This is a genomic window from Bacteroides caecicola (assembly GCF_023337095.1).
Classification (GTDB): Bacteria; Bacteroidota; Bacteroidia; order Bacteroidales; family Bacteroidaceae; genus Phocaeicola; species Phocaeicola gallinarum.
Map to the genome: position 1 here is coordinate 1 of NZ_JAMBLM010000016.1, position 53,673 is coordinate 53,673.

General features: G+C 45.4%; 49 protein-coding genes. 30 read left to right on the plus strand and 19 right to left on the minus strand.

The genetic code is table 11. The features are described 5' to 3' along the window. The first annotated feature begins 88 nt into the window (after positions 1 to 88). From M3085_RS12505 to M3085_RS12525, 5 genes are all read left to right on the plus strand, one after another. Positions 89 to 1,894, plus strand: coding sequence for an AMP-dependent synthetase/ligase (locus M3085_RS12505; protein ID WP_249053162.1), 1,806 nt, complete (start codon positions 89 to 91; stop codon positions 1,892 to 1,894). A 313-nt stretch (positions 1,895 to 2,207) separates the two neighbouring features. After that, positions 2,208 to 3,323: a peptide chain release factor 2 gene (gene prfB / locus M3085_RS12510; RefSeq protein ID WP_178256623.1), complete on the plus strand. Its 1,116-nt coding sequence runs from the start codon at positions 2,208 to 2,210 to the stop codon at positions 3,321 to 3,323. Between the two features lie 72 nt (positions 3,324 to 3,395). Next, positions 3,396 to 3,539, plus strand: coding sequence for a hypothetical protein (locus tag M3085_RS12515; RefSeq protein WP_178256624.1), 144 nt, complete (start codon positions 3,396 to 3,398; stop codon positions 3,537 to 3,539). 142 nt (positions 3,540 to 3,681) lie between these two features. After that, positions 3,682 to 4,191 (plus strand): CYTH domain-containing protein, encoded by a 510-nt coding sequence (locus tag M3085_RS12520; RefSeq protein WP_178256625.1) that lies wholly within the window; start codon positions 3,682 to 3,684, stop codon positions 4,189 to 4,191. Between the two features lie 150 nt (positions 4,192 to 4,341). After that, positions 4,342 to 4,845, plus strand: a complete 504-nt coding sequence (locus tag M3085_RS12525; RefSeq protein ID WP_178256626.1) for an RNA polymerase sigma factor — start codon at positions 4,342 to 4,344, stop codon at positions 4,843 to 4,845. 183 nt (positions 4,846 to 5,028) lie between these two features. Here M3085_RS12525 and M3085_RS12530 read toward each other — a convergent pair whose 3' ends face one another. Continuing rightward, the gene (locus M3085_RS12530) at positions 5,029 to 5,418 is read right to left on the minus strand and encodes a VanZ family protein (protein WP_249053163.1); all 390 of its coding nucleotides are present in this window, start codon (positions 5,416 to 5,418) and stop codon (positions 5,029 to 5,031) included. Between the two features lie 96 nt (positions 5,419 to 5,514). On the opposite strand from M3085_RS12530, the gene M3085_RS12535 reads away from it, so the two are divergent. Beyond that, the gene (locus M3085_RS12535; protein WP_249053164.1) at positions 5,515 to 6,888 is read left to right on the plus strand and encodes a sodium-dependent transporter; all 1,374 of its coding nucleotides are present in this window, start codon (positions 5,515 to 5,517) and stop codon (positions 6,886 to 6,888) included. A gap of 7 nt (positions 6,889 to 6,895) precedes the next feature. Beyond that, positions 6,896 to 7,816: a helix-hairpin-helix domain-containing protein gene (locus M3085_RS12540; RefSeq protein ID WP_249053165.1), complete on the plus strand. Its 921-nt coding sequence runs from the start codon at positions 6,896 to 6,898 to the stop codon at positions 7,814 to 7,816. A gap of 375 nt (positions 7,817 to 8,191) precedes the next feature. Here M3085_RS12540 and M3085_RS12545 read toward each other — a convergent pair whose 3' ends face one another. Beyond that, positions 8,192 to 9,601: a TlpA disulfide reductase family protein gene (locus tag M3085_RS12545; protein WP_249053166.1), complete on the minus strand. Its 1,410-nt coding sequence runs from the start codon at positions 9,599 to 9,601 to the stop codon at positions 8,192 to 8,194. Between the two features lie 195 nt (positions 9,602 to 9,796). Further along, on the minus strand, positions 9,797 to 11,218 hold the full coding sequence (locus tag M3085_RS12550; RefSeq protein ID WP_178256631.1) for an alkaline phosphatase: 1,422 nt from the start codon (positions 11,216 to 11,218) through the stop codon (positions 9,797 to 9,799). Between the two features lie 163 nt (positions 11,219 to 11,381). Between M3085_RS12550 and M3085_RS12555 the strand changes: the two genes are divergently transcribed. The 3 genes from M3085_RS12555 to M3085_RS12565 all read left to right on the plus strand — a co-directional run bounded on the left by M3085_RS12555 (position 11,382) and on the right by M3085_RS12565 (position 14,427). Then, positions 11,382 to 12,350 (plus strand): fimbrillin family protein, encoded by a 969-nt coding sequence (locus M3085_RS12555; protein WP_249053167.1) that lies wholly within the window; start codon positions 11,382 to 11,384, stop codon positions 12,348 to 12,350. A 158-nt stretch (positions 12,351 to 12,508) separates the two neighbouring features. Continuing rightward, on the plus strand, positions 12,509 to 13,078 hold the full coding sequence (gene xpt, locus M3085_RS12560) for a xanthine phosphoribosyltransferase (protein WP_178256633.1): 570 nt from the start codon (positions 12,509 to 12,511) through the stop codon (positions 13,076 to 13,078). Between the two features lie 11 nt (positions 13,079 to 13,089). Beyond that, a complete protein-coding gene (locus tag M3085_RS12565; RefSeq protein WP_249053168.1) occupies positions 13,090 to 14,427 on the plus strand; it encodes a nucleobase:cation symporter-2 family protein in 1,338 nt (445 codons plus the stop codon). 22 nt (positions 14,428 to 14,449) lie between these two features. On the opposite strand, the gene dusB is transcribed toward M3085_RS12565, so the two are convergent. Continuing rightward, complete coding sequence (gene dusB / locus M3085_RS12570) at positions 14,450 to 15,436, minus strand: tRNA dihydrouridine synthase DusB (RefSeq protein ID WP_249053169.1); 987 nt, start codon at positions 15,434 to 15,436, stop codon at positions 14,450 to 14,452. 24 nt (positions 15,437 to 15,460) lie between these two features. Beyond that, the gene (locus M3085_RS12575; RefSeq protein ID WP_178256636.1) at positions 15,461 to 16,474 is read right to left on the minus strand and encodes an ATP-dependent 6-phosphofructokinase; all 1,014 of its coding nucleotides are present in this window, start codon (positions 16,472 to 16,474) and stop codon (positions 15,461 to 15,463) included. A gap of 143 nt (positions 16,475 to 16,617) precedes the next feature. Between M3085_RS12575 and M3085_RS12580 the strand changes: the two genes are divergently transcribed. From M3085_RS12580 to M3085_RS12590, 3 genes are read left to right on the plus strand one after another with little or no spacing between them, the layout of a single operon-like run. After that, positions 16,618 to 18,132: a GH3 auxin-responsive promoter family protein gene (locus tag M3085_RS12580; protein ID WP_178256637.1), complete on the plus strand. Its 1,515-nt coding sequence runs from the start codon at positions 16,618 to 16,620 to the stop codon at positions 18,130 to 18,132. Between the two features lie 35 nt (positions 18,133 to 18,167). After that, entirely contained in the window at positions 18,168 to 20,096 is a 1,929-nt protein-coding gene (locus tag M3085_RS12585) for an Ig-like domain-containing protein (RefSeq protein ID WP_249053170.1), read from the plus strand. Further along, positions 20,096 to 20,905, plus strand: coding sequence for a DUF3108 domain-containing protein (locus tag M3085_RS12590; RefSeq protein ID WP_178256641.1), 810 nt, complete (start codon positions 20,096 to 20,098; stop codon positions 20,903 to 20,905). The genes M3085_RS12585 and M3085_RS12590 overlap by 1 nt, the downstream gene beginning before the upstream one ends. Positions 20,906 to 21,054: 149 nt before the next feature. On the opposite strand, the gene M3085_RS12595 is transcribed toward M3085_RS12590, so the two are convergent. The 6 genes from M3085_RS12595 to nadB all read right to left on the minus strand — a co-directional run bounded on the left by M3085_RS12595 (position 21,055) and on the right by nadB (position 28,744). Further along, positions 21,055 to 22,185, minus strand: a complete 1,131-nt coding sequence (locus M3085_RS12595) for a tetratricopeptide repeat protein (RefSeq protein ID WP_249053171.1) — start codon at positions 22,183 to 22,185, stop codon at positions 21,055 to 21,057. 117 nt (positions 22,186 to 22,302) lie between these two features. Continuing rightward, positions 22,303 to 22,665, minus strand: a complete 363-nt coding sequence (locus M3085_RS12600; RefSeq protein WP_249053172.1) for a hypothetical protein — start codon at positions 22,663 to 22,665, stop codon at positions 22,303 to 22,305. Positions 22,666 to 22,670: 5 nt separating this feature from the next. Beyond that, positions 22,671 to 22,967, minus strand: coding sequence for a hypothetical protein (locus M3085_RS12605; RefSeq protein WP_249053173.1), 297 nt, complete (start codon positions 22,965 to 22,967; stop codon positions 22,671 to 22,673). Between the two features lie 170 nt (positions 22,968 to 23,137). Next, positions 23,138 to 24,967 (minus strand): TonB-dependent receptor, encoded by a 1,830-nt coding sequence (locus M3085_RS12610; protein ID WP_249053174.1) that lies wholly within the window; start codon positions 24,965 to 24,967, stop codon positions 23,138 to 23,140. A 101-nt stretch (positions 24,968 to 25,068) separates the two neighbouring features. After that, complete coding sequence (locus M3085_RS12615; RefSeq protein WP_249053175.1) at positions 25,069 to 26,805, minus strand: tetratricopeptide repeat protein; 1,737 nt, start codon at positions 26,803 to 26,805, stop codon at positions 25,069 to 25,071. A 352-nt stretch (positions 26,806 to 27,157) separates the two neighbouring features. Next, positions 27,158 to 28,744 (minus strand): L-aspartate oxidase, encoded by a 1,587-nt coding sequence (gene nadB, locus M3085_RS12620; RefSeq protein WP_178256055.1) that lies wholly within the window; start codon positions 28,742 to 28,744, stop codon positions 27,158 to 27,160. Positions 28,745 to 28,891: 147 nt separating this feature from the next. Here nadB and M3085_RS12625 point away from each other — a divergent pair, with 147 nt between their 5' ends. The 5 genes from M3085_RS12625 to M3085_RS12645 are packed head-to-tail and all read left to right on the plus strand — an operon-like array spanning position 28,892 to position 33,782. Next, complete coding sequence (locus tag M3085_RS12625) at positions 28,892 to 29,308, plus strand: PH domain-containing protein (RefSeq protein ID WP_178256054.1); 417 nt, start codon at positions 28,892 to 28,894, stop codon at positions 29,306 to 29,308. Positions 29,309 to 29,323: 15 nt separating this feature from the next. Next, the gene (locus M3085_RS12630; RefSeq protein WP_178256053.1) at positions 29,324 to 29,716 is read left to right on the plus strand and encodes a hypothetical protein; all 393 of its coding nucleotides are present in this window, start codon (positions 29,324 to 29,326) and stop codon (positions 29,714 to 29,716) included. Between the two features lie 33 nt (positions 29,717 to 29,749). Beyond that, complete coding sequence (gene lpdA, locus M3085_RS12635; protein ID WP_249053176.1) at positions 29,750 to 31,090, plus strand: dihydrolipoyl dehydrogenase; 1,341 nt, start codon at positions 29,750 to 29,752, stop codon at positions 31,088 to 31,090. After that, on the plus strand, positions 31,091 to 32,503 hold the full coding sequence (gene dacB, locus M3085_RS12640) for a D-alanyl-D-alanine carboxypeptidase/D-alanyl-D-alanine-endopeptidase (protein ID WP_249053177.1): 1,413 nt from the start codon (positions 31,091 to 31,093) through the stop codon (positions 32,501 to 32,503). It abuts the gene before it with no gap. A 46-nt stretch (positions 32,504 to 32,549) separates the two neighbouring features. Further along, positions 32,550 to 33,782 (plus strand): DUF4861 domain-containing protein, encoded by a 1,233-nt coding sequence (locus M3085_RS12645; RefSeq protein WP_249053178.1) that lies wholly within the window; start codon positions 32,550 to 32,552, stop codon positions 33,780 to 33,782. A 369-nt stretch (positions 33,783 to 34,151) separates the two neighbouring features. Here the strand turns inward: M3085_RS12645 and M3085_RS12650 are convergent, their stop codons facing one another. The 4 genes from M3085_RS12650 to M3085_RS12665 form a co-directional block, all read right to left on the minus strand. After that, positions 34,152 to 34,439, minus strand: a complete 288-nt coding sequence (locus M3085_RS12650) for a winged helix-turn-helix domain-containing protein (RefSeq protein WP_178256049.1) — start codon at positions 34,437 to 34,439, stop codon at positions 34,152 to 34,154. Between the two features lie 4 nt (positions 34,440 to 34,443). Beyond that, positions 34,444 to 35,043, minus strand: coding sequence for a hypothetical protein (locus tag M3085_RS12655; RefSeq protein ID WP_249053179.1), 600 nt, complete (start codon positions 35,041 to 35,043; stop codon positions 34,444 to 34,446). A gap of 428 nt (positions 35,044 to 35,471) precedes the next feature. Continuing rightward, positions 35,472 to 36,674: an MFS transporter gene (locus M3085_RS12660; RefSeq protein WP_249053193.1), complete on the minus strand. Its 1,203-nt coding sequence runs from the start codon at positions 36,672 to 36,674 to the stop codon at positions 35,472 to 35,474. 15 nt (positions 36,675 to 36,689) lie between these two features. Next, positions 36,690 to 37,016 carry a DMT family transporter gene (locus M3085_RS12665; protein WP_021928755.1) on the minus strand — a complete coding sequence of 109 codons (327 nt, stop codon included), beginning with the start codon at positions 37,014 to 37,016 and terminating at the stop codon, positions 36,690 to 36,692. 157 nt (positions 37,017 to 37,173) lie between these two features. Here M3085_RS12665 and M3085_RS12670 point away from each other — a divergent pair, with 157 nt between their 5' ends. Then, positions 37,174 to 37,737 (plus strand): Crp/Fnr family transcriptional regulator, encoded by a 564-nt coding sequence (locus tag M3085_RS12670; protein ID WP_021928157.1) that lies wholly within the window; start codon positions 37,174 to 37,176, stop codon positions 37,735 to 37,737. 77 nt (positions 37,738 to 37,814) lie between these two features. Here M3085_RS12670 and mobV read toward each other — a convergent pair whose 3' ends face one another. Then, the gene (gene mobV, locus M3085_RS12675; RefSeq protein ID WP_249053180.1) at positions 37,815 to 39,185 is read right to left on the minus strand and encodes a MobV family relaxase; all 1,371 of its coding nucleotides are present in this window, start codon (positions 39,183 to 39,185) and stop codon (positions 37,815 to 37,817) included. 570 nt (positions 39,186 to 39,755) lie between these two features. Next, a complete protein-coding gene (locus M3085_RS12680; RefSeq protein ID WP_249053181.1) occupies positions 39,756 to 40,949 on the minus strand; it encodes a primase-helicase family protein in 1,194 nt (397 codons plus the stop codon). An 88-nt stretch (positions 40,950 to 41,037) separates the two neighbouring features. Between M3085_RS12680 and M3085_RS12685 the strand changes: the two genes are divergently transcribed. Further along, positions 41,038 to 41,187 (plus strand): hypothetical protein, encoded by a 150-nt coding sequence (locus M3085_RS12685; RefSeq protein ID WP_249053182.1) that lies wholly within the window; start codon positions 41,038 to 41,040, stop codon positions 41,185 to 41,187. Positions 41,188 to 41,220: 33 nt separating this feature from the next. Here the strand turns inward: M3085_RS12685 and M3085_RS12690 are convergent, their stop codons facing one another. Together M3085_RS12690 and M3085_RS12695 are read right to left on the minus strand one after the other, a co-directional pair. Next, a complete protein-coding gene (locus M3085_RS12690; RefSeq protein WP_249053183.1) occupies positions 41,221 to 41,592 on the minus strand; it encodes a hypothetical protein in 372 nt (123 codons plus the stop codon). Continuing rightward, positions 41,589 to 42,818, minus strand: coding sequence for a site-specific integrase (locus tag M3085_RS12695; RefSeq protein ID WP_249053184.1), 1,230 nt, complete (start codon positions 42,816 to 42,818; stop codon positions 41,589 to 41,591). The genes M3085_RS12690 and M3085_RS12695 overlap by 4 nt, the downstream gene beginning before the upstream one ends. A 300-nt stretch (positions 42,819 to 43,118) precedes the next feature. Between M3085_RS12695 and M3085_RS12700 the strand changes: the two genes are divergently transcribed. The 10 genes from M3085_RS12700 to M3085_RS12745 all read left to right on the plus strand — a co-directional run. Further along, on the plus strand, positions 43,119 to 44,486 hold the full coding sequence (locus tag M3085_RS12700) for a bifunctional cytidylyltransferase/SDR family oxidoreductase (protein WP_204501126.1): 1,368 nt from the start codon (positions 43,119 to 43,121) through the stop codon (positions 44,484 to 44,486). Continuing rightward, a complete protein-coding gene (locus M3085_RS12705) occupies positions 44,483 to 45,298 on the plus strand; it encodes a phosphorylcholine transferase LicD (RefSeq protein ID WP_178256047.1) in 816 nt (271 codons plus the stop codon). Before M3085_RS12700 ends, M3085_RS12705 begins: the two co-directional genes overlap by 4 nt. A gap of 5 nt (positions 45,299 to 45,303) precedes the next feature. Further along, positions 45,304 to 46,320: a hemolysin activation protein gene (locus M3085_RS12710; RefSeq protein ID WP_249053185.1), complete on the plus strand. Its 1,017-nt coding sequence runs from the start codon at positions 45,304 to 45,306 to the stop codon at positions 46,318 to 46,320. Continuing rightward, on the plus strand, positions 46,293 to 47,378 hold the full coding sequence (locus M3085_RS12715) for a glycosyltransferase family 4 protein (protein WP_249053186.1): 1,086 nt from the start codon (positions 46,293 to 46,295) through the stop codon (positions 47,376 to 47,378). Before M3085_RS12710 ends, M3085_RS12715 begins: the two co-directional genes overlap by 28 nt. A 484-nt stretch (positions 47,379 to 47,862) precedes the next feature. Next, positions 47,863 to 48,627, plus strand: a complete 765-nt coding sequence (locus M3085_RS12720; protein ID WP_249053187.1) for a helix-turn-helix domain-containing protein — start codon at positions 47,863 to 47,865, stop codon at positions 48,625 to 48,627. Positions 48,628 to 48,695: 68 nt separating this feature from the next. Continuing rightward, complete coding sequence (locus tag M3085_RS12725; RefSeq protein ID WP_249053188.1) at positions 48,696 to 49,145, plus strand: GNAT family N-acetyltransferase; 450 nt, start codon at positions 48,696 to 48,698, stop codon at positions 49,143 to 49,145. Positions 49,146 to 49,515: 370 nt separating this feature from the next. After that, complete coding sequence (locus M3085_RS12730) at positions 49,516 to 50,802, plus strand: site-specific integrase (RefSeq protein ID WP_249053189.1); 1,287 nt, start codon at positions 49,516 to 49,518, stop codon at positions 50,800 to 50,802. Positions 50,803 to 50,872: 70 nt separating this feature from the next. After that, entirely contained in the window at positions 50,873 to 52,168 is a 1,296-nt protein-coding gene (locus M3085_RS12735; RefSeq protein WP_249053190.1) for a YhcG family protein, read from the plus strand. Positions 52,169 to 52,175: 7 nt separating this feature from the next. Then, on the plus strand, positions 52,176 to 53,195 hold the full coding sequence (locus M3085_RS12740; protein WP_249053191.1) for a hypothetical protein: 1,020 nt from the start codon (positions 52,176 to 52,178) through the stop codon (positions 53,193 to 53,195). Positions 53,196 to 53,415: 220 nt separating this feature from the next. Further along, a partial coding sequence (locus M3085_RS12745; protein ID WP_249053192.1) for a DUF3853 family protein occupies positions 53,416 to 53,673 on the plus strand: 258 nt, incomplete at its 3' end.

A 53,673-nucleotide genomic window follows, 5' to 3' on the forward strand; every position in this document is an offset into this window, starting at 1 on the left:
GTCCGAATAAACTCCTTTTTGTTTACTTTTTTTATGGCTGTCACAAATAAAATCATATATTTGCATGAGTTATTAAATATACCGACTCATGATGAATTCTTATTTGTCTCAAATGGTTCCGCAACAAGCGGAAAAGTATGGGAATAAAATAGCCTTAAAATACCGTGATTACGATACGGATTCTTGGATTTCCGTTACATGGAATCAATTTGCAAATAAAGTACGACAGGTTTCAAATGCCCTCATTGCCTTGGGGATAAAAGAACAAGAAAATATTGGAATTTTTTCACAGAACAAGCCGGAATCTCTTTATTTGGATTTTGGAGCTTTTGCCGACCGTGTTGTGACGGTTCCTTTATACGCTACCAGTTCGGAGACTCAAGTGCATTATATTTTAGAGGACGCTGAGATTCGTTTCCTTTTTGTTGGTGAGCAATATCAATATGATACAGCTTATCATGTATGCAGTCAGTGTAAAGGGCTCAGGCAAATTATTATTTTTGATCCATCTGTAACGCTTGCTCCAGAAGACAATACATCTATTTATTTTGATGCTTTCTTGGAGAAAGGAGGAAGCGGTGCTTTTCAGGAGGAAGTAAACAGACGCACTGCGGCATCTTCGTCGGATGATTTGGCAAATATCTTGTATACATCAGGAACCACAGGAGACTCGAAGGGTGTCATGCTTTGCCACTCTAATTATGAGACAGCTTTTAAGATAAACAAAATTCGGTTGGTGGACTTGAGCGATAAAGATGTTGTCATGAGTTTCTTGCCGTTTACTCATATCTTTGAGCGTGCATGGTCTTATTTCTGTTTAGGTCAGGGATGCGTGCTTTGCATCAATTTGCGTCCGCATGATATACAGAAAACGATAAAGGAGATTCGGCCTACAGCAATGTGTAGCGTTCCGCGCTTTTGGGAAAAAGTTTATGCAGGAGCACAAGAAAAAATTAACGAGACAAAAGGTTTGGCTAAAGCCATGATGTTGGATGCCTTGCGTACCGGTAAGAAGTATAATATTGATTACCGGATGAACGGCAAAAAGCCGCCTTTGTTTCTTGCCATGAAATATAAGTTTTATGATAGAACTATTTTTAATCTGTTGAAGAAGACCATAGGGATAGAAAACGGAAACTTTTTCCCCACTGCCGGTGCTGCTATACCTGAGAAAGTGGAAGAATTTGTCCATTCGGTAGGTATCAATATGGTTGCCGGATACGGATTGACGGAAAGTACAGCTACGGTGTCTTGTGATTGGAAGAACGACTTTCGTATTGGAGGGGTAGGTCGGGTTCTCTCAGGAGTAGAACTGAAGATAGGAGATAATAATGAAATCCTGCTGCGTGGGGGGACTATAACAAAAGGATATTATAAGAAAGAGGCCATTACGAAAACTGTGTTTACAGACGACGGCTGGTTCCGTACGGGAGATGCCGGTTACATGAAAGATGGATTTTTATATCTCACCGATAGAATCAAAGATTTGTTTAAAACGTCGAACGGAAAGTATATCGCTCCGCAAGCCATCGAAACCAAGTTGGTGGTAGACCGGTATATCGACCAGATTTCGGTGATTGCCGACCAGCGGAAATATGTTTCGGCATTGATTGTTCCTGATTATCCATTGGTAGAAAAGTATGCACGCGAGCATCACATTGCTTATACCGATTTGAAAGACTTGTTAGAGAAGCCGGAGATACAAGAACTGTTCCGAATGCGTATTGATGTATTGCAGCAGCAGTTTGCCCATTACGAACAGATAAAGCGGTTTACGCTGCTTCCCCAGCCTTTTAGCATGGAGCGGGGAGAACTGACCAATACACTGAAAATAAAACGTGCGGTTTTGTTGAAGAATTATGCGAAAGAAATAGAGAAGATGTACGAAGATTAAGAGCGTTTAAATTTTGCTCTGCCTCAGTTTGATATTTGTTTCCGAGGAGGATAGCAGGCTATCTGACGAGTGAAAACGGAAAAACAGACCGGAAACAAACTCAAAAGGGGCGGATAAAAAGACTTAATCGGAAAATTTAAACGAAGGCTCTAAATAAGAAAGCGGAAAATGTTTCGATAAAGATTGAAGCATTTTCCGCTTTTTTTCTGTTTGACGCGGGCCGCCCCAAAGGAAATCCCTGCTGTGTGATAGGCTGTAAACTAAAATAATCGTATCTTTGTACCCTCAAAATCAATGAAAATAATTTCCCGATATGATAACAATTGACCAATTAAAAGATGTAAAAGAACGTACAGCTGCACTTTATCGTTATTTGGATATTGAGAATAAAAAAGTCCAAGTAGAGGAAGAACAGCTCCGTACACAAGCTCCCGGATTTTGGGATGATGCGAAGAAAGCAGAGGCACAAATGAAGAAAGTGAAGGGCTTGCAGGGATGGATTGAAGGATACAATGAAGTAAAGACGCTATCAGACGAACTGGAATTGGCTTTCGATTTTTACAAAGACGAACTGGTGACAGAAGCTGAGGTTGACGATGCATACGCTAAAGCACTTACAGCGGTAGAAGAACTTGAATTGAAGAACATGCTGCGTTCGGAAGCCGACCAAATGGATTGCGTATTGAAAATAAATTCCGGAGCCGGAGGTACTGAAAGCCAAGACTGGTCTTCGATGTTGATGCGTATGTACATGCGCTGGGCGGAGAGCCACGGTTATAAGTTGTCGGTAGCCAACCTTCAGGAAGGCGACGAGGCGGGCATCAAAACCGTTACGATGAATATCGAAGGTGCCTATGCTTACGGTTATTTGAAAGGCGAGAACGGAGTACATCGTTTGGTACGTGTCTCTCCTTATAATGCACAGGGCAAGCGTATGACTTCGTTTGCTTCGGTCTTTGTTACGCCGCTTGTCGATGATTCGATCGAAGTAACGGTAGAGCCGGCGCGCCTGTCATGGGATACGTTCCGAAGCGGCGGTGCGGGAGGACAGAATGTCAACAAGGTAGAATCGGGCGTGCGCTTGCGTTATCAGTACAAAGACCCTTATACAGGCGAGGAAGAAGAAATCTTGATTGAAAATACCGAAACGCGCGACCAGCCGAAGAATAAAGAAAACGCCATGCGTCAGTTGCGCTCTATCCTTTACGACAAAGAGTTGCAACACCGCATGGAAGAGCAGGCAAAGGTAGAAGCCGGAAAGAAAAAGATTGAATGGGGCTCGCAGATTCGCAGCTACGTGTTCGACGACCGCCGCGTGAAAGACCACCGTACCAACTTCCAGACTTCGGACGTCAACGGTGTTATGGACGGAAAAATAGATGGTTTCATCAAGGCTTATTTGATGGAATTTTCCGACAGCGAATCGTAAAAGTAAAGATTTCGTTTGTATTTTCCTGAATTAGTTGTATTTTTGGTAAGTTGAATTTTAAAAAATAGAACTATGGGAAACTATAACAGACAAGTACGACGACAAAATCACGAAAAACGCGAAGAAGAAAAAGCGAACCGCCTGTTTAAATCAATATGTATTGCGCTGCTGCTATTGGCTGTACTGATGATTGTGGGATATGTATTGGCTTCGTGATAAATTTATTTTATAACACGTATATAATTAATGAAAATACAGTGTTGAGGAACGGATTCTGCGTTTCAGGATGGCAAACTGACTATCCGGTGCGCGGAATCCGCTTTTTTATGATAAAGACAAGTAAGAAACAATAACGATTATGGCGCAAGCAATAGAAATCGAACGCAAGTTCTTGGTGCTTGACTCGTCTTACCGCGAGCAGGCTTTTTCCAGTAGTAGGATTTGTCAGGGATATATTTGCAGTATGCGGGGGCGTACGGTGCGGGTGCGCATTCGCGACGGGAAAGGGTATCTTACCATCAAAGGTGCTTCGAACGAATCGGGCACAAGCCGTTATGAATGGGAACATGAACTTCCGCTCTCGGAAGCGGAAGAGCTGATGAAACTTTGCGAACCGGGGATGATAGATAAAACACGCTATCTGGTAAAATGCGGAACGCACACATTCGAAGTGGATGAGTTTTATGGAGCAAACGAAGGACTGGTTATAGCCGAAGTAGAACTGGCAGACGAAAACGAACCTTTTGAGCGCCCCGCTTTTTTAGGAGAAGAAGTGACGGGGCAGGTAAAATATTACAATTCATTTCTGATGAAAACGCCTTATAAAGACTGGGAAGAAAATAAAAAACAGTCAGAATACCCCCTGTAAACTATCCGAATAGGGGGTGAAAACTGTTATCTGATAGTTTGTACCCCATCAGATAACGGTTATTGGGAAGTGGTCTCTTCTTTTTTGGGTTAATATTGCGATATCGAAACGATAAAAATAAAACGAATATTAATCTCAAAAAACATACAGATGAGAACTGCATCATTTGCTCAGAATTTATTGAGCGTACAGACAGAACTACTTCACTTTGCGTATAAACTTACGTCAAACCAAGAGGATGCGAACGACCTTCTTCAAGAAACATCATTGAAGGCTTTAGATAACGAAGAAAAGTATACGGCAGAAACCAATTTCAAAGGGTGGATGTATACTATCATGAGGAATATATTTATCAACAATTACCGTAAGGTACTGCGTGACCAGACTTATGTAGACCATACCGAGAATCAGTATTATTTGAATCAAGGACTGGATATTGAAGGCGAGTCGACCGACAGCTCATACGATTTGAAAGAAATGCATCGCATCGTTAATGCTTTGCCTAAAGAGTATCGTCTTCCTTTCTCCATGTATGTATCGGGATTCAAATACCGTGAGATAGCCGACAAATTGGGGCTTCCTTTAGGTACGGTAAAGAGTCGCATTTACTTTACACGCCAAAAATTGCAGGAAGAATTGAAAGATTTCCGTTGAAAATCCTTCCAAAAACACAAGCGGATGCGTTGATAGATTCATGCGTTAGTGTTGGGTAAAACATCCGCATGTTTTGACTGACACATGCGGTAGAATTTCAGACTGATGATTAGGTGATTTCAGTAACCCAAAGTAAGGGTATTAAGCCTGCCATTATGAAACTGCGTTTTTCATTGGCAGGCTTTATTTTTTATACTTCCATATTACCGGCCTGCAAATATAGTAACCTAAAACCGAAGCGAGGATAACCCCCGTACAGTTTGCTGCAAAGTCCATCCAGTCGCCACTGCGGGTTTCGGTGCAGGTGGCTTGCAGGACTTCGATGCACCCGCTCATCAGTATCGGACATACGACAGTTCCCGTAATTAAGCGTTTGAGCATCAATGAGCAGTGGCGGAACAGATACTCTATCCATAGCGTGACAGACAATCCCCCATACATGCATACATGAACCATCTTGTCGATATAAGGAATTTCGTTTAACTCGGTTTCCGGAGGAGTGAAAAAAGAAAGATACCAGATAATCGCGATGACAATCAGTGATAAGGGATAACGTTTAATATAAGCTATCATGTTTAAATTCTTTATATTTGCTGCAAAAATACGAAGTTTTTTGTACTTTTGTACCCGATTTTGGTTCTAATTATCATCAAAAAGACAAAGTACATTATGCAACAACATCATCACGAGCGAGTTAGTTTCGGAAGTAAGATAGGTGCTATTCTGGCTGCGGCAGGTTCTGCGGTAGGTTTGGGGAATATCTGGCGTTTCCCTTATGAGACGGGAAATCATGGCGGAGCGGCCTTTATCCTCATTTATTTGGGCTGCGTTTTTATTTTCGGACTTCCTATCATGATGGCTGAATTTACTATCGGACGCCGTTCGAAAGCAAGTACGGGAGGAGCTTATCGCGTATTGGCTCCGGGCACTCCGTGGAAATGGGTAGGTTATTTGGGCGTGTTGACCGGTTTTCTTATATTGGGATATTATACCGTTGTGGCAGGCTGGACGCTGGAGTATATCTTTCAGGCAGCTACTTTAGGTTTCTCCGGTAAAAGTCCCAACGATTTTATAACCATGTTCCAGCATTTTTCGCAAGACCCGTTGCGTCCGCTCATTTGGCTGTTTATCTTTATGTTTGCTACCCACTTCATTGTGGTGCGCGGTGTGAAAGACGGTATTGAAAAGTCATCGAAAGTCATGATGCCGGTGCTTTTTATTCTGGTTGTTTTGCTGGCAATATGTTCGCTTACCTTGCCGGGCGCAGAGAAAGGAGTTGAATTTCTGTTGAAACCCGATTTCAGCAAAGTTACTGCCGACGTATTTTTAGGTGCAATGGGGCAGGCATTTTTCTCGCTGAGTCTGGGCATGGGCTGTCTGTCTACCTACGCTTCTTACTTCGGAAAAGATACCCGGTTGGGACATACGGCTATGAGTGTAGGAGTAATAGATACCTGTGTGGCAGTATTGGCCGGACTGATTATTTTCCCGGCGGCATTTGCTGTGGGGATTCAGCCCGATGCAGGTCCTTCGCTGATATTCATTACGCTCCCCAACGTATTCCAGCAGGCTTTTGCCGGAGTTCCCATATTGTCTTATGTATGCTCTGTTGCGTTTTATGTATTGTTGGCGCTGGCAGCTTTAACCTCTACGATTTCTTTGCATGAAGTTTCTACTGCCTTCCTGCATGAAAAGTTCGGATTTACCCGCACCCGTGCAGCTTCACTCGTGACAACGGGCAGCCTGCTTATCGGAGTTGTTTCATCGCTGGCATTGGGCGAATGGAGCACATACAGGATAGCGGGAATGAACGTCTTTGATGCGCTTGATTATTTGACGGCAAAAATCATGCTTCCCGTTTCCGGAATGTTTGCGGCTCTTTTTGTGGGTTGGGTGCTCGACCGCAAGATTGTACGCGGCGAAGCAACCAACTACGGTACTCTCAAGTCGTCTTATTATCCGCTATATATTCTGATACTGAAATTTGTTGCCCCCATCGGCATTGTTCTGATATTTGTCAACGAATTAGGGTTGTTAGGATAACGGCTGCATGTGGAAAGACTTTTTTTATTACTCCAAGTCAGAGCGGCGTGTCATTTTGTTTCTGCTGGTTTTGGCTGTATTTTTCTTGGGCTTTTACGTAGGCGCAGGACGGTGGAGCAGCCAAGAGTCTGCCCCGGAAGCTAAGAAAAGTCCGGCGGTAGATTCATTTATTGCCGACGTAAAAGCAAGAAAACACCGGAACTATCCCCGCCGTGAGTTGCGCAATGACGCTGCTGCCGAACAAATTCCGGTTGTTTTATCCCCGTTCGATCCCAATACAGCCGATTCCGTAACCTTACGTCGGTTGGGTTTGTCCGCCTTTGCCACCCGTAACGTACTGAAATACCGCTCGAAAGGCGGACAGTTTCGTACCCCCGAATCGTTTGCACGTATCTATGGATTAAGCGAGGCGCAATATGAAGAGCTATATCCTTATATCCGCATCCCGAAACAGCAACCGAAGTATGACACCGTTTTACATCGTGCTTCCGTAAAAAAAGATTCCATTATTCCCCGTGTTTCTTACAAATACCCCGAAGGAACGGTAATCGACTTGAATGCAGCTGATACGGCCGAACTGAAACGCATTCCCGGCATCGGCAGCGGACTGGCTCGCATGATTGTCGCCTACCGGAATCGTTTGGGAGGTTTTTATAGCGTTTCCCAACTGCAAGAAGTTCCCCACGTGGGAGAAGAATTGAACAAATGGTTCAAAATAGAATCCGACTCCCTGCGTCGGTTGAGCGTAAACCGCGACAATTTAGACCGGTTGCGTTCCCACCCCTACATGAATTTTTATAAAGCCAAAGCCATTGTGGAGTATCGCCGCAAGCGTGGAAAGATAAAAAGTCTGTCGCGCCTCTCACTGTTCGAAGAGTTTTCAGAGGAAGATCTCCGGCGTTTGTCTCCTTATTTGTCGTTTGAGTGATGTTTTATTGAATGGAGCTGATAGGATGGTCTTTGACCGCATCCCTGCATGTCTCAGAAGTGCTTTAAAACGGCAAAATCATGCGTCCTTTTGTCTTGTAAAATGCTACGGTTAGTGTTGCTTCATCCATGCGGTAGAATTACTTGGTTCTACCCATACGTTGCCTTGTTTTGCGAATAGAATTTTTCAGGCTTGAAATAGGGCGGGGTGGGGATATCAATAAGATAGGGTAACATTGGAGTTAAATGTTTGATTTACTTGATGAAAGATGTGTAAAAATGGCATGTAAAACGAGGGTTCCCTGCATTTACACATGCCATTTTGCTCTATGTGTCTGATTGGTTTACAGATGTTTTCCCGATGTGTTTCATTCCTTTATTTCCCGGCATCGTCTAATTGTTTCCTCAGTTCGTCCATCTTCTCCGGCGAAGCTGCTGTCTTGTAACGTATCTTACCTTCCTTATCAATTATCACGTAATGCGGTATGTACAGTGCGCCGTTATTGCCGAATGTGCCATAAATTTCTTGATTGAAGGCTTCCTGAACGCGGATGTGTTCTCCTTTCAGGTCATAGAGGGCTGCCATCTTTTTCCATTTCTCTTCGTCTTCCGGACGGTCAATTGACAAGTATAGCAATACGATGTCTTTCTCTTTGGCGTAATCTTGCAGGGGTTTTACGAAGGCGAATGATTCGCGGCACGGACCACACCAAGTAGCCCAAATATCCATGAAGATTACTTTTCCTTTATATAAATCCGTAATCTCCTTCAAGGTTTTGACGTTAGTTGCATCAAGGAAATGAATGTCTTCCGACAGTGTTATCTGATTAAAAGCCTTGTTTTTTGCTACGGCAGCTTGAACCAATGTCCGCCAAGAGCTTTCGGGATATAGTTCGAAGAAGCGTTCGTTCAATAGTTGTATCTCTGGACTGAATTTTTCTCGGCTTTGGTCTTCCAAAAAGAGCAAAGCCATTGCTGCTTCTTGTGCCTTGCCCGTTAATGTGTGTTCATACGAGTAAAAGAGTACGTTTGGGTAATCTTGTTTGATAGTATCCGGAAGTTTTTCTCCCCGCATGAAGTAGCGTATTCCTGCCTCATTGCTTGCCACATCGTGGAATGCCGGACTGAAAGGACTGTCCGGATGGTTGATTTTACAGAAATCAGTCATCTTGTCCAGTTCGGCAAACCAAGACTTTTTGGTGGCTTCCGAAGCTCGATAGCAGGTTGCCATAGTCTGATTCTGGAAAGCTAACAATAGCTGCATACGTATGTCTTGTCTGGCTTTTGTTTGTAAACTTTCATCCAGACCGTCCAGTTGCGCTTCCAGCGAATCTGCATACGCTTTCAGTCTATGGGAAACAGATGTAGCTACCGTGTCTTTTGCTATTTGCCAACGGTCGCCCTGACGGGTACGTAAATCCAAAACATCGGCATCTAATTGGTTAAGGAGTTGGGTCAGTTTAATAACCTTTTCGTCCAATCCGCTGATGGATAGGTGGTGTTTATCCGAAGCGTCGATATTAAGATGGATGTTATGATCTTTGGTTATCACAGATCCTAACGCTGCTTTTCCCCACCAAATGAAGTCAATGCGCTCATATTCTCGTGCTGGCAGTGTCAATGTGAATGTACTGTCCGGCTGTATGTGTAAGGTATCTGTTGTAAACGGATTGAACATGCCGTCTGTCGATATCCTGTAAACGATAGTCCCGTTATTTATATTCCGGATAGAGCCGGTTATACGCACTTCCGGTTCGTTTTGGCAGGAAACCAGCAAATTACTCATTAAGAGGAAGTAGATAAAAGGTTTCCAACATTTTGTGTTTTGTTTCTTTTCGCAAAGCATAGTGCAATGATATGATAAGGTTTCTATAAACTTAGCAGATAATGAGGAATCACTTTGCCTGTCGATAAGCTGATAAAAATGTACCCTTTTGGAAGATATTATTCTGATATCTTTCAAAAGGGTATTAAGTAAGTATTATTGATGTGCAATATATCCCGCAGCCTTCGCAATCTTGGTAGGAATTTCTGTATTGTCGATGCGTCCGCGGAACAAATCAGAGCCTGCTCCGATGGCGAATACCGGAACATATCCTGCCGAATGTCCGCCGCTGGTCCATCCAACGAGGGCTATTTCGTCAAGGATGCGTTTTGCTTCTGCCGCTATCGGTTCATCTTGGGCGTATTCGCTCTTTTCCATCTTAACTTGCTGGTTTTTCAGACTCTTTTCATAGATGTCCTTCAGGCGCGCTTCCTGCTTTTCCGAAAGTTTCACCTTGTCCCAGAAACCGAAGTTGTCTTTTAGGGCTTGCTGTATTTGTTCCCACGTTACTTGATTGTTGGTCTTGGCACGCAGTTGGTTTACGATTCTGGTAAATCCGTTTTCGCTCACCTTCTGGTTTTTCAGCACCTGAAGGTTCAGTTCATACGCACCTGTGCCCAGTACCAGTCCGCCCGTTTCATGGTCGGCGGTAATTACAATCAGCGTTTCGTCCGGGTGTTGCGAATAAAACTCGTAAGCCACCTTGATGGCGTTGTCGAAGTCGGTTACTTCATGGAATACCGTAGCCGCATCGTTGCTGTGACAAGCCCAGTCTATTTTCCCGCCTTCCACCATTAAGAAGAAACCTTTTGTGGCATCTTTGCTCAGGAAATTGATTGCCGAACGCGTAATGTCCTGCAAGCTCAGGTCGGTTTTCTTGCGGTCGATGGCGTAAGGGATGGCGGTGCGGTCAGCTTTCGATGCCTCCTCCGTTTGGAAAAGAATCATCTTATCCGCTTTCTTACTCTTTTTCAGATACTCTTTATAACCGCGTGCGATGGTGTAACCGTTCCGTTCCGCCATGCTGTACAGGTTTTCAGAGCCAGCCTTTCCGCCGTTGTCCGGGTCAAGGAAATCAGAACCGGCATAAAAGTCAAATCCCGTTGTATACAGGTCTTTCCCTATCTCGTAATAGCTTCCGCGTCCGGCCTCGTGTGCATAAAAGGCAGCCGGAGTAGCATGGTCTACACTCACGCTGGTGGCGATGCCCACACGCTTTCCGCTTTCTTTTGCCCATACAGCTACGCTGTTTACAGGTGTCTCCAAGTCTTTCAATACGCCGATAGCCCCGTTTTTGGTTTTGTTTCCGGTGGCAAGTGCCGTTCCGGCAGCAGCAGAGTCGGTCACTCCGTTGGTGGCAGAAAAGGTAGTGGCTACGGTAGCCTGCGGAAACTGGGGAAACGACAGGGGTACGATACCGATTTTTCCTTCCAGTTCCCCGCGGTAAAGTTCGGTTCCCAAAACTTGGTTGACGCCCATGCCGTCACCGATGAAATAAAATACATATTTTGCCTGTTGTGCGTATGTCGAATAAAAAGACAAAAGCGTAAAGGCAATTAAAAGCGAAAATTTTCTCATAGATAACAGTTGTTTTTAATCTTTAAATGTGCTTACAAAAATAAGGAAAAAACAAGATACGCACGGGCTTTTCTGCTAAAATGTGGTATACAACGAATAGGATGTAACGTTATTGTCATACAAATGAGAATGGTTTCTTACATTTATAAAAAGAATAGTATTTATGAAAAAAAGTGAATTTATCGGGATTTGTTGTTGGGGCATTTCCTTACTGACCTCGTGTCAGCAAAACGAGTTTTTAGCAGAACATTCTGATGAGGTATTACAGTTAAGGTTACGGGCATCGGTGTGGAGCAACCATGTTGCATCACGTACAAGTACCGAAGAAGGGGGGACTTCCACGTTTCAGGAAGGCGATAACATCGGCTTTTTTATGCCCGAAGAAGAGAATCAGGCAAAGTGGACACTGGAAAGTGGAGAATGGCAAACGGAACAGAACCTGCAATGGAAAGATAAAGTAAATGAGTACACTTTCTGTGCTTATTATCCTTATTCGGATGCGACAGTTTCCCGGACGGCAGTTGAAATGACGGATTTAAGCAAACAGTCGGGCACGCTTTCCGGCATAGGGGAACAAGATTTTCTCGTAGCCCGCTGTACTGCTTCGTACGAGACAAATGACGGAGTGGTCTCTTTTACCGGACAATCAGCTTTTAAACATGTCTATGCGTTGGTTTCGGTGACGATAAAAAAAGACAAGGAGTCGGAAAACGTATCAATGAACGAAATAAAATTTGAAGGAAAAGATTTGTTTAGTAAATGCAGCTATCAGTTTGGAGCTACTTCTGAAAAGGATACTGTTTTGGTAATCGAAGAAAATTCGGGCAATTCACTGACGTTCAGTTATGAGGAGCCACAGACAGTAGAAGCGGAAACAGGATATCGGGTTTTGGCATTGTTCAACCCTTCAAAGCTAAAAGAGAATTTGCACTTTTCGATTGCTTATCAGCGCGATGGAATTTCATATACAGCTTCGACCGACCAGATGGGTACGACATTCGATTCGGGCAAGTTTTATAATTATACATTAAAACTATCGAAAGAAGGCTTGACTGTGGTTGGAAATACGATAGAAGGATGGGATGTAGAGACATTACCCGATATTTCTGTTGAAGAAAATCCCGCAGAATAAGTAAAAGAAGGAAGACACAGAAAGCGGCATTTGCTTGATATAAAGCAGTTGGCTGTATTTCTGTGTCTTTTGTTTTCGATTATTCCTGTTTTTGCGCAAAAACTTGTACCTTTGCAAACCTTAAATAATACACATCTTAATACAATTTATTCAGGAATATGAAAGCTCTGAAAGAACGCATCATGCGCGACGGGAAATGTTTTGAGGGAGGCATTCTCAAGGTAGACAGTTTTATCAATCACCAAATGGATCCGATTCTGATGAAATCGATGGCGGTAGAATTTGTACGGCGCTTCGCCAGTACGAAGATTAACAAGGTGATGACCATTGAGGCGAGCGGTATCGCACCTGCCATCATGGTAGGATATTTGTTGGAACTTCCCGTGGTATTTGCCAAGAAGAAAAAGCCGAGTACGATGGAAAACATGCTGACTACCACGGTTTACTCGTTTACGAAAGACCGCACGTATGATGTGTGTGTAAGCAAGGATTACCTTTGTCCGGGCGACCGTGTGTTGTTTATCGACGACTTCCTTGCCAACGGCAATGCGGCAAAAGGCATTATCGACTTGGTTCGGAAGGCAGGAGCAGAGCTGGTAGGCATGGGCTTTTTGATTGAAAAATCATTTCAGCACGGTGGCGATTACCTGCGCGAGCAAGGCATTCATGTCGAGTCATTGGCAATAATCGAGAGTTTGGATAACTGTCAGATTAAGATAAAAGAGTAAATCTCCGGTTCATGGAAAAAGAAACACAACAGGATTCGGCTCAGAAAGCCGGACTTATCTATGGGTTGAATGACCGTCCTCCTTTGAAAGATACGGTTTTTGCTGCACTCCAACATCTGCTTGCTATCTTCGTTGCAATTATCACGCCTCCGCTGATTATCGCCGGAGCATTGAAGCTCGATTTGGAAACGACGGGGTTTCTGGTGTCAATGGCATTGTTTGCATCGGGTATTTCAACATTTATTCAATGTCGGCGCATCGGACCGGTGGGGTGCGGACTACTCTGTATTCAGGGAACCAGTTTTTCTTTCATCGGGCCTATTATTACGGCAGGCGTTACCGGAGGATTGAGTACGATATTCGGTGCGTGTATCGTAGCTTCATCGGTAGAAATGCTTATCAGTAGGATACTGAAATATACACGTAAGGTAATAACCCCGTTAGTTTCGGGAATTGTGGTGACACTTATCGGCATGAGTCTGATAAAAGTGGGCATTTCGGCTTGCGGTGGCGGTGAAGTAGCGAAAGCAGACGGCACATTCGGCGCTTTGGAGCACGTGGGACTGGCGGCTTTGGTATTGGTGTTGATTATCTTCTTTAACCGCAGCTCAAACCGCTACTTGCGTATGAGTTCCATCGTAATAGGGCTGGTGATAGGTTACGTGGCGGCATGGGCATTGGGCATGGTTGATTTTTCGTCTGTTCAAAACTTTGGGGGAGTGAATATCCCTATTCCCTTCCGTTACGGAATCTCGTTCGACATATCGGCTATCATCGGACTTGCACTGGTTTATCTGATAACGGCGATAGAAGCGTATGGCGACATTACAGCCAACTCACTTATTTCCGGAGAACCGATAACGGGAGAAAAATTTGTGAAACGGGCTTCGGGCGGTATCTTGGCAGATGGGTTTAATTCAATGTTAGCAGGTATCTTCAACTCATTCCCCAACTCCATCTTTGCACAAAATAACGGAATGATTCAGCTTACCGGTGTGGCGAGCCGTTATGTGGGTTATTTCATTGCAGGATTCCTGATTCTGTTGGGACTGTTCCCGGCAGTGGGACTTGTGTTTTCACTCATGCCCGAACCTGTATTGGGAGGCGCCACTCTACTGATGTTCGGAACCGTGGCTGCGGCAGGTATCCGCATTATTGCTGCCCAAAAGATAGACCGTAAGGCTACATTGGTGATGGCTTTGAGTTTTTCTTTCGGACTGAGTGTCGAACTCGTACCGGAAATTCTGAGTCAATTACCCGATACGGTTCGTAACATCTTTTCTTCGGGTATCACAACAGGCGGGTTGACAGCCATTCTGTCGAATCTGTTGATACGGGTGAAAGAATAAAAAGCGAGGTTCTGTTGAAAAGTTATTCGCTTTCGAATCGCTTTTCAATAGAATCCAATATCGCATACAGTTCTTCCAATGTCTCGGCGCGAAGCATGGCGATGCGTGTGTCTCTGAAGTTAGGAATCCCCTTAAACAGCGGGGAAGCTGCCAGATGTCGGCGTACGTGGAGAATCCCCCGGCGTTCGTCTAACAAGCTAACGCTGTCTGCTACTTCGCGGCGAAGCACATCCATTTTCCACTTAAAGCCTAACGGCGGCAATTCTTCACCTGTTGCCAGATAATGTTTTACCTCTTTGAATATCCACGGTCTGCCAAAGCTGGCACGTCCTATCATGATAGCATCCACTCCGTAACGTTCGAAACACTCTTTGGCGCGTTGAGGTGTGGTTATGTCTCCGTTACCGATAATCGGGATACGCATACGCGGATTCTTTTTTACTTCACCTATCAGAGTCCAGTCGGCTTCTCCCGTATACATCTGTGCGCGGGTACGTCCGTGAATGGTCAGTGCCTCGATACCGCAGTCCTGCAACTGTTCGGCAAGTTCGACGATGATTTTGTGTTCGGCATCCCATCCCAGACGGGTTTTTACGGTAACGGGAATCTTAACGGCATCAACCACGGCGCGGGTGATTTCCAACATCTTCGGGACATTCTGCAACATGCCTGAACCCGCTCCCTTTCCTGCCACCCGTTTTACCGGACAACCGAAATTCAAATCAAGTATATCCGGCTGCGCTTGTTCCACAATGCGGGCAGCTTCGACCATCGTATCAGTATCTTTTCCGTAGATTTGAATCACCACGGGACGTTCTTTTTCGCTGATGTTTAGTTTAAGTAAAGTTTTTCCTACCGACCGTATCAAGGCATCGCTCGATACAAATTCAGTGTATACCATGTCGGCTCCAAACTCTTTGCATAACAAACGGAAAGCCGGGTCGGTTACGTCTTCCATCGGAGCCAATAAAACGGGTTGATTTCCTAAGTCTATGTTTCTTATCTTCATTACGGTTGGTTTGTTTAAGTATCTTTATCCGAAGCAAACCCCCATACGGCGGCCTTGTATGATGAGGTCGTGGTTTTCTGTGACTAATTTTAATTTTCCGGCAGTCTCTTGTAACGGAATAGAGCCGATGACATCACCTTGCAGTGCCACCATACGTCCGAACTGGCCTTGCGCTATCAGTTCGGTTGCATGTCCTCCCATCCGGGTAGCAAGGTTACGGTCGAAAGCCGTAGGGCTTCCTCCCCTTTGAATATACCCCAAAACCGTTTCGCGTGTTTCAAAGCCGGTTTCGTATTCTATTTCTTCGGCAATAAATTGGGCAGCTTTTTTTCCGTCGCGCGTAGGAATCCCCTCGGCTACGACAACGATAGAGTAAGGTTTCCCTTTTTTCAATCGGTTGATAATTGTGTCTCCGATTCGGTGCATATCGAAAGGAATCTCAGGAAGTAGGATAATATCTCCGCCTCCCGCCATACCGGAATAAAGCGCAATCCATCCGGCTTTATGTCCCATCACTTCGATTACCATGACGCGCTGGTGTGAACTGGCAGTAGAGTGAAGACGGTCGATGGCATCGGTAGCAATAGAAACAGCCGAGTCGAATCCGAAAGAAATATCTGTGCCCCATACATCGTTATCAATCGTTTTGGGGATAGATACCACGTTGACTCCCGCTTCTTGCAGTTTGGCAGCCGTTTTTAACGTACCGTTTCCGCCGATGCAAACAATGCAATCCAATCCGCGTTCATGAATGGTATTCAGCAGCATGGCAGGCTTGTCTTCCGACATGGCTACGTTTCCCCGTCTTCTGAAAGGTTTCTCTCTGGAAGTTCCCAAAATGGTTCCACCCATATTGAGCAGTCCGGTTAAAGAACTTTCAGTTAACGGAATGACATCATTATCCAATAAGCCACGAAAACCGCTATGAATACCATATACTTCCATTCCGTAATAGTTGATAGCTGTTTTGCAGACGCCGCGTATCGTTGCATTGATTCCCGGACAGTCTCCTCCCGAAGTCAAGATTCCTATCTTCATAATTTCTGTATTTGCTTTGTGATGTAAAGGTAAGAAAAAACTGTATAATTGTCATATCAAAGGAAAAAATAATACAAAGCGTTCCTTATTTATGTAGAAAAAAATCTACCTTTGCAGACTAAGGAATTGAAATAGAGTAACTGATGAATTCTACAAAGTTAATAGGAAAAGTATTCGGACCAAGGCAGCAGGCAATAGCGCGTTATGCTAACGAGGCAGAAGCTATACAAGACCGAGTATTCCGAAAACTGATACAAACAGCCTCTTCTACGGAATGGGGAAAGAAATATGATTATAGTGAAATAAAGACCTACGCTGATTTTCAACGGGTCCCTATTCAAACGTACGAAGACGTAAAAGGGTATGTTGACCGTATGCGTCATGGTGAAGAAGATGTGCTTTGGCCGGGTAAAGTGGTATGGTATGCCAAGTCTTCCGGAACTACGAACGACAAAAGCAAGTTTATACCTGTAAGTAAGGACGGACTGCATCATCTTCATTATCAAGGAGGGGTGGATGCTGTAGCTCTTTATTTGCAACAGAACCCGGAGAGTCGTTTTTTCTCAGGGAAAGGGTTGATTCTGGGAGGTAGTCACAGCCCGAATTACAATGTGAAAGATAGCTTGGTGGGCGACTTGTCTGCCATCTTGATTCAAAATATCAATCCGCTGGTTAATTTCATCCGCGTTCCCAGTAAAGAAATCGCTTTGTTAAGTGAGTTTGAAGAAAAGGTGGAGCGCATCGCCGAAACAACCATCCACGAAAATGTTACCAACCTGTCGGGAGTCCCTTCGTGGATGCTGGCTGTTATCAAACGTATTTTAGAGAAAACAGGAGCGAAATATCTGAATGAGGTTTGGCCCAACTTGGAAGTCTTTTTCCACGGGGGCGTATGTTTTACTCCATATCGTGAACAGTATAAAGCATTGATTCCGTCGGATAAGATGCATTACATGGAAACGTATAATGCCAGCGAAGGTTTCTTCGGCCTGCAAAGCGATTTGCATGACCCTGCCATGTTGCTGATGATAGATTACGATGTGTTTTATGAATTTATTCCGCTGGAAGAAATTGATAATCCGAATCCTCGTATCGTTCCGCTGACAGGCATTGAAGTTGGAAAGAACTATGCAGTGGTTATCAGTACCTCGTGTGGTTTGTGGCGTTATATTCTTGGCGATACGGTGAAGTTTACTCAAAAAAATCCCTATAAATTTGTTATTACCGGACGTACGAAGCATTTTATCAACGCTTTCGGCGAAGAGCTGATGGTGGATAATGCGGAAAAAGGATTAGAACGCGCTTGTGCGGAAACCGGTGCGCAGGTGTTGGAGTATTCCGCTGCTCCGGTGTTTATGGATGCCGATGCGAAATGCCGTCACCAGTGGCTAATCGAATTTAGCGTGATGCCCGACTCGCTTGATAAGTTCCGCGATACGTTGGATAAGGCATTGCAGGAAATCAACTCAGATTACGAAGCCAAACGCCATAAAGACATTACGTTGCAAAAATTGGAGATCATCGTAGCCCGTCCGAATTTGTTTCACGACTGGTTGAAACAAAAAGGCAAGTTGGGCGGCCAGCATAAAGTGCCCCGTTTGAGTAATACTCGTGAAACAATAGAAGAAATGCTGAAGTTGAATAAAACAAAACGCTGAAAAAGTGGTTTGAATTAATAATATATTATTGATACATGCGTCCTATACCTAAATACATAGCTTTTTTGTTGGTGATTATCGGCTTTTATGCTTGCGCCAGTACAGGTACTCCCGACGGTGGCCCTTATGATGAAACTCCCCCCAAGTTCATTCGTGCCACTCCGGAGCCGAATGCAACCAATAATAAGCGAAAGAAAATCAGCATTGAGTTTGATGAGTATATCAAGTTAGACAAAGCCTCTGAAAAGGTTATCATTTCTCCGCCTCAAAACGAAGCTCCAGAGGTAAAGGTGAGTGGACGGCGTGTTTTGGTTGAGTTCTTCGATACACTGAGAGAAAATACAACTTATACCATTGATTTTGGAGATGCCATAGTAGATAATAACGAAGATAATCCGATGGGAAACTTCGCTTATGCATTTTCAACGGGCGAAACCATTGATACGATGGAGGTTTCGGGGACGGTTCTGAATGCTGCCGACCTTGAACCGGTGAAAGGTATTCAGGTAGGATTGCATAAAAATCTGAATGATACGGCGTTTACCACATTGCCGTTCGACCGCATTTCGCGTACAGACAGTCGCGGGCATTTTACCATCCGGGGAGTATCTCCCGGAACCTACCGCATTTATGCTTTGATGGACGGTAATCAGAACTATTTGTTCGACTCAAAAACCGAGGCCATCGCTTATCTGGATTCATTGGTCGTGCCAAGCATGACGGGAGCTGTCCGCTACGATACGATATGGAACGAAGTCGATACCTTAGCTTATGATACGATTTACGAAGTGAACTACACCCGTTTCTTACCCGATAACTTGGTTTTACGCTCGTTTAAAGAAGAAAATCCGCTTCAGTATCTGATGAAAAGCGAACGGGCGCAACTGAATCGCTTCTCACTGTATTTTAGTGCAAAGTCTGATACGCTTCCTACTTTGCGCGGATTGGATTTCGATTCTGAAAATGCGTTTGTCGTAGAGTCTAATCTGCGTAACGACACGATTCATTATTGGATTAAAGATACCACGCTCTGCGAACGCGATACGCTGACCATCCAGTTAGATTATTTGGCAACCGATACGTTAGGGCAATTGGTTCCGAAAACCGATACCCTGCGCATGGTGAACAAGATAGGGAAGGAGCGGCGTATGGCTTTGGCGGAAGAGGCTCGGAAGAAAGAAGAGAAGGAACGTAAGAAGCGTGAAAAGAAAGGAGATACGTTACGGGTTGAAACCAAATTCCTGACGATGAACGTCGATGCGCCGTCGGAGTTAGACATCAATCGCAATATAGTCCTTAAATTCGACGAGCCGGTAGCCCGTATTGATACTTCGGCTATTCATGTAGCAATGATGGTAGACAGTTTGTGGCAGGATATTCCGTTTATTTTCATGGCAGACTCCGTTGCTCCGAGGCAATACCAAATCCTTGCCAACTGGCAGCCGGGTAAAGAGTATCAGTTGAAGATAGACTCGCTGGGTATTCAGGGGATATACGGGCTTTACACCAATAAAGTAGAGAATACGCTGAAAGTTAAAACATTGGAAGATTACGGAACGTTATATTTAAATATCATAGGAGCTTCGCCCCGCGCCATCGTACAGCTGTTGAACAGTAGTGACGGCGTAGTGCGCCAACAAACGGTAACAGACAAGAATACTTGCGACTTTTATTTCTTGCAGCCCAGCACGAAGTACTACATTCGTCTCATTAACGATGAAAACGGAAACGGAGTATGGGATACGGGTAACTATGCCGAGAAAAAACAAGCGGAGGAGGTTTTCTATTTCCCGAAGGTTTGGGAAATGAAAGCAAACTTCGAGTTTGAAGAAACATGGGACATCCATGCCACTCCGGTTGATAAGCAGAAGTTAGACGAAATAAAGAAACAGAAACCTGACGAAGTTAAAAAAATCAAGGACCGCAATAAAGAGCGTGCCCGTAAATTAGGAAGAACACAATGATGAAGAAAGTAATTTTCTGCATAGTCCTCCTGATAGGGAGTATATGCATGGTTAAGGCCCAGTGTGGCGCGGTAAACGATGCCATCAAGCCCGGAGAATCCCTCTCTTACGAATTGAAATTCAACTGGAAGTTCATTTGGATTAATGCAGGATGGGCAAAAATGACTGTCAATAACTCAACGTTCGAGGGCAAACCTTGCTTGCAGACAGATTTGGAGTCGTACACCAACAAGAAAATAGATTTCTTCTTCAAGATGCGCGATACGCTGACTTGTATCACCACCGAAGATCTTATTCCGGTTTATTTCCGGAAGGGAGCTGAAGAAGGCAAGCGTTATACGGTTGACGAGGTGCGTTTCAGCTATAAAAACGGTAAATGTATAGTCGACCAGCAGCGTACACTGCGCGGGAAAACCGACAAGCGTCACGATGAAATGCCCGTTTGCGTGTACGATATGTTGAGTATCCTGCTTCAGGCACGTTCTTACGACCCAACCGATTACAAACCCGGACAAAAGATTCTGTTCTCAATGGCAACCGGACGGGCGGTAGAGAAACAAACCCTGATATTCCGCCGCAAAGAAAACTACACGGCAGAAAACGGAGTAACTTACCGCTGTTTGGTATTCTCACTGGTAGAATACGATGCGAAAGGTAAAGAAAAAGAAGTCATAACGTTTTATATAACCGACGACCGCAATCACCTACCTGTCCGTCTTGACATGTACCTCAACTTCGGTTCTGCCAAAGCATTCCTTACCGATATCAAGGGGAATAAATACCCGCTGACATCGATTGTGGAAAAATAAAAATTAGGATAAACAACACACTGATTTGTTCTTTAACTTTCCTCGTGGAAAGTTTAGTAGTCTTTTGCGGAGAATTAACAGATTCTCTATAAATTTTAGCCTGCCTAAACAGCCTGATGTAGCTGTTTAGACAGGTTAAAATTTATTGTTTAGAAGTGACCTTTTAATTCGCAACCGTACCACCCTTCAAATTTTGCTTTATATGCCGAATATAATAACTGATGTTCAGTCATTTTCGAGATTTCAGGTATTGGATTAGATGCGGCATCATTTGTTTGGAATGCTCCTAATAACAACAGACGGTATTTTTTCTTTTCTTGCAATAAGCCCCACGGAGTAACAAGATTTGGAAGTTCGGTAATCGCTTTACGCAGGGCAGGTATGGCTTGTTCTGTTTTTCCTAATTTGTGCATGATATAACCATACCGGGCGTAATCGGCTGGTGTGAAATCTTTATTTACATTCATGGAAATTAGCCGTTGGGTTAATTTATTAGCATACACCGTATCACGCTCATTTTGTATACACAGCATGGTGAGTAAGCGTGGAGTGTATCGTATGGCTTCTGCGGTAGCTTGCAAACTTTTTTCTTCGCATCCGGTTTGTCGGAGTATTTTTCCAAATGTCCATAGGTATAAAGAGTTTTTAGGATAAGTTTCAGTTAATGTTTTAAGCGTGTTATACGCTTTTGAAAGATTACCTGATTGTAGCCACAGATAGGCTTGTAAGAAAGCTATTTGTATGTCTTGAGGCATCTGTTCTTTGGCTTGTCTTAAAAAATGTTCTGCTTTCTCTGCAAAATGATATTCTTTGGTTTTACAGTAACAATCTGTATAAAATATACCCCGCTCTATCAGGTAGGGAACCTGATGGGATGTTTGTTCTATGTAATATTCAGCTTTTTCTAATTTATCATTTTCTAATGCCTCAAAACATTTTTTGCTCCATTCCTCATTTTGTATAGATACAATTTTTAATGTCGTTCCGATTGTATAAGTTAGAAGAGCAAGTAGTGGAACGAGAAAAACGCAAGACGATTTTTCTTTTTGAATATAATCTTTCGGTATTGGTTGTAAAAAAGCAAGCAAGATGAAACACATCATTTCTGCAAATCCGGTAGAGGATAAGGTAGCTTGCGATGTTTCTTTTGTCAATACAGCTAATAACGTGCATAGTACAATCCAAGCCTCTTGTTCTTTACGCCGTTTCCATACGGCTTGGCATATTCCTGCGGCAAGTAATAAATAGAGCAAGAAGCCGATTATTCCTTTTTCTATCAATAGTTCCGTGAATATGTTGGGAGCAAAAGAAGTAAAAGATTGTGTACTGTCTTGGTTTTGAACGGGATCGATAGCGTACGTATAATTCCCGTTTCCCCATCCTAACAGAGGGCGTTTTTACGTTGATCCGATTTTGTTAAAAAGGAAACGGAAAGCGTCCGAAAAACGGTCGATGGCAGTAGCCGGAAACAATTCTTTTTCGTAAAGAAAGGTATGCTTCTGTTGTTTAGGGGCAGACAGAATCGGGACAATGAACTTATTGATAACTTGTTTAATTTGTTCCGCAGTGTATCTGCCTCCCGTTTTGTGGATATACGCGTTTACAGCTTCTTCTTGCGTAGCGTTTTGTTGTAGTTCAACAAGCAATTCTGCGATTGATGAACTGGTTTCATAATATCGTCCTTCACAAGATAGCAAATAACGTTTCTCTTGTGTAGAAGCCGATAAAGGATAGATGGTGATGCTGTTATATTCGTTCATGATAATTAATTTACTTTCAAGATGGCACTGTTAATGTTGCGGTTTACATCGTTTTGTTCGCGTGATGTTTTACGTCCGAAGTCGAAGGTATAAGCCACTTTTACATAACCTGTTTGTTGGTAAATGCGACTGGTCATTTCATTGTAATAAGTATAAATATCTCGTTCAATGGAATGCTTCCATAAGCTATGTTTGGTAAACGGATTCTCTGTTCCCGCTTCTATTCTCCATTCGTTGTGACTCCAGCCTAATGAAAGTCCGTAACGGGCAGGTGTGGTTGTGTGAATAAATTCTCTGCCCATAGAAGCAGATTTGGTTTTAGCGTAAATGCTACACGATAAATCTTTCCAAAAATAATTTGCTTGAAATGAAGCAGAGAAATTAGTTAATTTGTCTCTGACACCCTTAAAACCATTGACATGCCTCCATAACCCATCTGCCTTTAGATGGAAATGATTATTTATTTTTAATGTTATGTTGCCGACAGATTTCCGGTAAGAAAGTTTGCACTGACATCGCTCCGGTAGCTTTTTATTAGTTTGTTACCTTCAGTAAAAAAGTCTTGTGAAGTAATATGTTTACCTCCTTCGTAGCGAATGGCCGCTTGTATGTTGAGCTTATTAAATGTTCCACTATATGCCAATGATATAACACCAAATAAAGCTGTATTTAGTTGGGCATTTCCTCTTTTTGTTACTAAGGGGTCTATTTCTTGTTCCGCTGTATTCAGGTAACTGATTACAGGCATGTTATTCCCAATATCTCCACTAAATTTTAACAATTGATTTAAATTAGGTCGATAAGTAAAACCTATATGTAAACGCGGTAAAAACTGTCCGGTACGTTCGTTCCCTTTTAATTTATATTGTAAGGAAGACAAACCGGGAGCTACCATTAAAGAGAATGTTTTACCAAACTTTTTATCGTATATTAAATATAATATTGATTGAGTATTCAATAAATTTTGTTCTGATGATGTATTGTTTTGATACAGTGAAGAACTGATATTATTGTATTGGGTAAAACGCACACTTAATGTTTGTTGTTTTTTTAAATGGATACCGTATTTGAAATGACCGAATACCGTGTAAATATCTTCATTCGTGGTTGATAGAGTGTTATATTGATTCTCTTGATACATATAAATATACTCATTGTTGGCATAACTTCCGTTTAAAGTCATTTCAAAATACTGATTATTTTTGATATTGAAATAACCATATAATTCTAAAGATGGCATGAGTCCTTTTTGATTTGTATTCTTAAACGATTCCTGTTGCATAAAATATCTACCGGTATATTTTAATAGGTTAAAGCTGTTGTTTTCAGGTGTATCATTCCGAACGAAAGCTATCTTTCCTACCAACGTCCTTTGACTGGTTCTATTCGAAACGTTTAATTGGGCATACTGGCTGTTGTTTCTTATTTTTCCACCTTGTGTTACAGCATGTCGGTCTACCTCTGAATCAAAAAAAGAGAACGATTCATAATCGTCATTCATTGTGCTATTATAACGATTCATGGTATGTCCGGTAAAAAAAGTATAATCGGTGTTTTTATGTGCAAGTTTAAAAACCGTATTATAATCACCGTTCAGATAGCCGATAGTTTGTTTACCGTCCATTGAAATATAACCGCCTGTTTCAGTGTGTTTAGTGATGTAGTTGATTACTGCTACATCTCCTATATATTTACTTGTGGGCATGTCGTAATATTCTATTTTTATTACATCTTTTGGACGGAGGCTTTGTACTTCCCGATAATCAACTTTGCGACCGTTTATATAGAGACCAATTTCGTTACCTAATGTAGAAACTTTGCCGTTCAAACGGTCTACATCTAGTCCGGGAATCATTAGGTTATAAAGTAAATCATAGCCTGTTCCGGCATGTTTCACCTGTTCTCTGTCGGGGATGATCAATAGGTGATCTTGTTTATGTTGGTATGTATTTCTTTTTATTATTACCTCACCTAGCATCACATTGTCACTTTCCATTTCCACCATTGGCAGGTTTGTGTCTTGCCGTACCGATACCTGTATTACTTTTGGTTTGTACCCTACCGTGCTGAAATATATCAGATAATCCCCATTCTTTATATCGCTTATGCGGTAATGTCCTAACGAGTCTGTTACCGTACCTGCCACAAATGTTGAATCTTGTTGCAGTAAGCGTACTGTAGCGTATGGCAATACTTCGCGGGTTTCATGGTCTGACAGTTTACCTGATATTTTGTTTTGGGCAAAGGCTGTGGTTGTTATGAGTCCTATGAAAAGGATGAAGATTAAGCGGTATTGATTCATAGTAATACTATTTGAGATATAAAGTTTTTCTTAAAAGTAGAAAATCCACTCAAACAGCCATGAAAAAACGTGTTTACTTTTTGTTTACATTTTATAATGAGCTATAAATCAAGTATTAATAAGTCAGTTTTTTCTGCCGTTCCGGTTTCTCCTGTGAGTTTTTTATACATGCGTGTGCGGGCGGCAGTGATGGCGGGAACGGAACGGTTAAGTAAACCGGCTATCCGTGACACCGGAATACCTATCTTTATCAGGTAACAGATACGGATTTCTACGGGGGATAACCGGGGATAAAGTACCAATAACCGGTGGGTAAATTGGGAATAGACGGAATCTATTTCGGCTTGCAATGCGGCCCAGTCTTCTTCGCTCAGGTCGCGGCTGTTTGTGGCACGGTGGAGTTTCAAATAAATTTCCGACTGCTCAAAGTATAAGATCTGTGATTTTTGTTCTTCAATGGATTGGTGGAGTTGCTTGCTCTCCGCTTCCAACGCGATTTTTTGTGCTTCTGCCCGCGTACGTTCCAATTCATCGTTTCTCAACGTGGCGGAATGGAGTTGTTCGGTCAGCGTTTTGATCTTTTGTTCGTGGGCTTGCAAGGTTTTCCGGGCTTGGGAGTAACGGTTTTCTTGAAGCAACATCAATCGTTGGGTTTGTTCCCATACGGTTCTCCGCTTTTTCTTCGTCCGCAGATAAAAAATTATTCCGACTGCCGTCAAAAACACGAATAGCAACAGCAGTTCGGTTATTTGGTTGCGTTGCCGGGTTGTCTTTTCTTTTAACCGCAGGTTTTCTTTTTGGGTAGTTCGGTAATCGTAAAGCGCATTGACCTTGGCTACTTCTTGGGTTTTGGTTATGAAATCGATGGAGTCTTGATATGCTACATATTTCCGCATATACTGGTATGCTTGGATATAATCTTGTCGGTATGCCGATATTTTCGCAAATATTTCGTAGGCTTTTGTTTTATTATGTAAGGTGCCATATTTAAATACCTGCCGAATGTAATGTTCGGCGGAATCCGGTTTCCCTAATTCATAATAAACACCTCCCATCAGCATATTGGCATTGGGGAATGAATAATGGGATAAAACTTGTCGTAGAATGCTGTATGCGGAATCAAACTGCTTTTCTTCGTAATACAATCCTCCCAATTCCGATAAAATCGAATACGCCGTATGGTTCGCATGGTTTTGTATGGCGAGGTCATACCCTTTCCGGTAGGCGAGGGCGGCACTGTCCGGTTTGCCGAATACGTGATAGATACGCGCCATGTTGCGGAGGGCAAATGCCATCCCCTGAAAATTTTGAGCGGTATCGGCGTATGCGTATTCCAAACGTGCCGCATCCCAACTTTCTTTATATAATCCCTGATAGGCGAAAAGGGCAGCTATCTGTCCGTATATCTTGCTCATCACTCGTTTGTCCGGGCAGCTTAGCCCTGTTTCCGCTGCGGCGCGGAAACACTCAACGGCTTGCGGCGCATTGTGCAGGTCGCGGTACACGCTCCCCTGATAGTAATAGGCTTCCGTCAGGCGTTCCTTGTCATCGTGTGCTTTGTAAAACTCAACAATGCGGTTGATGAGGCTGTCGGACGTGTGGGTTATATACAATTTGTCGTTCGCCTTTATCCGCAGCAGGTGGTAATACATCTGTGTCTCTTCCGGTTCTTGGGAAATGTTTTCTGCGTAAGCCTCCAAATACACAAGGGCACTGTCGGGCAGGGAGTCTATCAGGCAGACAGCCTGCTGCATGGCGGCAGGATAGGGATGATGCTTGTAACAACTGCTTACAAGCATCAACAGCATTCCGACGATATAGACTGGCAACTGTTTCATATCGGCAGACAAATATAAGGAAAAATTTTCCCCAAAGAAATAAAGAACTGTCTGAGTTAAAAAAATACGTTTAGAGTCTTTCGTTATACCTCAAAAAACGCTACCCATAGAACGGGTGGGTCTTTCGAATAGAATTACCTGATTCTACCGCAAGAGTTGGTCAACACTAACGGTAGCGTTTTTTTTATTCTATGCTTAAAGTGTAAAGTCTTTAAAATAAGCTAGTTACAAATTTGAATTACAACATAGGTTTGCGGGCGGAATAGGGTGTATGAAAAAGGCATACCGTAACCTGCCGGGAAGCGTTGACGGTATGCCTTTTGTGCTGCGTAAAATGCACTGAAATAATGTGTTATGCTTGTTTGTTGTCTGTTGCGGCGTGCGGGTAATCAATGGTGTAATGCAGTCCGCGGCTTTCTTTGCGTTCCATTGCCTGACGGGTTATCAGGTAACCCACGTTAATCATGTTACGCAGTTCGCAAATCTCGCGCGAGGCTTTTACGCGCTTGAAGAGGCGTTCGGTTTCTTCGTAAAGAATGTCTAAACGGTTCCATGCACGCACCAAGCGCAGGTTACTCCGCACGATGCCCACGTAGGCTTCCATGATTTGGTTCACCTCTTTCATGCTTTGCGTAATCAGGATGCGTTCTTCGGTGCTGATGGTTCCTTCGTCGTTCCATTCAGGGATGTCTTCATTGAAGTCATAGCGGTCGAGTACGCTCATGGCATGTTTGGCGGCAGCGTCGGCATAAACCACAGCTTCGATGAGCGAGTTGGATGCGAGACGGTTTCCGCCGTGAAGCCCGGTGCATGAACATTCTCCGATGGCATACAGCCGCTTGATGCTCGACTGACCATCCAAGTCTACCTTGATGCCTCCGCACAAGTAATGGGCAGCGGGAGCCACGGGGATATAATCTTTCGTGATGTCGATGCCGAGGCTGAGGCATTTTTTATAGATATTCGGGAAGTGCTTTTTGGTTTCTTCGGGGTCTTTATGCGTTACGTCAAGATATACATGGTCTTCGCCCCGTTGCTTCATCTCGCTGTCGATGGCACGTGCCACGATGTCGCGCGGAGCAAGAGACAGGCGCGGGTCATATTTCTGCATGAACTCTTCGCCTGCCAAGTTCTTCAACACGGCTCCGTAACCGCGCATGGCTTCGGTAATCAGGAAGCTCGGACGGTCGCCCGGATGGTAAAGCGCAGTGGGATGGAACTGAATGAACTCCATGTCTTTCACCAAACCCTTTGCGCGGTACACCATCGCAATACCGTCGCCCGTGGCTACCAGCGGGTTGGTGGTGTGGCGGTACACGGCTTCACATCCGCCCGTAGCCATCACCGTTACCTTCGACAGGAAGGTATCTACCTCGCCCGTCTCTTCGTTTAACACGTATGCGCCGTAACATTTTATTCCCGGCGTATGGCGGGTTACGATGATGCCCAAATGATGTTGAGTGATTATTTCCACCGCATAGAAATGGCTGAAAACGGTGATGTTAGGGTGCTGGCGTACAGCCTCTATCAGGCTGGTTTGAATCTCCGCCCCCGTATTGTCTTTGTGGTGCAGGATGCGGAATTCAGAGTGTCCGCCTTCTTTGTGGAGGTCAAACTCACCGTTTTCCGTCTTGTCGAAATTCACGCCCCATTTTATCAGCTCCTCGATTTGTGCCGGAGCGTTGCGAACCACTTTTTCCACGGCAGCCGGGTCGCTGATCCAGTCGCCCGCTACCATCGTGTCGTGGATATGCTTATCAAAGTTATCTACCTTCAGATTGGTCACCGATGCGATACCTCCTTGCGCGTAGTAAGTATTAGCCTCTTCCAGCCCCGCTTTACAGATAAGGGCGACAGAGCCTTTATGTGCCACTTTCAGGGCAAAACTCATTCCGGCTATCCCTGAACCGATAACGAGAAAATCAAATTTCCTAATCATGTGTAAGTATTGTTTAAGATGTTACAAAACTACAAAAAAAGTAAGTTAGACGTAACGCCGGGTATCTTTTTTTCATGGATGCGTTTGTTTTCGGAGAGAAATTATTATCTTCACGAGGATTTTAACGGATTAGAGTGATTAATAAAGATGAGAACGTTTCATACAAAGGTAGGATGGTGGTATTGGGGGATAATCGCCCTTTTCTCTTGCTTCCTGTTTGTTTGCTTTTGGTTTCATGAACTGCTGCTGACGCTGCTTTTTGCCGTTATTGTAATTTTCCTGATCGAAGCGTTGATTCATACGCAGTATGTGGTTACGGCAGACGGAAAGCTGGTGATAGAAGTCGGACGGTTTATGAAGGGGGCATCGATCGATGTGGCTCAGATTGTCAGCATCGAAAAAAGCAAATTCCCCGAATCGGCACCGGCGTTGTCGCTCGACCGGCTTAAAATTACTTATCGGAAGCGGTCTTTTAAAGATTATATATTAATTTCGCCTCAAAACCAAGAGGCATTTGTACAAGCACTACTGAAACAAAACGCCTCGATAAAGGTAAATATATAACTTAACATCAATATTATGACACGAAAATTTAAGATTCGGCGTACCCCCTTTAAAGTTTGGTTAGGGGTGATTATACTTATTATAGCGATTGTTCTTTTGGCGGTGCAGACAGAGAATTACTGGAATCTGCTGCCGCTCATCCTTCCCGTTCTGTTGCTTGCCGATGAGCTGATGACGTGTATACTGGTTCAAGAAAACGGCGATATCTGGCTGAAGCGCGGTTTCAGCGGAAGCATCAAGGCATACGGCGTAACGCGCATCGTCCGCCAAAAGGGTTCATGGCTGAAAGGAAGGGTAACCATCTATTATACGAAAGGGTTTATTAACTTTGACCCGAAAGACGTAGACGAGTTTATCCGCTGTGCAAGAGAGCGGAATCCCCATGCAGATTATAAAAAAGAAGAATAAGCAGCATTTTGTTTAACCGTAAATAATAATAAGATGAAATATCAACTGGCAGTGATTGGTGGAGGACCGGCAGGATATACGGCGGCAGAAGCAGCCGGAAAAGCCGGACTGAGCGTGGTTTTGTTTGAAAAGAAAAGTGTGGGCGGCGTATGTCTGAATGAAGGTTGCATCCCAACCAAGACGTTGCTTTACTCGGCAAAAGTTTACGACACGGCGCGCCATGCCGGAAAATATGCGGTATCGGTTTCCGAGCCTGCGTTTGATTTGGGCAAGATAATCAGCAGAAAAACAAAAGTCGTGCGTAAGTTAGTGTTGGGAGTAAAGGCAAAACTGACTGCCCAACACGTAGAAATCGTTTCCGGAGAAGCGCAAATTATCGACCCGCATACGGTTCGTTGCGGGGAAGAAACATACGAGTGTGAAAAGATGATTCTCTGTACGGGAAGCGAAACGGCGATTCCCCCCATTCCGGGACTTGGAGAAATAGATTATTGGACGCATCGCGAGGCGCTCGACAATAAGGAGCTGCCCGTTTCGCTTGCCGTTGTGGGCGGCGGAGTGATAGGCATGGAGTTCGCTTCTTTCTTCAGCAGCTTGGGCGTGGCAGTAACTGTAATTGAGATGACAGGCGAAATATTGGGCGGCATTGATGGCGAACTGGCTGCTCTGTTACGTGCCGAATACGGCAAGCGAGGCGTAAAATTCTTGTTGAATACCTGCGTAACGGGATTTGAAAAGACCGATACCGGTGCACGTGTATTATATAAGAATGCAGACGGCGAGGGCAATGTGGAAGTACAGAAGGTATTGGTAAGTGCCGGCCGACGCCCTGTGATGAAAGGCTTCGGGCTGGAGAATCTCGGTTTGCAACTCACAGCGCGCGGTTTGGTACAGGTTGACGAGCATCTGCAAACCTCGGTAGCGGGCGTGTATGCTTGCGGCGACTTAAACGGCGTGTCGTTATTGGCTCATACGGCTGTGCGCGAGGCGGAAGTGGCGGTTCATCATATTTTAGGAAAAGCAGATGCCATGAGCTACCGTGCAATTCCCGGCGTGGTATACACCAACCCCGAAGTGGCTTCGGTGGGACGGACAGAAGAGATGTTGCAGAAAGAAGGAATCCCGTATCGTGCCGTAAAGTTGCCGATGGCTTATTCCGGACGCTTCGTTGCCGAAAACGAAGGAGTAAACGGCGTGTGCAAAGTATTGGTGGGCGAAGACGAGACGATTTTAGGTGCGCATCTGTTAGGAAACCCGGCTTCAGAGCTAATCGTTCTGGCGGGTATGATGATAGAAGACGGACGTAAACTTTCCGACTGGAAGCGGTACGTATTTCCGCATCCCACGGTGGGAGAGATTTTCAAGGAGTTGTAAATGAAAGGTATAAAATTGTTATTGGCATTTTTATTATGCTGGGTAGGAGGCAGAACCGATGCGCAGACCATCGCTGAAAAGCTGGACGCATTGGTTATCTCCTCTTCCGTTTTAAATACTTCCGAAGTAGGAATAGCGGTATATGACCTTACGGACGATGTTCCCGTGTACCGCTATCAGGCAAATAAGTTATATCGCCCTGCTTCCATCGAGAAAGTCATTACTTCGGTCACGGCATTGTCGGAGCTTGGGAAAGATTACGATTATGCTACCCGGCTGGCTTATACAGGCAGCATTGAGGCGGGGCGGTTAAAGGGCGATTTGTATGTGATAGGAGGATTCGACCCTGAGTTTATGGAAGAAGACCTGTTGGCGTTGGTCGATTCGGTTTACCGTACAGGGATTCGCCGGATAGACGGACGTTTGATAGGCGATGTATCAATGAAAGACTCTGTTTATTGGGGTGAAGGCTGGTCGTGGGACGATACGCCGGAAGCCTTTCAACCCTATCTTTCTCCGCTGATGCTGAACAGAGGCTGTGTCGATGTAACGATAGAGCCGGGTAATCCGGGGCAGGCGGGACGGATAGAAATAGCTCCGGAGTCGGATTGCTATGAGGTAGACAACCGCTCTCTTACCAGAGTGCCTTCGGCGGGAGGCTTGCAGATTACCCGAAACTGGCTGGCAAATGAAAACCGCATCCTTGTTTCAGGCAATGTCTCTTCTCGTCAGGCTGCCACGCTGAACGTTTATAATCCGCAACGCTTTTTTGTGCAGACGTTGGGATATCGGCTTCGACAGAAAGGCATAGCGGTCAGTGCCGACAGCATTGGCTTTGCTGAGGCTCCGGCGGAAGCATGTATGCTGGGAGTGCGGAAGCGTCCGTTGGAAGCCGTCTTAAAGCGTGCGCTGAAAGAAAGTGACAATCTGGCTGCCGAATCCATGTTCTACCATTTGGGGCTGCATGGCTCACGCAAGTCGAAGGGGATAGGTAGCCGGGAGGCGCAGAAAGCCATCAGCCGGTTCATGCAAGACAGTATCGGGTGTTCTCCTAAGAATTACAAGATAGTAGACGGCAGTGGCGTGTCGTTATATAATTACGTGTCGCCCGACCTGCTGCTGGCTTACCTGAAATACGCTTACCATCGTCCGGAGGTATATCATCCGTTGTACGAAGGGCTCCCGATAGCGGGGATTGACGGGACTTTGAAGTACCGCATGGGGCGGACGCAGGCTTTCCGCAGGGTGCGGGCTAAGACGGGAACTGTTACGGGCGTTTGTTCGCTGGCGGGGTATGCTTTCGGTCATGGCGGTCATGTATATGCTTTTGTGATTATCAATCAGAACGTGCTGAAGGCAAGACAGGCACGCGACTTTCAGGATAAGGTATGCGAGATTCTGGTAGCCGGGTAAACCGGTGCGCATACCTTGAATATGTTTATTTAATCAGACTATGTTTATGAAAAAATTCTTATTAGCATTCGCTTGTGTGGCTGCATCATATAGTTGTACTGACGAGCAACAGGCGGTTACGGTAACAATAACCAACCCTCTGAACATGGAGCGCTCCGGCGAAATGGTTGAGGTATCGGCGGAAGAAGTGTTCAGAAAACTCAACTTGCCCGATACGGCGCAATTAGTGGTTTACGATGACAAAGCCCAAGAAGTTCCCTACCAGCTTACGTACGATGACAAGCTGATTTTTCCGGCTTCAGTGGCAGCACAGGCTACGGTAGGATATACGATTCAAGAGGGAGAACCGATACTTGTCAATACGGTGGTATACGGGCGACAGTATCCTGAGCGTGCCGACGATGTGGCGTGGGAGAACGACCGTGCTGCCTATCGCGCTTACGGTCCTGCGCTTCAGCGCTCCGGCGAAAAGGCATACGGCTACGATGTGTTTACCAAAAACACCGAAGAACTTGTGGTGGAAGACCGTTACCGGATGGAACTCGATTCGGCATCGTGGGCAGCAATACACGCTTTGCAGCAAGCCGGCAAGAAGGCGGAAGCCGACAGCCTGCGTCAGACCATTTCATACCACGTAGACCACGGAAATGGCATGGACTGTTACGCCGTAGGACCTACACTGGGCGGAGGTACATCGGCATTGATGCCCGACGGCAAGCTGATATACCCGTATTGTTACAACGAATGCGAGGTGCTGGATAACGGGCCGCTTCGCTTCACCGTCAAGTTAGTTTATAACCCCTTAGTGGTAAAAAACGACTCGAACGTGGTGGAAACACGTATCATCCAGCTCGACAAAGGCTCTCAGCTAAACAAGACAACGGTCAATTATGCCTATCTGACGGCTGAAACTCCCCTTGCAACCGGCTTGGTGATTCACGCCGCCCATCCGAAAGAATTTGTTTGCAATGCCGAAAAAGGTTATATCGCCTATGCCGACCCTACTACCGAACCCAATGCCGATAACGGTACTGTTTACGTAGGAGCCGTATTCCCTTATCCGGTAACGGAAGCCAAAGCAGAGCTGTTTGACGCCCCCGTAGGAGACGCCTTAGGTCATGTGTTGGCAATCAGTCCGTACGCCCCCGATGACGATTACGTATATTATTGGGGTTCGGGATGGAGCAAATACGGTTTTGCCGCACCGGAAGATTGGACGAATTACTTGGAAAACTTTGCAGCTAAAGTACGCAACCCGTTGCAGGTTACGATAGAATAACGTACGCTGCTTCATAGAAACAGAAAGACGAAAGTTGCCTGAAAACCCCGCTTGCAGGGCGGAGTTTGTCGGGCAACTTTCGTTTTTTTATGCACTTGTTTAAACGTTTTCCGCTTTGTCGGGAGCTTGAAAAATTCTACCCATACAACCGGACAACGCTATGGGAAGCGTTGGGCAACGCTACCGCATGAGATGACTAACGCTAACGGTAGCGTTTTGGGAGTGTTTTGTCAGGAGATTTTATGTTTTGTTTTAGTCGAGCGGAACGGTTCTAACTGTTTCATTTTCAGATAGAGTCTGTTGAATGAAATATGTAAAGAAACATAAATTCGAGAAATTCTAAAGGCACAGTAACAGTGTGGTATGCTGTTACATCAGTTTGCCGAGATACTCTTTTAAGGCAGCTACATATTCAGCCAACGCTTCCCGTCCCTTGTCTGTAAGGCAGCAAGAGGTTCTCGTCTTTTTGCCCACGATTTCTTTTCTTACTTTTATATATTCGGCTTCGGACAATTTGTCAATTTGTACACTCAAGTTACCAGAAGTAGCCTGAGTGTACTCCTTGAGATAATTGAAATCAGCTTCTTCAACCGACAGCAGTAGCGATACGATTGCCAACCGGAGCTGCGAATGTAATAGAGGATCAAGTTCTTTCATACACTTACTTAGCTTTACTTCTGACAATGTGTGCAGGTATCACCATGAAAGCAAGAAACGACAGACCAAAAAGAATATTCCATGAATTGTCGTACCCGTCGGACAGGAGCATATATACCGAAGCGAGAAGCCCTACCAGCGGAAGCCATACGAATGCTTTTTCTTTAATGACAAGTCCCGTCATGGCAGTGCCGATGCCTGCATAGATAATGGATAAAGGCATCATCAGTGAAAAATTGATTATCCCCACGTATGCCCCTGTCGCTACGATGGCAAGGGTTGTGAGTGCAAACATGTTCCCTATGATTTTCCAAATGTTTCCAAGCATACTGTCAAGGTAAGTAACTACTTCAGGCCTTTTTTGCTTTCCGGCAAACGTAGTCCATAGGTATGGCACGAACATGGCAAACCAAATGAACGAAAATTCCAATTCCCCGGTAAAGTGAATCCCTGCCCATACTATAATCGAAATGATTACTGCCGCATATCCATAGTAAAGAAACGTGTTGTAGTCTTCTTTCATAGAACCTTCATTCTTTGTCTTTCTTATCATCTCGGAGATAAGCTCAAGACTTTCCATTTCATTGATTTTTCTGTCTTCCATACTTCTTAATTTTTTAGTAGTTGATTATATAGGTTAATCAAGAGTAAGAGCAATGCGCGCTATTGCTTGCTCTTGTTGTTGCAAATATAAAGTAGTTTATTTTATAAACCAAATAATATTCAGACTTTTTTTATCGGGAAGCGAAAAAGATTTCATGCTCCGGCTGCGGGCTCGGCAGCCGTATGCGAAATGAAATGACATTACTCCCGTCATATTTCGTTTATATCACAGATTTTCCGTAAATCTGTATAAGGAATATACCTCTTTGAAATCAAGAGAGTTAGAAGAATTACTTCGTTTTCAGGTAATGAGTTGGCAACCGTCCTAATTGCCGTGGTCTACATCGCTTTGCTTGTTTGGGAAACTCTTACGGTACAAAGGTATGAAAAATATTCAGACTGAAAGGATCATTCCAAAAATTATTTTAGTCAGAATATTGAGCATTCATCCTTATGCAGTCTTGGTTGGAAGCAATTAACGAACAAGGAAGCCACGGTAAAGGCAACTCCTACTCCTACCACGCCTGCCCATCCGTAATGTTGCCAAAACAGACCTGAAACGAACGTACCAGCAGAACCGCTCAGGAAGTAGATGGTCATATAAACGGTATTGACTCGGTTGATGGCGGATGCGTCGAGGGTGACCACGCTGGTCTGATTTGACAAATGGATGCATTGCATTCCTGCATCAATCAAAAGGATGGAGATTATCATCCACAAGTAGCTGTCATTTCCAAAAAATGCCAACAACCATGCAGCCAAGATAACACATCCCCCGACAATGGAGAAGAACCTTACGCCGTACTTCTGGATATAGCCGCTAATGAATACAACCGTAGACGCACCTGCCAATCCGCACAAACCGAGTGCCCCGATAATATCGTCATCCGCAAAGAATGGCTCTTGCTTCATCCGGAAAGCAAGGCAACTCCACAACGCAAAGAACGAGCCATAAGCCAATGCCGCCCTCAACGAAGCGATACGCAAGTACGGGTATTTGGCAAGCAGACGCAACAAGGATTTCATCAGACCCGCATAATTTTCACGTGAACGAGCAGGCAGAACGGGAAGCATCTTGTAAATCATAAGAAAGCATCCGAGCATAAACACACAGGCCACAAAATAGACGGAACGCCATCCCCACATATCAGCCAGGAAACCACTTAACACCCGTGAGCCAAGAATGCCTATGAGCAGACAGGACTGTATAATCCCCACGTTGCGTACCTTGTGTGCTGGTGCTGAATGGAAAGACACCAACGGGATGAAGAACTGCGGCATAACCGAAGATGCTCCGGCAAGCAAGGATGCGCCCCACACCCAATAGATGTTAGGGGCAAGTGCTATGGCAAACAATGCGCACGATGAAATGATATAATTGGTCAATATCAGCTGCTTTCGTGAAACCAAATCGCCAAGCGGAATGACAAACACAAGTCCGATTACATAACCTATCTGGGTCAATGTCGCAACCATGCTGGCAGAAAAGTCGCTTACCCCAAAATCCTTTGCCATGCTGCCCAACAAAGGCTGGTTGTAGTAGCAGTTGGCAACGGAAAGCCCGGTAGCGACTGCCATCAGAGCCAGCAGAGGTGCCGGAATGCCGTGGTTTTCTCTCAATTCATATTTCATCATTTATTCCTCCTTTCAGTATGACACAACTTTCAATCCAATCAAGGAGGCAATGAGCGTGAACAGGAAGAAAAGCCGTATGGGAGTGGCCGGCTCTTTGAAAACGAATATCCCAATCAAGACCGTGCCGACCGCTCCGATACCCGTCCAAATGGCGTATGCCGTGCCCAAAGGCAAAGTCTGAACCGCTTTGGCAAGTAATGCCATACTCAATACCGTGGAAGCCAAGAAACCGCTTCCCCACAGATAAAAACCAATACCTGATGCCTCTCTCGTTTTTCCCAAGCAGAATGTAAGGCTTACCTCAAACAATCCTGCCAAAAATAAAATTATCCAATTCATACCTATGATTTATTAAATTCGGGTGCAAAAGTAAGCAAGTAATTTCTAACCGTTTTTTACATTTGGTAAAAACGGATTTTGCATTTGACAAAAAAACAGCCGTTAGCAGCTGTTTCTGTGCGCTATTTTATAATTTTGTACCACAACAAAATGACTTATGGATATAAAGGAAATCATCAACCAGAGATATGCCATGCCAGATGCGTCTTTGGACAAGTTGCGGCAATGCCTGACGGAAGTCTCATACCCAAAAGGATTCCAAGTGTTGGAATATGGCAAGATAGAAAAAGACATCTTTTTCATCAAGAAAGGCATTGTCCGCGCCTATACTTCGGTAGAGGGGAAAGAAATTACCTTTTGGGTCGGCAAGGAAGGGGCGACTATTGTTTCCATGAAAGGATATGTGAATGACGAACCGGGGTATGAAACAATGGAGCTGATGGAAAATTCTGTCTTATATGTATTGGAAAGGAAAAAACTGAAAGAGTTATTCTTGAAGGATTTGCACATAGCCAATTGGGGACGGCGTTATGCGGAAATGGAACTGCTTGCTGCCGAGGAACGGCTGATTTCCATGTTGTCAGCCGTCGCCTCGGAACGGTATCACGAGTTGTTGGAGAAAGAGCCTGATTTGTTACAGCGGTTGCCGTTAGGAAGTATCGCCACCTATTTAGGCATCACACAGGCAAGTTTGAGTAGGATTCGGGCACAAATAAAATGACGTTTCAACCAACTGAGGATAGCAAGCGGTTTTGGTCTGCCCCAAACACAAACTTGCTATTCTTCCGTTGGTATTGTTTATAATCCCATGCCCTTGCCTCTCCTAAGCGGTTCAACCGTCCTTTTAACGGATGAGAACAGCCTGCCAAACTGCTCCTTGAACCACTCTCCAATCACTTGCCCGTTGATGGCAAGTGCAAGCTTGGACTTGTCTTTCGGGTCTTTTACCACTTGGAAGCCTGCTTCCTCGGTTGTGAACTTCCGCCTGTGCTCTTCCGAATAGAGCTCGCCCACGTAGAACAGCGGTTTGCCGCTGATGAGCGTGGCAGTCTGCCTTTCGTTGAAGCCGACTTTAAGGCAGAACTTCTCCATATACACCAGCTCTTGAAACAGCGGAAACCATTTCTTGGCTTTTTGGATAATGGATTTTAGGAATGACACTTCCTCTTGGTGTGCCGCTTCCTTGTCCGCCATTTCCCTGCGGTACTTGGCTTGCAGTTCCATCAATTGGCGGCTGTGTTCCTCCTGCTGCCGCTCCATCTGCTTTTGCAATAATTCGATACTCTCGTCACGGGCGGCAACCTCGCCTTGCAAGGTTCGGTTGTCGGCTTCCAACTCTTTCAGTCTGCCGCTACCCAAAAGAGAACCTACCTTTGCCACGAGTGCGGCTTTCGCCTCGGTCTTGGCGGCTTCCAGCTTCTCCGACTTGATTTCCTTTTTCACTTCGTCAAGCTGCCGTTCCGCCTGTTGTTGTTCGGTCTGCAACTGCCGCACATTGGCTTCAAGCTCTCCCGTCTGCCGTTTCAGGTTACGGTAGTATTGGGCGGTGGTGGTGTGCCGTGCTTCCGAACCACGGACACCACGCTGCAAGCCATATTTCGCCATTGCCTCTGCATAGCTGTCGTGGTAGGCAACCAGTTTCTCACGTGTCAGTAGGTCATCGGCACACAGGCGCACGGCGTTGGCTTTCTTGCGGTAAGTGCGTTTGGCGTCCGCCTGCTTCCGCCTGGCTTTCCTGCGCTCTCCCGTCACTATCGGCACTACCGTTGCATGGATGTGCGGCGTGTGTTCGTCCATGTGCAGCACTGCCGAAACGGTGTTCTCCCTGCCGAATGTGCGATGCAGCCATTGCAGGTTGTCATCGCACCATTCACCCAGCCTGCCTTCGTCCTGCACTCTCACCATATCTTCATGCGTACCCGAAAGCACGATGCGGATTGCCCGTACTTGGTCGGGCGTTATCTTCCTTTTGATGCCAGCTGTGCGGATGCGGTGGCTTATCGCTTCGGTGCGGTCTGCCACGCCGTCGGGAAACTCCACCAACTCACGGTTGAGATGGGTGCGTGTGGGGTCTGCGTTCTTGGGCGTGGTCTTGCGTTCTATATGGTCGGATGCGCCCGTGTCAGCCGAACCTTTCGCCTTGTTGATTTGGATGCTGATATATCCCATTCGTTTCTTGTTTTTTAGGTTGTACAAACTTGTTTGTCGGTGTCCGTCTGCCTGCGGTCATAACCGCACGGGGCAAACGGGGGTGTCCAGAGAGGTGTAACCCCGTTGGCTCATTGGGGCGTTTTTAGCATTAGCGTCAGCGGTGCGTGAAGAAAACGCCCTAATGAGCTATGGCTTTTTGTTTCCCAAAAGCCTGCGGCGGTGTCGGCGGCTTGTCTTTGCCTTTCTCTTTTTGCCAGCCTTGTATGATATTCCGTGCCGTTGTGCCGGCATGATTGCCTGTCGGCACAACGGCATACAGGCTGGGATTGTGCTGCCGTTCCCACAGCGGATTTGATGAGGGGGTGAAAATCCGATGAATTGATGATTTGATAGTCTAACACATTGACATACATTGCAATATACTTTCATCAGCGTTTCATCAAACCGCTCGCCAAAAGAAAAGTGATGTGTGAGGCTGTGTCCGCTTTCTCTTTTCATCAGCCCAATCCTTTTGTTGAGCGTTTGATGAGTATGTAAGTTGCTGTTATTCTTTATGTTTATATATGCTTTCATCATTTCATCAAAATATCAGAGTGTTTCCAGCTGTTCCTTGCTCACCGTGTAGTAGCGTCCAATCCTCCTGACGGGTGAGTAACGGCATTCACGGTTGTAGTCGTATTGGTAGGTGGTGTAGGAAAGCGAATTGGATGCAGGAGCCAGCTTCCAGCACTCCTGCACCACTTTCCGAACCTGCGACTTCTCCACCTTGACTTGAGAGCAGACGAGCAACGGGATGATGTCATTGAGGCAAAAAGAAACAGAACTGACACCCGTGCTTGCCATGATGTCGAGCAGCAGTTCCGCCATTTCTATCTCCAACCGATTACGGTTGCTTCGGATTATCTTCCGCAGGGCATCCGTCTCCAGCAGCTTCGGGTTGAACCACATGCGGCTTTCCTTTTCGGTGGACAACTGCCTGTGTTGCAGGAAATGGAGAAAAGCGGGTATCTCCGCTTTCAGTTTTTGCAGGAAGTCGGTATCGTCATTCCGTAACGGAACTATCTTCCGCACCCAATAGCGTGTCTCTCCTGCGTCGATGATGACGGGCAGGTGTTCGTTGTTGGAGCAAAGCACGAACTTTGCAAAGAAGCCTATCTCGTCACGGTCTTTGCCTTTCGCCTCCACCTTGTAGGAAAGCGTGGTGCTGAGGTTCTTCAACCTTTCGCTGTCCTCACGGCGGTTGAGCAGCACCTCGTCCACCATGATGAGCAGCTTGCCCGCCCAGTCGGAATTGAACTGGCTGCGGAAGTCCTCGTTGGTGTTGAACGTCACGTTGTTTTGGAATACAGCCTTCAGGAAGTTCAGGAACGTGCTTTTGCCCGTATTCCGTTCTTCGGACACGAGCAAAAGGATGGGTAGTTTCTGAATAGGGTACAGATACAGCAGTTGCAGGTAGTCCATGCCCAACTCGTACTGTTCGCCGAAGATGTGTTCCATCAGTGAACGGATACATGGGAAGTCGCCTTGTCGGGGAACATGGCTTATCGGCTCGTAGAGGTTGAGGAACTTGCCGACTACGGGCTGGTAGTCCACATGGTCGGGTACGGTGCAGAAGCCGTCATACTTCGGGATGCCTGCCATGTAGTCCTTGCCGTAGTCCTGCCGCAGGGTCTCGGAGTTCCATGCAATGCGTTTCCTCACATAGCCGCCGTCAATGCGGGGCTGGTTCACAATCTTGTAGAGCGTTGTGCCTACTCGGATGAATTCTTCTTTCTTTTCCATATCTCAAATACAGGTTTTAGTGCCGCCGACACCTTGTCGGCAGGCGGGTTGAACATGGGTGCAAAGCTACGGCAGGATGGCTAAAACCTTGATACGTAAAACTATGCAGAACGGCGCAAAAGAACCCGACGAACAAGAAAATGCGGCGAAACGGATAATGCCAGCCATCAAAAGACGAAAAGAAAAAGCCCGAAGAGGCGGAGATGTTCACTTCTTCGGGCAGACTTGGATTGTGTGAATGCACTGGCGTATTGACACGCAACCGCACCCGCTAACACTTGCACGATGTGCTGTTGCCTAACGAAAGCCAAAGCATTTGTCTGCCTTTTCGCAAGCACAGCCTTTCCAACAGGGCATTGCACACCCTTGCTGTATTTGGCGTATTGATGCGGAAAGCGAGTGCCACGACCATTGGCAAGGCATACGCTTCTGCATAATAACCGTTAGGCAACCTGATGCGCCTTTCCACTTCGTAAGGTTGCAACACTCCACTTTTGTACACGGCTCGGACGGCGGCACGGAGTGTCGGGGCGATTATATCAAACAGCGTTACCAACTCCATTTCGCTCATCCACACATTGGCTATATCGGACGGTATGGCAACCCTGCCGCTCTCGTCCATCGTGATTATTGCCCGTTTCATATCCCTGCCACCTTGATGTTACCGAATGACTTGCTCAACTTGTCGCCCAGCATCGTGAGGTCGTTATCCAGCTTCTCCACGGTTATCTTCGCATAGATTTGGGTCGTTTCGATGTTCGTATGCCCTAAAATACGACTTACACTCTCTATCGGCATACCCTTGCAGAGAGCCAGGGTTGCGAATCCATGACGTGAGCAATGGAAGCTGATGTCCTTATTCACGCCGCATTCCCGTATCATCTTCTTCAACGGCTTGCAGATTGACCAATAGTTCAGATTGGGGAATACGAAGTCGTTTTCTTGGAACGGTCGGTAACGCTCGATTATCTGCAAGGGGATGTCCAGCAGCTTTACTTGGAAAGGTACGCCCGTCTTGTGACGCTTGGAGATAATCCACTTCTCGCCGTTCACCTCCACGATTCGGTCGTTGGTCAGTTCCTTGATGTCCACGAAAGAAAGGGCGGTGAAACTCGCAAACACGAACAGGTCACGGATATATGCCAGTTTCGGATCTGAGAACTCGTGCGTCATCACCGCCTTCAACTCATCCTCCGTCAGAAACTCACGCTCCTTGACATTCGGGCTGATGTGGAACTGCGCAAACGGGTTTCTCGGTATCAGCCCGTTGAAGTGCGCACGCATCACCACGCCTTTCAGCCACATGCACTTCTCCCATATCGTGCCGTTGCGTAATCCCGCTTCCGTGGCGAGATAGACCGCAAACTCCTTGATGAAGTCGGGCGTAAGTTCCAGCATCGACATGTCGCTGCGCTTGTAGAATGACTTGATGAATGCCGCCACATAGTTCCTTGCCACTACCCTTGACTGATAGGTCGCCAGTTTCCTGTCCTTGCCGACACGCTTCTTGAACACCTCGTTCTCACGGTCGAAGGCTTTGAGCAGCGTTTCATACTCGCCGCCTATGCCTTGATAGGCGTTGCGCACCATTTCTGCCGTCACAAACGCCTCACGGTCGGATATGCGTTGGTAGTGCTTGATGATTTGCGCCTTGATGTTGTCGAGCGCAAGGTTCGTTTCCCTCGCCTCCACGCTCTTGCCTTTGGCACGGTTGCCCTTTGCATCCCAAAGTTCTTTTGAGATGCTCCGTTTGCAACTGAACTGCGCCACCGTTCCGTTGATTGTAACCCGTCCCATGATGGGGACAATTCCATTCTTCTCCTTGCTGCCGTTCGCATAGAACAGCACGCGAAATGTGCTCCTTGTCATACTCGTTCTTTTTTGGTTGCAAAACTATAAATCAACGAGTTAAACCTTGACAAGCAAACCTACGCAGAGCGGCGCAAACGGAACGGTGACTGTTAAATCTGCATTTCTGACGGGTAACGATTAGGAAACCGTTCTCTTTCTCCAATCCGCTTTGAAACGCTATTCAGCCCTCTATCCAACTTCCGCGATTTTCTCATAACTACTTAATTCACAGATTACATTGCGTTAATCTGCCGAATTTTGGAGGTTTTTCCATAGATTTTCGCTAAGTTTGCAATAATCTTTAATGCGTAACAGATGATGAGAAAAAACATAGCTGTGGTATTGGCAGGAGGGGTGGGGAGCCGTTTGGGACTTTCTACTCCGAAGCAGTTCTTCAAAGTGGCAGGCAAGATGGTGGTAGAGCATACGGTGGAAGTGTTTGAGACGAATCCGCATATCGACGAAATAGCCATCGTGTCTAATCCTTTCTATATCTCGGAGTTTGAGAACCTGATAATCAAAAACGGATGGAAGAAAGTAAAGAAGATATTGAAGGGAGGGCAGGAGCGTTATCATTCCAGCCTTTCTGCCATCGAAGCATACGCGGGAGCGGATGTTAATCTGATATTCCACGATGCCGTGCGTCCGTTGGTAAGCCAGCGCATCATCAATGATGTGGTGAAAGCGCTCGAAACATACGATGCCATTGATGTGGCACTTCCTTCTGCCGATACGATTATCGAGGTGGAAGGCGATTTTATCAGTCAGATACCCGACCGCTCGCGGCTGAAACGCGGACAGACCCCGCAGGCGTTTTCGATAGACACCATCCGCCGGGCGTATGAGATTGCGCTTAAAGATGCTGCCTTTAAGGTGACAGACGACTGTGGCGTGGTAAAGAAATACCTGCCCGATGTGCCCATCTATGTTGTAGCGGGCGAGGAAAGCAACATGAAGCTGACATACAAAGAGGATACTTATCTGCTTGATAAGTTTTTCCAACTCCGTAAGAGCGAACTGAACCACGAAGCGATAGATATAACCCTGTTGCGCGACAAAGTAACCGTGGTGTTCGGCGGAAGTTACGGCATCGGTGCTGAAGTGGCACGCATGTTGGAACAGCACGGCGGAAAAGTATATCGTTTTTCGCGTAGCTTGAACCATACTGACGTAGGCGATCGCAATCAGGTGAGCCATGCGCTGAAAGAAGTATTTGCAAAAGAGGGCAGGATAGACTTTGTGGTGAACACAGCCGGAGTGTTGAACAAAGAGCCGCTGATAGCTACGGATTACGAAACGATTGTCTCGGCGGTACAGACCAACTACATGGGAACGGTGAACGTAGCCCTTGAAGCCTTTCCTTATTTGAAGGAAACGAAAGGAAAACTGGTGTTCTTCACCTCCAGCTCTTATACACGCGGACGTGCCTTTTACAGTATCTACTCGTCGACGAAAGCGGCGATAGTCAACTTCGTACAAGCCATCGCGCAAGAGTGGGAAGGCTTCGGAATCTGCATCAACTGTGTCAACCCTGAACGGACAAAGACTCCCATGCGGGTGCATAATTTCGGCATTGAGCCGGAAGATACTTTGCTTTCTGCCGACAAGGTAGCAGAGGCGACTCTCCAAACCCTTGCGTCCGACTATACCGGACAAGTAATCGACGTAAAACGAGAAATGGTATGAAGAATCCTTTCTTGACTGAGTATGTGAAACGGAACCTGCGGGCATGTCAGCTGAAACAGCTTGGCATCTTGGAGGAGATAGACCGGATTTGCCGCAAACATCAGATACCGTATTGGTTAGATGGCGGCAGTTTGCTGGGGGCTGTGCGTCACGGCGGCTTCATCCCGTGGGATGATGACATCGACCTTGCCATGCGCCTCGAAGACCTGCAACGCTTCATCCGCATCGCCCCGTCGGAACTGCGCGACGGCCTGTTTCTCCAAACTCCTGAAACCGACCCATCGAGCAAAGAACCGATAATCAAGATACGCGACCTCAATTCGCTGTACCTTGAAAGCGGAGACAATATGCGGGGAGACTATCAAAAGGGACTGTTTGTCGACATCTTTCCGTTTATTGACTATCCCAGTGTGCCGAAGCCGTGGGTAAAGAAGTTTACGAAAGGCATCTCAACGGCATATTCCATCCTGCACGCCCCCCACTATTATTCGTTGCGTTCGCTGGCAGAATTTTTCTGGTTCGGTGCAAAATACGGCATTTACCGGACGGTGTGGAGCGTACTTTGTATGCTCTACCCGAAAGACACCTATATATCAAACGTACTTATCAATAACGGCTACGGCATCATGCACCGCCGCGATTCTATTTTCCCGCTGGGCGAAATCGAGTTTGAAGGAAAACGCTTCAGCGCACCCTGTAATCCCGATGCCTACCTGAAAGACCTGTATCGCAACTACATGGATATTCCGCCGGAAGATAAGCGAAAGATACATGCCATTTACCTGCATCCCGAATTATTAGATAACCGATAAGCGATATGAAAAATGCTCTTGTAGACGTAGCCGTACTGATTCTCTTTTTCAATCGTCCGAATCAGTTGAGTCAAGTGTTCGAACAAGTAAAGAAAGCCCGCCCCTCGCGCTTGTTTCTTTACCAAGACGGGCCGCGCAATGAGAAAGACTTGCCCGGCATAGAGGCATGTCGTAAAGTAGTGGCGGATATTGATTGGGAATGTGAAGTACACCGACTCTATCAGACGCGCAACTACGGATGCGACCCTTCGGAGTACATCTCACAGAAATGGGCATTTTCAATGGCAGACAAGTGCATCGTGCTGGAAGACGATGACGTACCCTCGGTCAGCTTTTTCCGTTTCTGTAAAGAACTGCTTGATAAGTATGAAAACGATACGCGCATCAGCATGATAGCCGGGTTCAACAACGAAGAAACAACGCCCGATGTGCCTTACGATTACTTTTTTGCCACTACGTTCTCAATTTGGGGATGGGCAAGCTGGCGTCGTGTCATCGACCAGTGGGATGAGCATTACTCTTTTCTTGACGATGCTTTCAGCATGAAGCAGTTGAAGAACCTGATTGACACGCGGCGTTACCGGAAAGACTTCGTCTACATGTGTCAGCGCCACCGCGAGCACGGGAAACCTTATTACGAAACCATCTTCCACGCTTCCATACTGTTTGGTTCGGGGCTGAGCATCGTACCCACGCGCAACATGATAAATAACCTCGGAGCCACTGCCGACTCGGTACATTTCGGGAATTCCATCCATACCCTGCCGCGCGGTTACCGGAGAATCTTCACAATGAAACGCTATGAGGTCGATTTCCCGTTGAAACATCCGCGTTACATCATTGAGCATACCGCTTATAAAGAAAGCGTTTACCGCATCATGGGCTGGCGGCATCCGTGGATAAAAATCGGACGTTCGTTTGAAGAGCTGTTCCTTAACGTGCGTTACGGCAACTTTACCATCATCCGCAAAGCAATCATAAACCGAATCAACAAATGGCTGAAAAGAGACCGACACCTTTGACTATTTATTTCTATCATACCCGCCTTACGCGCGAAAGTTACGAAGAGTGGAAACAATTCCGCTTCCCGGGACATATCCTTTACGGGCTTCCCTTGCTGGAGAAATACGGCATCCGCTCGGTGATGCACCCTTACAAAGCATTTGCCTCGCGCTGGAAACTCATGCTTTATACCACCCGGAAGATTCTGTGCTGTCGTGAGAAGTACGATGTGCTTTACGGCACTTCTTTCCGCGGGTTGGAGTTGATTGTTTTTCTCCGCGCCCTCGGCTTGTACCGCAAGCCCGTGGTGATTTGGCATCATTCGGCAGTAAGCCGCGCGTCAAACCGTTTCAGGGAAGCAGTCTCCCGTTTCTTCTATCGCGGACTCGACCAGATGTTTCTTTTCAGCCGCAAACTGATACAAGACTCTATCGCCTCACGTAAAGTGCCCGAAAGCAAGTTGCAACTGATACATTGGGGACCCGATCTCGCTTTCTACGACCATCTGTTGGGCGAACTTCCTGTTTCCCTATCGCGTCACGGCTTTATATCCACGGGTAAAGAACGCCGCGACGTGAAAACCATGCTTGAAGCCTTTGCTCGTACAAACGAAGAGTTAGAAGTATATATCGCCGAAGAAAGTAACGGCATCTCTTACCGCCGGATAGCCGACAGCCTCTGTCTGCCTCAGAACATCCGCATCCATTACACCGAAGGAGTGATACCTTACGTACTTGCACGCAAAGTGGCAGAAGCACGTTTCATTGTTATTTGTTGTCTCGATTATCCATATACGGTGGGACTGACCACGCTGGTTGAGGCTTTTGCATTGGGAATGCCCGTTATCTGCACCCGTAACCCGTATTTCGAAATGGATATCGACAAGGAAGAAATAGGCATCACCGTTCCCTACGGCGACACCGAAGGATGGGTAAATGCCATCCGTTACCTCACCGCCCATCCCGAAGAAGCCGAACGCATGGGGCGCAACGCCCGCCGCTTGGCAGAGGAACGCTTTAACTTGGAGATATTCAGCGGAGAGATAGCCAACACGTTGCTGAAATTCCGCTCGGAATAGGCGTGCAAAATTCTACCCATAGAGAGCGTAAACTCTACGGGTAGAATGGGTAAACGCATCCGCTTGAGTTAAGTAACGCTACCCATAGTATTTTGAGGTTAAATCTGGGTTAGTTTTCTTCGTATTCTTCTATGCAAAACCGGTTGATTGTTACATGCAATGAGTCATAGCTTGACCGATAGGATACCACACGTATTGCCATCCCGTCGTTTGCTTCAAGAATGTACTCGTTTTTTTGTTGTTCATACGATACCACATGTTATTCTGACCGTAGATGAACCTTATCACATTGTCTTTGGACTGGTAATCCCAACTGATTTTGTATTATTTGCCTCGTCAGCATTATTCAGTTACAACTATGGATTTCATGGATTTCGGAGGAAAGCAAGATAATTGCTATTTGATAAAAGAGGGTTTTCTGTTGTGGAAAATAAACGGCGACAGGATTGAAAAAAGATTCCGTTTGGAGGGAAACGGTTCTAATATGATTATACATATTCTGGTGCGGAAAGGAGAGATAAAGTTAAACTCAGACGGCAAACCATATTTGCTGACTGAAGACTGTCTTGCCAATTTCCTCGACAGCCGTTTTCTGGATATTCTGGAGATATCCTGCGATGCCCAAGCATATATGTTGTTTTTAAAAGAACCGTTCATGTCATCCCTGCTAAAAAAGACACCTCCATTTCCGCCCTCATACGTGCAGAAGATAAAAATGTGTCCCATGAGTTTTCAGTCGCCTACAGGCATCAAACTCTTTTTGCAAAGGATAGAGGCTATACAGGGGATTTTTGCAGATCATACCCATCGTTTTCAGGCGGAAATGGTAAAATGTGCACTCTGGATGTTTATGATGGATATGGCAAACGAATACATTCGGCAAGAAGATGAAAGCAAAGGACATACAGAAAAAGAACGCAGGAATACGCTGTTCAAGCAATTCATAAAATTATTGTTTACAGATGTCCGCGAAGGACATTCCGTCAGTTGGTACGCTTCAAAACTCTGTGTAACGCCACAATATTTGAACCGTGTAGTAAAAGACTGTTCTCAAAAAACAGCGTATGACCATATCTGTACCACACTGACCGGAGCCATCATTCAGCAGTTGGAAGATACGGATAACTCTATCTCGCAAATAGCTGATGACCTTTGTTTCCCCGATCAGGCTACGCTGACTAAATTTTTCAAACGGCAAACAGGTAAGACTCCTACCGAATATAGACGAATGTTTACTGACCGTGAATAGCTTTGGTTTCATCAGATAAAAACGAGCGATTGGTAAATCTCAATTTATAAATAGCTAAAAGTGATGTTATGTATATAGTTCAAATAACAGAAAAGAAAAAGCAGTATCTTGACCTCTTACTTCTTGCCGATGAGCAGGAGGAGATGATTGACCGTTATTTGGAGCGTGGCGATATGTTTGTTTTGCAAGATGAGCATAAAAAAGCAATTGCTGTAGCCGTGGTAACGGTTGAGGGCGATAATGTTGTGGAATTAAAAAATCTTGCTGTGCTGAAAGAGGAACAAGGGAAAGGGTATGGTAAGCGCATGATTGAGTATGTATGTAAGTTCTATTCTGAAAAATACCGTATACTATTTGTTGGGACAGGAGATGTTGATGTTACGGTAGGCTTTTACAAGCATTGTGATTTTACTTATTCGCATCGGGTGAAAAACTTTTTTATAGAAAACTATGATCATCCCATTTATGAGGATGGTGTACAACTAAAGGATATGGTTTATTTAAGTAGAAATATTTAAAGGAACAAGACGTCTATCTAATTGCAAAAAGAGTCCCTTATGCGTTTGATTATTTCAATAAGGTAATTCAGGAGCGAAGGTTCTGGATGGAAGTGGCTTTGAATATGGAAAAATTCAGAGTAATGGGCTCCCGATAGAGACCCATAAAGAAAAATCCCTTGAAAGGAATTAACCTTCAAGGGATTTTAATTTCTGTTGCGGTGCGTACGGGACTTTAACTTACACAATCAAGAAATCTCATAAAACTGCAATATACTGATAATAATCAAGTTGTTATAAATCGGCTATATTACTAAATATCATTAAATACCTTTTGCTATTTCAATTATTGGGTGTATATTTGGGTGTTGAATTTCAAACGCACCCAATTATGAATATCAAACGAAACATCATCTTTTCATTGGAAAGCCGGAAGAAGAACGGAGTGCCAATCGTGGAGAATGTCCCTATCCGTATGCGTGTGGTTTTCGCCAGCCACCGCATTGAGTTCACAACGGGCTACCGCATTGATGTCGCCAAATGGGATGCCGACAAGCAGCGGGTAAAGAACGGATGCACCAACAAACTGAAGCAAAGCGCATCGGAAATCAATGCGGATTTGCTGAAATACTACACCGAAATACAGAATATCTTCAAGGAGTTCGAGGTGCAGGGATTCATGCCCACTACCGAGCAGGTAAAGGACGCGTTCAACAGATTGCACAATGGAAAAAAGGAAGATGAGGAGCAGGCTTCGGTGGTATTTCTGCCTTTGGAGGTGTTTGATGAGTTCATCAAGGAGTGCGGCACGCAAAACGGCTGGTCTGATGCCACCTATGAGAAATTTGCCGCAGTCAGGAAACATCTTGAAAAGTTTGACAAGGGACTGACTTTTGAATCGTTGGACGAACCCAAGCTGACAAAGTATGTGAATTTCCTGAAAGACACCGAAGATATGCGGAACACATCCATCATGAAACAGGTCGCCTATCTGAAATGGTTCCTGCGCTGGTGTACCAAGAAAGGGTATTGCATGAACAATGCCTACGAAGATTTCAATCCAAAACTGCGGAGTACCCCGAAAAAAGTGATATTCCTCACATGGGAAGAACTGAACCAACTCAAGAACTATCAGATACCTGAAACCAAACAGTATCTTGAACGGGTGAGGGATGTCTTTCTGTTCTGCTGCTTCACCGGGCTTCGGTATTCTGATGTGCATAACCTGAAGAAAAGCGACATCAGGGACGGATATATAGAAATCACCACCGTAAAGACCGCCGAAAGGCTTATCATCGAGCTGAACAACCACAGCAAGGCGATACTGGATAAATATAAAAATGTGGAGTTTGAGGGGCATAAGGCTCTCCCGGTCATCAGCAACCAGAAGATGAACGATTATTTGAAGGAATTGGGCGAGCTTGCCGAAATCAACGAGCCTGTGAGTGAAACCTATTATAAAGGGAGCAGGCGTATAGATACCATTACACCCAAATACGCATTGCTGGGCACCCATGCCGGAAGAAGGACTTTTATCTGCAATGCCTTGGCTCTCGGCATTCCGGCTCAGGTGGTCATGAAATGGACGGGACACAGCGACTACAAGGCGATGAAACCCTACATTGACATCGCTGATGATGTGAAAGCCAATGCGATGAACAAATTCAACCAACTGTAAAAAACAATCATCAAGTTTCATGGAAAGCCTGTAATTTGGCTTACCTTTGTGACTTTCAAAGCATACAACAATGAGCAACAACGATAACAATATAGAGAAAAGAAGTTTCGAGGCTTTCGTCAATGCCATCGGTTCGGAAATAGAGCAGGCGCAAGTCCGGCTCATCAGTGCAGCCAATGCGCAGATGCTGTTCCATTACTGGAAGATGGGCAACTACATATTGTACCATCAAAACCTGCAAGGATGGGGCGGCAAGGTCATCAAGAAACTGGCGCAGGCGATACGGTTCAATTATCCCGAAAAAAAAGGATATTCGGTCAGGAACTTGGCTTATATGTGCCAGTTCGCACGTTCATATCCATTGAGTGCATTACGGAGTTTCATCGAAACCGATGCGAAATTGATTACTCCAAGTGTGCAAAGAATCACGGATGAAATCCAAAGCCTGAACAATGTTTCATTTACGCAAGAACCTCTTGCGCAAATACAATCCTCAGACAACAAGGGAGTTGCAATTGTGCAAGAACCTCTTGCACAAATTCAGGATGTAGCCCAGACAGTAGCCGCCGTTTACCGGATGCCGATAGAGGACATGGAAAAACTGTTCCTTGCATCACCTGTTGCAAGAATCAATTGGGCAAGCCATGTGATTCTGCTGAACAGTTCGCTTCCGTTGGGTGTGGAATACTGGTATATGAAGCAATCCGTGGAAATGGGCTGGAGCAGCAATGTCCTGAAAATGCAGATTGAAAGCAAATTGTTTGAACGGCAAATCAACAGCCACAAGGTCAACAATTTTATCGCCACGCTTCCTGCACCCCAAAGCGACCTTGCCAACTACCTGTTAAAAGACCCGTATATCTTTGACTTGGCTGGAGCCAAAGAACGTGCGGACGAAAGGGACATAGAGGAACAACTGGTGAAGCACGTTACCCGTTACCTGTTGGAGATGGGCAACGGATTCGCCTTTGTCGCAAGGCAGAAGCATTTCCAGATTGGCGACAGCGATTTCTATGCCGACTTAATCCTGTACAACATAAAGCTCCATGCATACGTAGTTGTGGAACTGAAAGCCACCCCGTTCAAACCGGAATACGCAGGACAGTTGAACTTCTACATTAATGTGGTGGACGACAAACTGAGGGGAGAGAATGACAACAAGACCATCGGGCTGCTGCTATGCAAGGGCAAGGATGAAATTGTAGCGCAGTATGCGCTGACAGGCTATGACCAGCCTATCGGCATCAGCGACTACCAACTCAGCAAGGCAGTACCCGAAAATCTGAAATCTGCGTTGCCGAGCATAGAACAGGTGGAAGAAGAACTGACAATGCTTCTTGACAATGAAAAGAACAAACAAAAGTAAGACACCTATGGCAGACAAGATACAAACGATAATCCCCCGATACGGAGAACTCAACAGAATATACAGGGACTATATAGACAATCGCGTTTTCTCTTTTGACAGGCAGAAATTCATTTCCGATTTCTATCAGGAATATAGTGACACAAAATCTTTTGAAGCCGCCATCCTTGAACTGGTGCTTGACAGGCAAAAAGAACAATACACTCTGATACTCAACAGCCTGAAAACCGAAATAGAAAAGAGCATACAGGCCTATGAAACGCACCCCATAAGTGACAGTGCGATAGAACGTGCCTGTTATCAACATATGGAAAGGTATTCCCTTGAAATTAAAGCCCAACTGGATGTCACAAGAAGCCTGAGCAAGCCGCTGAATGAAGCCAACAACAGGTATGATTCCATTGGCTATAGGGAACATACTGCCGAAGAGGAAAAACAGGCGGAGAAAGAATATGAACGCTGCAAGGCTGAATATGACAAGGAAAGAGCTATACTGAACGAACTCTATGACCAACAAAAGGCAGCAAGGAAAGAGGCATTCCAATATATGAAGAACCGTTGTGCGGACATATACCGTCAAAGCTGCCTTTTTCTGGACATATTGAAGAAATACATTCCTGACGGGAAACGACAGGACGAGCCGGGCAAACCCGTCAGCCAGAAAGAAACGACGGGCGAACAACAAGAATATTTCAGCATGAAATTGCTATCTCTCATCCATGAAGTATGTGTGGGAGAACAGTTCGAAGAAATTTCCGCACCGGATTTCTATGCCAACATGAACCTGCACCCCTGCAACTGCAAGCTGAAAACCAAACCGAGAGAGAAGATCCGTGTATGCTATCTGATATTTCTGATGAGCGAAAAGCTCCCCAAACAGGACAGGGACAAATGGAAAGCCGGAATACTGGGACTGCTGGATATTGACGACAGCTACTACAAGTCCAAGTACAAGGAGCCTGTTTCCGATTTTCCGAGTGACAGCAACCAGAAATTCGCCAAGGAAATGAAACATATATTCAGATAATCCGTGATATATCCTGATTCTTTACGAAAGTTCCACTTTTACCACTCAAATTAATTTTTGAGTGGTATTTTTATTTTCTGATATTCAATAAGATACAGCGATGATCGGATTATACCGTCCCCATCCTTACCACCCATAACCCTACCTAATTTTGCACCGTTCGAGAACAGAAATAACAGCCAGTGCGCAGGGCTGATTGTTGAATCAAAAAAGTAGAACTATGCAAAATCTACAAGAATTATTATCCAAACCCGTCTGGCAGATGACGGGTGAAGAGTTCATCATGTTAAGCAGACACGCTTCCGTTCAGACGGAAGCGCAGCCACAGCCCGTAACGGACACAAACAGAAAGTATGTGTACGGAATACCCGGCATAGCCAGACTGTTCGGATGCAGCCTGCCCACCGCCAACCGCATAAAGAAAAGCGGAAAAATAGACAAGGCTATCACCCAGATAGGGCGCAAGATTATCGTGGAC

Bases quoted from the DNA above. Each gene is read 5' to 3' on its own strand.
- M3085_RS12720 (WP_249053187.1), top strand. From the start codon at position 47,863: ATGATTATACATATTCTGGTGCGGAAAGGAGAGATAAAGTTAAACTCA.
- M3085_RS12705 (WP_178256047.1), top strand. From the start codon at position 44,483: ATGAAGAATCCTTTCTTGACTGAGTATGTGAAACGGAACCTGCGGGCA.
- M3085_RS12740 (WP_249053191.1), top strand. From the start codon at position 52,176: ATGGCAGACAAGATACAAACGATAATCCCCCGATACGGAGAACTCAAC.
- M3085_RS12655 (WP_249053179.1), bottom strand. From the start codon at position 35,043: ATGGAAGACAGAAAAATCAATGAAATGGAAAGTCTTGAGCTTATCTCC.
- prfB (WP_178256623.1), top strand. From the start codon at position 2,208: ATGATAACAATTGACCAATTAAAAGATGTAAAAGAACGTACAGCTGCA.
- M3085_RS12575 (WP_178256636.1), bottom strand. From the start codon at position 16,474: ATGAAGATAGGAATCTTGACTTCGGGAGGAGACTGTCCGGGAATCAAT.
- M3085_RS12565 (WP_249053168.1), top strand. From the start codon at position 13,090: ATGGAAAAAGAAACACAACAGGATTCGGCTCAGAAAGCCGGACTTATC.
- xpt (WP_178256633.1), top strand. From the start codon at position 12,509: ATGAAAGCTCTGAAAGAACGCATCATGCGCGACGGGAAATGTTTTGAG.
- M3085_RS12555 (WP_249053167.1), top strand. From the start codon at position 11,382: ATGAAAAAAAGTGAATTTATCGGGATTTGTTGTTGGGGCATTTCCTTA.
- M3085_RS12650 (WP_178256049.1), bottom strand. From the start codon at position 34,439: ATGAAAGAACTTGATCCTCTATTACATTCGCAGCTCCGGTTGGCAATC.
- M3085_RS12600 (WP_249053172.1), bottom strand. From the start codon at position 22,665: ATGAACGAATATAACAGCATCACCATCTATCCTTTATCGGCTTCTACA.
- M3085_RS12700 (WP_204501126.1), top strand. From the start codon at position 43,119: ATGAGAAAAAACATAGCTGTGGTATTGGCAGGAGGGGTGGGGAGCCGT.
- lpdA (WP_249053176.1), top strand. From the start codon at position 29,750: ATGAAATATCAACTGGCAGTGATTGGTGGAGGACCGGCAGGATATACG.
- M3085_RS12610 (WP_249053174.1), bottom strand. From the start codon at position 24,967: ATGAATCAATACCGCTTAATCTTCATCCTTTTCATAGGACTCATAACA.
- mobV (WP_249053180.1), bottom strand. From the start codon at position 39,185: ATGGGATATATCAGCATCCAAATCAACAAGGCGAAAGGTTCGGCTGAC.
- M3085_RS12585 (WP_249053170.1), top strand. From the start codon at position 18,168: ATGCGTCCTATACCTAAATACATAGCTTTTTTGTTGGTGATTATCGGC.
- M3085_RS12590 (WP_178256641.1), top strand. From the start codon at position 20,096: ATGAAGAAAGTAATTTTCTGCATAGTCCTCCTGATAGGGAGTATATGC.
- M3085_RS12730 (WP_249053189.1), top strand. From the start codon at position 49,516: ATGAATATCAAACGAAACATCATCTTTTCATTGGAAAGCCGGAAGAAG.
- M3085_RS12660 (WP_249053193.1), bottom strand. From the start codon at position 36,674: ATGAAATATGAATTGAGAGAAAACCACGGCATTCCGGCACCTCTGCTG.
- M3085_RS12525 (WP_178256626.1), top strand. From the start codon at position 4,342: ATGAGAACTGCATCATTTGCTCAGAATTTATTGAGCGTACAGACAGAA.
- dacB (WP_249053177.1), top strand. From the start codon at position 31,091: ATGAAAGGTATAAAATTGTTATTGGCATTTTTATTATGCTGGGTAGGA.
- M3085_RS12550 (WP_178256631.1), bottom strand. From the start codon at position 11,218: ATGAGAAAATTTTCGCTTTTAATTGCCTTTACGCTTTTGTCTTTTTAT.
- M3085_RS12695 (WP_249053184.1), bottom strand. From the start codon at position 42,818: ATGACAAGGAGCACATTTCGCGTGCTGTTCTATGCGAACGGCAGCAAG.
- M3085_RS12710 (WP_249053185.1), top strand. From the start codon at position 45,304: ATGAAAAATGCTCTTGTAGACGTAGCCGTACTGATTCTCTTTTTCAAT.
- M3085_RS12665 (WP_021928755.1), bottom strand. From the start codon at position 37,016: ATGAATTGGATAATTTTATTTTTGGCAGGATTGTTTGAGGTAAGCCTT.
- M3085_RS12735 (WP_249053190.1), top strand. From the start codon at position 50,873: ATGAGCAACAACGATAACAATATAGAGAAAAGAAGTTTCGAGGCTTTC.
- M3085_RS12505 (WP_249053162.1), top strand. From the start codon at position 89: ATGATGAATTCTTATTTGTCTCAAATGGTTCCGCAACAAGCGGAAAAG.
- M3085_RS12535 (WP_249053164.1), top strand. From the start codon at position 5,515: ATGCAACAACATCATCACGAGCGAGTTAGTTTCGGAAGTAAGATAGGT.
- M3085_RS12520 (WP_178256625.1), top strand. From the start codon at position 3,682: ATGGCGCAAGCAATAGAAATCGAACGCAAGTTCTTGGTGCTTGACTCG.
- M3085_RS12645 (WP_249053178.1), top strand. From the start codon at position 32,550: ATGAAAAAATTCTTATTAGCATTCGCTTGTGTGGCTGCATCATATAGT.
- M3085_RS12630 (WP_178256053.1), top strand. From the start codon at position 29,324: ATGACACGAAAATTTAAGATTCGGCGTACCCCCTTTAAAGTTTGGTTA.
- M3085_RS12515 (WP_178256624.1), top strand. From the start codon at position 3,396: ATGGGAAACTATAACAGACAAGTACGACGACAAAATCACGAAAAACGC.
- M3085_RS12615 (WP_249053175.1), bottom strand. From the start codon at position 26,805: ATGAAACAGTTGCCAGTCTATATCGTCGGAATGCTGTTGATGCTTGTA.
- M3085_RS12725 (WP_249053188.1), top strand. From the start codon at position 48,696: ATGTATATAGTTCAAATAACAGAAAAGAAAAAGCAGTATCTTGACCTC.
- M3085_RS12530 (WP_249053163.1), bottom strand. From the start codon at position 5,418: ATGATAGCTTATATTAAACGTTATCCCTTATCACTGATTGTCATCGCG.
- M3085_RS12540 (WP_249053165.1), top strand. From the start codon at position 6,896: ATGTGGAAAGACTTTTTTTATTACTCCAAGTCAGAGCGGCGTGTCATT.
- M3085_RS12680 (WP_249053181.1), bottom strand. From the start codon at position 40,949: ATGGAAAAGAAAGAAGAATTCATCCGAGTAGGCACAACGCTCTACAAG.
- dusB (WP_249053169.1), bottom strand. From the start codon at position 15,436: ATGAAGATAAGAAACATAGACTTAGGAAATCAACCCGTTTTATTGGCT.
- M3085_RS12625 (WP_178256054.1), top strand. From the start codon at position 28,892: ATGAGAACGTTTCATACAAAGGTAGGATGGTGGTATTGGGGGATAATC.
- M3085_RS12670 (WP_021928157.1), top strand. From the start codon at position 37,174: ATGGATATAAAGGAAATCATCAACCAGAGATATGCCATGCCAGATGCG.
- nadB (WP_178256055.1), bottom strand. From the start codon at position 28,744: ATGATTAGGAAATTTGATTTTCTCGTTATCGGTTCAGGGATAGCCGGA.
- M3085_RS12605 (WP_249053173.1), bottom strand. From the start codon at position 22,967: ATGGGCAGAGAATTTATTCACACAACCACACCTGCCCGTTACGGACTT.
- M3085_RS12690 (WP_249053183.1), bottom strand. From the start codon at position 41,592: ATGAAACGGGCAATAATCACGATGGACGAGAGCGGCAGGGTTGCCATA.
- M3085_RS12545 (WP_249053166.1), bottom strand. From the start codon at position 9,601: ATGAGTAATTTGCTGGTTTCCTGCCAAAACGAACCGGAAGTGCGTATA.
- M3085_RS12715 (WP_249053186.1), top strand. From the start codon at position 46,293: ATGGCTGAAAAGAGACCGACACCTTTGACTATTTATTTCTATCATACC.
- M3085_RS12580 (WP_178256637.1), top strand. From the start codon at position 16,618: ATGAATTCTACAAAGTTAATAGGAAAAGTATTCGGACCAAGGCAGCAG.